Genomic DNA, 56,844 nt, shown 5'->3' with positions numbered 1-56,844 from the left:
CCGAAAGCCAGGCCTGTCGCCGTCAGTGAGAGCCCGAGCAGACCCACTGCGACTTTGCGCACGTGGTACCTCCGGTGTGAGGGAACCGGCCCAACGGGGGTACGGGCCGGTGGGAGATCGATCCCACTAGTGGGACCAATGGTGAACATAGACACTGCTGGGACGGGTGGGAAGACGCACGCGTCGATTTGTTGCAAGATTTTGTTGGGAATGCTTTTCACCGTCACACACCCGCGCTTCATCAGCCACGTTGACCAGCGAGGACCCGACGCGGGCGTATACAACGACACTTTTCGATCGACGTGATCGCACATACGACAGTGGGGCCGGTGGCGTCTCCGCCACCGGCCCCACCGACACCGCTGTTGTCAGATACCGCTCAGCAGAACTGTCACTTCTTCGCCGGGGTGACGAAGATCGTGGCGGACGAGTTGTCCCGCGCGGCCTTCTTGATGGTGAGCGAGACGCCGTAGTTCACGCCCTGGTCGCCGGGGTTGCCGGTGCCCAGCACGATCGCGCCGCCGCCCAGGGTCACGCCGTAGAACTCCGGAGCCGGGCTGCCGTCCGGGTGGGTGACCCGGGTGGTGTACGGCGCGTTGTTGCGCGACGGCAGGACCACCGACGCGTCGTTGTCCCGGGCGTACGCAGCACCGTCGCGCATCTCGATGCCCGGGTACCAGCCCTTGGCGTCAGTGAACGCCTTCACCGGCGGCTGCCCCTTGAACCTGGTGCAGTACGCGCTGTACGGCTCGTCCGCCGCCTCCAGGCACTCGGTGAAGGGGTACGTGCGCTGCAACGTGAAGGCCGCGTTCGACGACTGCGGACGGCTGGGCAGGTTGTCCGTCACCGACGGGTCCTTCTCGGCCGCCGTGCCCGTGCGGCGGTACGGGTCGAAGTGCGAGTCGACGATGAGCAACCCGCCCTTCGCACCGTAGCTGGGCAGCGCGGTCATCTGCCCGGTGACGTGGTTGACGTCCCCGAGAGCGCTGTCCCGGTACCAGACCAGCATGCCCGGTGCGTTGTAGGAGATCCGGTCGACCTTCCACGCGTCGTGCGAGTAGATGGTGTCGTAGGCGTACTTCAGGCCCTCGTCGAAGCCGTCGAAGTTGCGCCACTCCGCCAGGTAGAACTGGGCGTGGACCTCGGTGCCGCTGGAGACCTTCCAGCCCCCGCCGGTGGTGTCCACGAAGGTGCCGCCGGTAGCCGTCCAGCCGTTGGCGCCGCCCTCGACGTCGTCACTCCACGTGGTGGCGCCGCCGCCGGTGACCGAGAAGTCGTCGGCGAACCAGTTGCGCTCCTCGAACGCCTCGTCGGTGGCCTGGCGCAACCGCAGCTGCACGGTCGTGCCGGCGTACGCCGACAGGTCGACGTAGTCGTGCCGCCAGCCGTTGGTGCTGCCGGTCAGGCCGTACTTCTTGCCGCCGAAGTCGTTCATCCGGCCGTTCGGGTCCGGGTAACCGTCCGGCGTGGTGACCACGGTGCCGGCCTCGTTGTACACCTTCTGCTCGGTCCAGGACGTGCCGCCGTCGGTCGAGAGCTCGACGAAGCCGTAGTCCCAGTCCTGCTCGATGATGTAGTTGTTCCACATCCAGAACTTCGAGTCCGCGGCCGCCGGCACGTCGACCGAGCGGCTCAGCTTGACGTCTGCCCACTCCTGGTCGTTGTTGCTGTGCCACATCTTCGTGCCGCTGTGCGGCGTGGCCAGCGTGGTCACCTTGTCCGGCAGGTCGACCTTGATGCCGTCCTCGGAGTCGATCGGGGTCCGCGACGTCTGGCCGAGCTTCACCTCGCGGGGGTTCGACCCGGGGCGAATGGTCAGCGGGTCGGCCCAGCCGAGCACCCACTTGTCCCAGATGCCCATGTGCGTCGGCAGCGCCTGGAAGATCTCACCCGAGTGCGAGCCCGAGGCCATCAGGTCCCAGAAGTCCACGTCGGAGTCGGCGTTGCCGGACGTGTCGTAGAGGTCCGGCAGGCCCAGGTCGTGGCCGAACTCGTGGGCGAAGACGCCGACACCGGCGTCCTCCGGCTGCACGATGTAGTTCGAGGCCTTGATGTTGGTGCCCGGGATGGTGTAGCCACCGGTGACCGTGGAGGAGTGCGCCCAGACGGCGTACACACCCTCGGCGCCACCGCCGCGCGACTTGCCCTGACCGGCGTGCACCAGCACGAGGTGGTCGATCACACCGTCCGGCTCGAAGACGTTGCCGTCACCGTCCCGGTCGGCCTGGTCCTCGATGTCGTAGTCGGCCCAGGGGAAGGTTGGGTCCTTCGCGACGAGCGCGTCGATGGCGTCGGTCGCCAGTCGGCCCGCGCCGGCCGGGTTGTCCGGGTGGCCGTTCATCGACTGCTCACGGCCGGGGACCCAGGCGCCGGTCTCGTCCTGGAAGCAGCGGTTGGCGGCGTACCAGCCCTCCGAGTGCGGCACGGTGATCCACGGGCTGGCCTGCCCGTCCACCGTGTACGCGTTCTTGGACATCTCCAGGTACATGTTGTGCATGGTGCGACCGGTGAGATCGACACCCTTCTTGCCGTCGGGGCCCCGCAGGTCGGTGCGGACCCGCTCGGTGATGCCCTTCTTGCTGTAGAGCATCTTGTTGTAGTGCGTCGGCGAGAAGTTCGGCACCCACATCGAGTTGTTGTCCTCGTGGGGCAGGGTCGCCGGGTTCGGGATGTTGTTGTGCTTCGGGCCGTTCTGGACGGTGCCGGGCACGCAGGTCCGGTCCTCGAAGACCGTCTTGGGGACCATCACGCCGGTGAAGTCGTCGTTGGCCTTGTCGTTGAACTCGACCAGCAGCGTCAACAGCTTCGCCGTCTGCGTGGTCGGCGCCTTCTTGAACTTACGGGGGTTCTGGCCCGTCTTGATCGACTTGGCCTCGTCCTTGGCCAGCTGCCGCGCGGTCACCGGGTTGCCCCGGGCGTGCTTCTGGTCGAACGCGCGCGCGGACTCCGCGGCAGGGGTGTAGACGCCACCCTTGCCCTTGACCTCACGGCCGGTGGTGTCCGGCTGCACCTCGGGCTCGGCGTAGTTGATGTAGTGCTCGTCCGCCCCGATCACCGCCCGGGGGGTGCTGGACGACGACTGGGCGGCCGCGCTGCCACTCACGGTCAGTGACGTGGCGGCGAGGGCGATGACGGGCAGCGCGACGAGTAGTCGTCGGCGCGACCTCGTTGGGGAGTTTTTGTTCATGCCACTCCGTTTCTCGGGCAGAGGACGTCGGCCGGATCAGGGGTGCGCTGAAGCGCATCGAGACCGCCCGACCAGCGTGAAACTAAATGACAAACATCCCGTACGGCGGGATCGTGATCGATGCGTTATGCGTTCGGCCGTTGTGATTCACCGATGTCCCCCGGTCCGGATGGGCGCTGTCGGCGTACCTCCACACAAGACAACGGTGGGTGACGGCCCGTCCGGACCGCCACCCACCGCTGGTGTACGCCTACCGTCAGTCCTCGTCGGACTTCGTGCCGCTCATCCCGGAGGAGATCAGATCCATCACCGACGAGTCCTGCAACGTGGTCACGTCGCCCAACGACCGGTTCTCCGCCACGTCCCGCAGCAGCCGGCGCATGATCTTGCCGGAGCGGGTCTTCGGCAGCTCCGACACCAGCATGATCTGCCGCGGCTTGGCGATCGGGCCGAGCGTCTTCGACACGTGGTTGCGCAGGTCGGCGATGAGCTGCTCACCGGCCTCGCCGACGATGTCCGTGCTGCCACGCGGAATGGCGAACGCGACGATCGCCTGACCGGTGGTGGGGTCGGTAGCGCCGACGACCGCCGCCTCGGCCACCGACGGGTGCGACACCAGCGCCGACTCCACCTCGGTCGTCGAGATGTTGTGCCCGGACACCAGCATCACGTCGTCCACCCGGCCGAGCAGCCAGATGTGCCCGTCGTCGTCCTTCTTCGCCCCGTCCCCGGCGAAGTACATGCCCTCGAACCGCGACCAGTACGTCTCCAGGAACCGGTTGTCGTCACCCCAGATGGTGCGCAGCATCGACGGCCACGGTTCGCGCAGCACCAGGTAACCGCCACCGCCATTGGGCACCGACTGACCCTGGTCGTCCACCACGTCGGCCACGATGCCCGGCAGCGGCGCCATCGCCGAACCCGGCTTGGCTGCGGTCACCCCCGGCAACGGGGAGATCATGATGGCACCCGTCTCCGTCTGCCACCAGGTGTCCACGACGGGCAGCTCGCCCCGGCCGATGTGCTCCCTGTACCAGATCCACGCCTCGGGGTTGATCGGCTCACCGACGCTGCCCAGCAGGCGCAGCGAGGACAGATCGAAGCCGGCCGGGATGTCGTCGCCCCACTTCATCATCGTCCGGATCAGGGTGGGGGCGGTGTAGAGGATGCTCACCCCGTACCGGTCGATGATCTCCCAGAACCGGCCCTTGTGCGGAGTGTCCGGGGTGCCCTCGTACATCACCTGCGTGGCGCCGTTGGAGAGCGGGCCGTACACGATGTAGGAGTGCCCGGTGACCCAGCCGATGTCGGCGGTGCACCAGTAGACGTCCGTCTCCGGCTTCAGGTCGAAGACCGCGTGCGTCGTGTACGACGTCTGGGTGAGGTAGCCGCCCGTGGTGTGCAGGATGCCCTTCGGTCGGGCCGTGGTGCCGCTCGTGTAGAGGATGAACAGCGGGTGCTCGGCGTCGAACGGCTGCGCGGTGTGCTCCGCCGACGCCGTCTCCACCGTCTCGTGCCACCAGTGGTCCTTCTCCGACCAGGCCACCTCTTCGCCGGTGCGGCGGACCACCAGCACGTGCTCCACCGACGGGCAGCTCGCCACCGCCTCGTCCACGGTGGGCTTCAGCGCCGACGGCTTGCCGCGCCGGTAACCACCATCCGCGGTGATCACCACCTTGGCGCTTGCGTCCTGGATCCGGTTGCTCAGCGAGTCGGCGGAGAAGCCGCCGAAGACCACACTGTGCGTGGCGCCGACCCGGGCGCACGCCAACATGGCGACCGCCGCCTCCGGAATCATCGGCATGTAGATGGCCACCCGGTCACCGGCGGTCACCCCCAGATCGGTGAGCGCGTTCGCCGCCCGGCAGGTCAGCTCGTGCAGGTCGGCGTACGTGATGGTGCGGGTGTCGCCCGGCTCGCCCTCCCAGTGGATGGCGACCTTGTCACCTCGGCCCGCCTCGACGTGCCGGTCCAGGCAGTTGTACGCCACGTTGAGCTGCCCGCCCACGAACCACTTCGCGAACGGCGGGTTCGACCAGTCGAGCACCTGGTCCCACTTCTTCGACCAGGCCAGACGCTCGGCCTGCTTCGCCCAGAAGGCGAGCCGGTCGGCCTCGGCCTCGGCGTACGCGTCGATGGTGACGTTTGCGTGCGCGGCGAGTTCGGCCGGCGGGGGGAACTGGCGCGTCTCGTTCAGCAGATTGGCCAATGCCTCGCTCATGCCGTGACTCCTTGTCCTCGGGGTGACCTGCGCCTCGTGGGCACGAGGGTAGTCGTGGGGCTCTCGACCGGCGACGGCTGCCCACTCCGTCGCGCCAAGCGGCCCCCGCCGCGCGCCCGACGGCCGTCGCGGCCCGTATCCGCCCGCACGCCCGACCCTGATCGTCCCTCCCGCCCCGACCCTGATCGTTTCTCCCGCCCCGACCCTGATCGTTTCTCCCGCCCCGGCGCGGCGTGCCTCCCGCCCCGGCGCGGCGTGCCTCCCGCCCCGGCGCGGCTCGATCAACACGAGGTCGGCGACATCGCGGTATCGGGCGAGGCGGATACCGCGACATCGGCGATCTCGTGTTGACCTTGCCCCGATTGGGCGCGGCGGGCGTGCGTGGCGTGCTCGTCCGGGTGCCGCGGGGCGTGCGTGGCGTGCTCGTCCGGGCGGCGCGGGTCGTGCGGTGCGTGGGGAGTCCGGCCTGGTCGTCGTGGACGCCACGGCCGGTCGTGCAGGGCAGGGGCGGGTGGCTTCGGTCGCGTTGCGAGCGGGTGCGGCCCGGACGGCCGGGCCGGGTCGCTAGCGTGGCGGGGTGACCACCGACCCGCTCGCGCCCCTGCTCGCGCTCGCCGACATCGCCACCGCCGTCGAGCGGGCCCGCGAGCGGTTCGACCAGGCGCTCGGGCACCGTGCGCTGCGCCGCAACGGTGGCCAGGTCGTGGCAGAGGTCAGTCTCCGCTCCGCGGTAGCCAGCGCCGCCCTCGAGGGGGCGGCGCACGAACGCGAGGCGGTCCGCGCTGGCACCGTCACCGACCCCGTGCTCCAGGGGGCACTACGGGTCGCCGGGGCGCTGCCCGGCCTGAGCGAGCTCTGGCCGAAGGCCCCCCGGCAGGCTCTCGCGAAGCTGCACGTACTCGCTGCCCGGGACATGGTGCCGGAAGCCGAGCTGGGCCGCCCGGTGGCAGACCCGGTCGTCGCCACCCGGCTGGACGGGTTGGCCGGGCTGGTCGCCGGCGGCACGAAGGTCTCGCCGCTGGTGCTCGCCGCCGTCGTACACGGGGAGTTGCTGAACCTGCGCCCGTTCGCCGGGCCGTCCGGCGTGGTGGCCCGAGGCGCCGCCCGGCTGGTGCTGCTCGCCAGCGGCCTCGACCCGCGTGGCCTGCTCGCCGTCGACGTCGGGCACCGCGAGCGCGAGCCCGAGTACGTCGGCTCGGCCGGTGCCTTCGCCACCGGCACCCCGGACGGGCTGCGCTCCTGGCTGCGGCACTACATGGCGGCCGTGGAGGTGGGCACCGACCAGCTCACCGCCATCGGTGACGAGATCCTCGCCGCCGCCTGAGCGCGGCCGGTCGCGCCGAACACCCCGACCCTGCCCGCCATCGGGGCGTCGATCATGGTGTTGTGGTGCCTCACAAAAGGCGCGAGATGGGCGAAGGCGCCCACCACGAGTCCATGATCGACCTGGGAGTGGTGGGACGTGTATGCGTGGGGTTTAGGCGGTGGCGGCGGCGCGCGTGCGACGGTAACGGCCGTACCAGGCGATGCCGATGGCCACGCCCACGCCGACCCCCAGGGCCGCCGCGGCGACCGGGACGGCGGGCCGCTCCCGCAGCCGGCGGCCCAGCGGGATCGGATGCCGGAACTCCAACACCGGCCACGCGTTCTCCGAGGCCAGCTTGCGCAGCTGCCGGTCCGGGTTGACCACGCTCGGGTGCCCGACGCACTCCAGGAGCGGACGATCGCTGTACGAGTCGGAATAGGCGTACGAGTCGGCCAGGTCGTAACCCCGGGCGGCAGCCAGCTCGGTGACCGCCTCGACCTTGCTCGGGCCGGCCGCGTAGAACTCGACCTCGCCGCTGTACCGGCCGTCCTGCACCGTCATCCGGGTGGCGATCACGTCGGTCACGCCCAGCAGCTCGCCAATCGGCCGGACCATCTCCTCGCCGGATGCCGAGACCAGCACCACGTCCCGCCCAGCCGCCTGGTGCTCCTCGATCAGGGCGGCAGCTTCGGCGTACACGTAGGGGTTGATCAGCTCGTGCAGTGTCTCCGCGACGATCTGGCGGACCTGCTCCACCTGCCAGCCCTTGCAGAGCGCAGCCAGGTAGTCCCGTGTTCGGGCCATGGTCTGCTCGTCGGTGCCGCCCAGCCGGAACATCAGCTGCGCGTACGCCGACTTGACCACGTCACGCCGGGTGATCAGCCCGTCCCGGTAGAACGGCCGACCGAACGCCAGGGCGCTCGACTTGGCGATGACGGTCTTGTCCAGATCGAAGAAAGCGGCACTTCGGCCCACGGCGCGAAAGTCTAGCCGGATGGTCTATCGTCGGCGGGTGCCCGGGGTCAGACCACCCCTCAGACCTGCGGGCTGGCGCCACCATCTCCGCTCCGCGTGATCACGCTCACACTCCGCGAGGATATTTTCGCGGTGAGTAGAGCCGGCACCACTCGACGTGACGGGCCGGCTCAGGCAGACTTGCCCGTACGACGAGTTTTCACATCTTCGAAAACAGACAAGACCCTCAGCGGTTGCACCCCCCGTGACCGCTGAGTGGTTCGGCTCGACCCCCCCGGAGCCGAACCTTCGACGACCCCCGTCTCCCCCCGACGGGGGTCGTCCCTTTCCCTGGGAGCGCGCCCCGTCCCGCTGGTGAGAGCCCACGGTCGACTGGTCGTGCCTGACACCCGCCCGGTCGCGCGGTAATCGTCGGGCCCGTCGCGACACAAGCCAGGGTGAGAGTCGCCGAGGCAATGGGGGTTCGGGTGGGTCCACCTGAGAAACGTGGCGAAGGTTGGTTCACCAGCCTCTACGCCGCCGAGTACGCGCACATTGTGAAGTACGGCCTGCGTCGACTCGCCGACGAGGACGCGTCGGCAGAGCTCGCCCAGGAGGTCTTCGTCGTCGCCTGGCGTCGTCGCGGCGAGGTGCCGGACCGCAGTCTGCCCTGGCTGTACGGGGTGGCCCGTCGCCTGATGGCGAACCAGTGGAGGTCCCGGCGCTCCGCTCCGGCCATGCAGTCGATCACCGACGCCGACCTGGATCGGGTGGCGCTGGCGGCCGGGACGCTGGCGGTCGCGGCCGGTGCCGTAGCGGTCCTCCAGCCGTTCGAGGGAGCCACCCCGGACACCTCGGACGTGCCCGGTGCCGCACCGGGATCGGTGCTCGTACCGGTCGCGTACCAGTTCGACTCGGACGCGCCAGCGGCCGGCCCGCAGCTGCGGGCCCTGGCCGGCACGCTCGTCGACGCGGAGTACGACAACCGCGGCGGGCGCTACATGTACCACCACACGAAGCTGTGGGGCGACCCGGTGATGACCTCCGCCGACGGTCGTCACCATGTCGCCTTCGCCGACGAGACGAAGGTCTGGCAGGCCGCCGACGGAACCGGTAACCAGGTCACGACGCAACTGGAACCGCAGTACCCCGACCAGGAATCCCAGGACTACTGGAAGCGGAATCTCGGGAAGCTCCCCACGATCGCCGGCACCTCCGCACCCGCCACCGTCCCGCTGCCACCCATGGCCCTCACGCCTCCGTCGGCTGACCGGTCGCAGCTACGCGAAGTGCTGAAGGCCGCCTTCGGCGCGGGCGCGGTGAGCAAGGAGGTCAGCACGGTGTACGGGCGGTACGTCGTGCCGCGTCAGACCCGCGCGGAGATCCTGCGGGTCCTCGCCGACGTCCCCAGCTTCCGGTGGCGGGGGCAGGTGACTGACCGTGCCGGCCGCAAGGGCGTCGCGGTCACCTTCGACGACCGCCCGCACGACGCGCAGTCTCTGCTGATCTTCGACCCGAAGACGGGTGGACTGCTCGCCCACGAGCGGCTGACGCTCGCGCCCGTCCGGATCAGCTCGTACAAGATGATTCTCGCTACCGCCTGGACCGACCGACTCGGCTGAGCGACGACAGCGGGGCCGCTCCCTCGGGAGCGGCCCCGCTGCGCGTTTCCTCTCGATGCGGAGCTGCGGCCGTACAGGCCGCGCGCGTAGCAGATCAACAGTTTCGGCGGGCGTTGTCCACAGGCCGCCGCGTTGTCCACAGGCGACCCGTCGAGGTCGTTGTGCGGGGCGGTTTGGGAGCAGGGTCGGCGGCACACCTGAGCCCGACCGCTGGAGGCCGCGATGGCACCCCGTACCTCCGTTCCGCCGATCCGCCGGCTTCCGCTGGTCGTCACCGGCGACGACGATCTGCTCGACGATGTGCTCCGTCTCGCCGCCGCTGGCGGGACCGAGGTGGAGCTCGCCAGAGACCCAGCGGCCGCCCGGACCCGTTGGCTCGCCGCGCCGTTGGTGCTGCTCGGTGCCGATCAGGCGCAGTCATGTCTGCGTGCCCGTTTGCCGCAGCGGCCCAGGCTGGTGCTGGTTGGCCGGGCCGGCCAGCTCGACCCCGGCTGGCAGATCGCCGAGCTGATCGGGGCCGAGCACGTCGCGATGCTGCCCGCCGCAGAGCCCTGGCTGGTGGATCGGTTCGCCGAGCAGGGCCCGGACCGTCCGGACGGCGTCGGCGCAAGGGTCGTCGCGGTGCTCGGTGGGCGGGGCGGTGCAGGGGCGAGTGTGCTCGCCGGTGGTCTCGCCGTCACCGCCGCCCGCGCCAGGCTGCGCACACTGCTGGTCGACGCCGACCCGCTCGGTGGTGGCCTCGACCTCGTGCTGGGCTGGGAGCAGTTGGAAGGTTTGCGCTGGCCGTCGCTCACCGGTGCGGACGGGCGTGTGGACGCCCCGGCGCTGGTGCAGGCCCTGCCCAGCCGAGGTGATCTGGTGGTGCTCTCCTGGGACCGCGGCGAGGTGCTGGCGCTGCCGGCGGCGGCGATGGCGGCGACCATCGACGCCGCCCGGCGGGGGCGGGACTTCGTGGTGGTCGACCTGCCCCGACAGTTGGATGACGCGGCCGTGGTGGCGTTGCAGGCGACCGACCAGGCGTACATCGTCGTCCCGGCCGAGTTGCGGGCCACCGCTGCTGCCGCGCGGGTGGTGGCCGCCGCCGCTCCGCACTGCGCCTCGCTCTCGGTGGTGGTGCGCGGGCCCGCCCCGGGGCGGCTGCGCGCGACCGAGGTGGCACGGGCTGTCGGGCTTCCCCTGGCCGGCACGCTGCGCCCCGAGCCGGGGCTCTGCCGCGGGCTGGAACGAGGCGAGGCGCCGGCCGCTGCGGGCAAGGGTCCACTGGCCGCTCTCTGCCAACGAATCGTCACCGACCTCACCGGTGTGCCAGCGACGGGTGCGGCATGACCGGCCGGCCGGAGGACGACACCCTCGCCGCCCGGGTGCGGCAGCGGATCGCCGCCGCCACCACGCCGGTCACACCGGCGGCGATCGTTGCCGCGGTACGGGCCGAACCCACCGCCGCGGTGCTCGGTGACACCGCTGTGCTGCGGATCGCCGACCGGGTGCACGACGACCTCGTCGGGGCCGGGCCGCTGGCGCCGCTGCTCGCCGACCCGGATGTCACTGACGTCCTCGTCAACGGGACCCGTGTGTGGGTGGATCGTGGGTCGGGGCTGCACCAGGTCGCTGTCCCGGTGGGCTCGGTGGAGGACGTCCGCCGGTTGGCGCAGCGACTCATTGCCAGCGCTGGGCGGCGGCTTGACGACGGCTCCCCGTACGCGGACGCCCGGCTCCCCGACGGCACCCGGCTGCACGCCGTGCTGCCGCCGGTGGCGACCGAGGGCCCTTATCTGTCCCTGCGGACCTTCCGACACCGGCCGTTCACCCTTGATGAGTTGGTGCGTCAGGGGACGGTGCCGCGACCGGTGGCACCACTGCTCGCCGCCGTCGTCGCGGCCCGGCTGGCGTACCTGGTGACTGGGGGCACTGGGTCGGGCAAGACGACCCTGCTCAACACGCTGCTGGGGATGGTGCCGGCCACCGAGCGGATCGTGCTGGTGGAGGACGCCGCCGAGCTGCATCCGGGGCACCCGCACGTGGTGGGGCTCCAGGCGCGTACCGCCAATGTGGAGGGGACAGGCGTGGTCAACCTCGCCGACCTGGTCCGGCAGGCGTTGCGGATGCGCCCGGACCGGCTGGTGGTCGGGGAGTGCCGGGGCGGTGAGGTGGTCGACCTGCTGGCCGCGCTCAATACCGGCCACGACGGGGGCGCTGGCACGCTGCACGCCAATTCGCCGTCCGACGTGCCGGCCCGGCTGGAGGCGCTGGGCATGTTGGGTGGGCTACCCCGAGCCGCGCTGCACGCCCAGGTGGCGGCCGCGTTGCAGGTGCTGTTCCAGGTGCGACGTGGCGACCGGGGACGCGTGCTGGAGTCGGTCTGTCTGCTGCTACCCGAGGGGCCCGAACGGTTGGTGACCGTGGTGCCCGCCTGGGTACGCGGCAGCGGGCTCGGGCTGGCCGCCCGGGCACTCGGGGCGCTGTTGCGGGAGCGTGGCGTGGCGGTGCCACCGATTCTCAGCGAGCCGTGGCCCGGATCGGCGGGCCCAGCATGACCGGCGGGACGGTGCTGGTGGCGGCGCTGCTCCTGGTCGCCGCCGCCCTGGTGGCGTGGCCCGTGCACAGTATCCGGGCCCGCCGACGTCGCGTGTTGACCACGGGACGTGGGAGCGGCGGTGCTGATCCGGACGAGGCTCTGATGGAGTGGATCCGGGAACTCGGTCGCACGCCCGACGGGCCGGTCGACGGGGCCGGCGGCTCGCCAGCCTCGGCGCATCCGGCCGGCTTCCCGTACCAGCCGCAACCCACTGCGGGATCCAGCGGAAGACGGACGGCACTCGGCTGGCCCGCCCGGGACATCAGCGGGAGCCCGAGCTGGCCTGGGGCGACGGGAGGGCCCGCGGGGCCAACGGGTCCGGTAGGCCCAACCCGTCCGCCGACCCGTCGGGATCCTCGGCGTCCGGCCGGCACAGCCCGACCGGAGGCCATGACCCCGGACCCCGGACACGGTGGCGGTACGTCCGCGGTCGCGATCGACGGCGGAAGCGTGGAGGCCGACCGTTGGAGCGACGCGTCAGGCGCAGTGACGGCCGTTGGGCATGGAGACGTGGAAGCGGACCGTCGGGGCGACACGGTCGGCTCGCCAACCGCCGAGGGGCGCGGGGAGGTCGATCACCACGATCACGGGCTTGTCGACCTCGCCGACATGACGGCTGATGGGCCGAGTGTCGTTGCGTCGGTGCGTGCCTCGCGGTCGCCGACGCGCGTGCTGCCGCTGGTCGGCCTGCTGGGAGGCGGTGTCGGTGCAGTGGTCGGCGGCCCGGTGGCTGCGGTCGTGGTGGCCGGCTACTGCACGTTGGCCGTGCGCGCCGTGCTGCGCTGGCGGGCGAACCGGAGCGCCGAACGAACCCGACGACGTGGGTTGGACCAGCTCTGCGGTCTCGCGGCGGACCTTCGGGCGGGCCTGTCTGTCCCGCATGCGCTAGAGGTCGCCACCGCCGGTGAGCGGGAGGGGCCGGACCGTCTCCGCCACCTGACCTCCGCGGCGGTGCGACTGGCCGACCGGACCGGCGCACCACTGGCGGAACTCGTCGAGCGGATCGAGGCGGACGCTCGGGCGACCGACCGGGGTCTGGCCGCCGCAGCGGCACAGGCTGCCGGCGCCCGGGCCACAGCCTGGTTGCTGGCGGCGTTGCCGATCGGCGGGATCGGGCTCGGGTACGGGATAGGCGTCGACCCCGTGGCGGTGCTCCTGCACAGCACGGTCGGCGGCGTCTGTGCGGTTCTCGCGGTCGCCCTGCAGGTCGTGGGCCTCCTCTGGGCTGAACGGCTGGGCGCGACACCAGGGCGGGCCGGCTGATGTCCCGCACGGTTCTCGTGGCCGTCGGTCTGGTGGTCGTGGCCCTGCTCGTCGCGCCCCTGCGGCCACGCCGGCGCAGGCCAGCGAACCGGCGCGGGCCAGCAAGTCAACGCGGCCCGGCCAGTCAACGCGGCCCGGCCGGTGGGCGGCGGCCGGACGCGATCCGGCTCGCCGCGGCGCTGGGTGGGCTCGCCGTGGCCGTGGTCGTCGAGGGCTGGCTCGGGCTGCTCGGCGCGGTCCCGACCGCGTTCCTACTGGATTTCCTGCTGCGGCGGATCGAGTCGCCAGGTGTGCGCAAGCGGCGGCTTCGAGAGGCGGTCGACCTTCCGCTCGCCGCCGACCTGCTGGCTGCGGCAATGCGAGCGGGAGCGCCGGTGGACCGCTCGGTGTTGGCAGTCGCCGAGGCGCTGGACGGGCCACTTGCCGGCCGGCTGGCCCGGGCCGGCCGCATCCTGTTGCTCGGCGGTGGTCCAGCAGAGGCATGGTCCGCGCTGGACGGGGTGCCAGGCGCGGAGCGGTTGACCGCAGCGGCGATGCGCTCGGCCAACAGTGGTGCCGCCCTGGCCGGTGCACTGACCCGGCTCGCCGACGACCTGCGCGCCGACCGGGCCACCGCGGCAGAGGCGTCGGCCCGCCGGGCGGGCGTACTCATCGTCCTGCCGCTGGGGCTCTGCTTCCTGCCGGCGTTCATTCTCGCCGGCCTGGTGCCGGTGATCGTCGCCGTTCTCGGCGACGTGCTCTGACCCATCGAGAAGGGAAACAGCCATGCGCAAACTCATCGCCCGCCTGCGGGGCGACGACGGAATGAACACGGCCGAGTACGCCGTCGGCACGCTCGCCGCGGTCGCCTTCGCCGGGATCCTGTTGAAGGTGTTGACCTCCGGCAACGTCCAGTCGGCGCTGACCGCCGTCATCGACCGGGCGCTGAAGTGATCGAGCGCCGGCAGGCCGGCCGCGATCGGAGCCCGGGCACCGCCGGGCGGCCGGCGGGCGGCATGCGGCGATTCCGCGCTGTCGAACGGGCCGCTGGCGGGGATCGAGGGTCGTTCACCGCCGAACTGGCGGCCGGCCTGCCGGCGCTTCTTCTGCTCCTGGTGGCCGGCCTGACCGCGGTCAACGCCGTCAGCGCCCAGGCGGGCTGCCTGCACGCGGCCCGGGAGGCGGCGCTTGCCGCCGCCCGCGGCACGGACGGCAGCGCGGAAGGCGGGCGGGCGGCACCGCCGGGGGCGGAGGTTTCGGTGTCCGTCGACGGCGGCCGGGTGCAGGCGACGGTACGCGCGCCCGTCCGCACGCTTGGTGGCCGGCTACCACGGATCACGGTGGTCGCCACCGCCGTCGCAGCCGTGGAACCGGGCGCAGGCGAGGGGAGCCGGTAGTGCGTCGAACTGGTGGTTGGTTACTCGGCCACGGCCACGGCCACGGCCACGGCCACGGCCACGGCCACGGCCACGGCCACGGCCACGGCCACGGCCACGGCCACGGCCACGGACCGAAGGCCGAGCCAATCGATGATGGTCGGCCCGACACGGAGCGAGGTGGTGCAACTGTCCTGCTGCTGGCGATAGGGCTCGTCTTCGTGCTGTTCGGGACGTTCGGAGCCGCCATCGCCGCGGCCGGGATGGCAGGTCAGCGGGCGGCGGTGGCAGCGGATCTCGGCGCGTTGGCCGGGGCCGCCCGGGCGCTCGACGGCGGCGCGATGGCCTGCGCGTCCGCTGCCGACATCGCCGGCCGCAACGGTGGGCGGCTGGCCGGCTGTCGCCTCGACGGACTGGACGTGCTGGTGACCGTCGAAGTGGTGTTCACACCACTTCCCGGACTGACCCGGGTTGCCTCGTCGACCGCACGCGCCGGCCCGGTGCGGGGCTGAACGAGATGTCGCGCGCCGGTGCGGGTCGACGAGCGCTTCGGCAGTGAGTCGGTTGCGACGTTTGGGCGCGATGCGTTTACGACATCAGCTCCAGAGGGGCACCCGACCATCCGGGGCGCCCAGCCAGAAGCCGAGCCACCGAGGGCCTGCCGGCCGGGACCAGGCCGAGCCACCGACGGCCTGCCGGCCGGGACCAGGCCGAGGGCCGTGTCCCGGCCAGCGGCCGAGGAGTGGGTGGCCGGGTGGGCCGGGTTTTGTCAGCGGGACTGGAGCGCGTCGAGGGCGACGGCCATCGCGATGACCAGGCGGCGGTCGATCTGCGGGTTCTGCACCTCGACGACGTACTTGTCGCGCAGGCCCCACTTCTTCACCACCGTGAAGATCGGCTGACCGCCGGCGGTGAAGTCGAAGTGGTACGGCAGCCAGGACAGCGAGTCGACGAACCGGCGCAGCAGTGCCACCGGCATGCTGCGCTCCTGGCCCGTCACCTGCGGCAGGCCGCCCTGCTCGACGTGCCAGGTCGACCGGAGCAGGGACTGGGCGAAGTCCTTGCGGAACAGGCCGATCGGGTTACCGGCCGCGTCGGTGACGTCGTACGTGGCACCGAGGTCGATGCGCTGGCGGGCCTTGAAACCGAGCAGGGGCTGCTGCTTGGAGTCATCCGTGTAGATCGTCACCTGCTCCTTGAAGGCGAGCCGCTTCTGCTGTGCGAACGCCAGCAGCTCACCCTCGGTGCCGTCCGGCGCGACCGCCCGGACCTCGTACTGGTTGACCATCATGCGCAGTCGCTGACGGATGTGGAACTGGTGCTGGCTCTGCAGATTGTCTAGCTGCATGTGAACTCCTCAGGGGGTTGGTCCGCCGGAGTCTCGCACAGCCGGACATGTGTTGCGGGCTCGCTCCCACTCGCCACGATCACTTGATGCTGAGTAGCCCTCGGACTGTCTGACGGCTGCTCAGCATCAGGTGATCACCGGCGCCCCCCAGAGGTCAGCGGCCTTCGACTGTGGCGCGGAGTGCCCAGCCGTTGAGGACCTGGTGGATGTCGCGTAGCCGTTCGTTGATCTGCTCCAGCCGTTCCGCCTGGGCCAGGGCGGCCAGCGCGGACCCAAGCGCGATCTGCTGGTCGAGGGTGAGGTGTTCCTGGTCGATCGTGTAGAGCAGGTCGACGGTTTCGGCGATGGTGTCGGCCACGGCTCCTCCTCAGGCGCGGGGGGCGAACAGCAACATAGGCATCGATGGAAGCGCTCCCACCATTGTGCCCAGCAGCACATGGATTCATGCAAGACGACTCAGGCGGGCAGGTTCGCCAACACCACGTCGAGCACCCGGATCGCGTCCGGCTTGGAGAGCGGGCTGTTGCCGTTGCCGCACTTCGGTGACTGCACGCAGGACGGGCAGCCGGTCTCGCAGCCGCACTCCGCGATCGCGTCCCGGGTGGCCCGCAGCCACGACGACGCCGTCCCGTACGCCCGCTCGGCGAACCCGGCGCCACCCGGGTGCCCGTCGTAGACGAAGACGGTCGGCGCCTCGGTGTCCGGGTGTACCGCGGTCGAGAGCCCGCCGATGTCCCACCGGTCGCAGGTGGCCATCAGCGGCAGCAGGCCGATCGCGGCGTGTTCGGCGGCGTGCAACGCGCCCGGCACATCGGCCGACTGGACCCCGGCGCGAGCCAACGACTGCGGCGACAGGGTGAACCAGACCGCCACCGTGCGCAGCTCCCGGGTAGGCAGGTCGAGTGGCCGGGTGTCGATCACCTCGCCGGTGGCGATCCTCCGCCGCTGGTACGACACCACCTGACTGGTCACGTCCACCTCGCCGAGGAACATGCCGACCGGCCCGGCGTCCACGTAGGAGCGCACCGACACCACGGACAGGTCGGTGACGTCGCGGGCGTGGGTGGACCAGTCCGGCTCCTCGGTGTGCACCAGCGCGCAACCGTCAACGAGGTCGAGGTCGTCGACCACGTACGAGACGCCCTGGTGCAGATAGACCGCGCCGGGGTGGAGCAGGAAGTGCGAGGAGCCGCCGTCAACCGTGCCAAGAAGCCGGCCGGTCGACGACTCCACCACACAGATCGGTGCGCCGCCCTCGCCGCGCAGGTCCACCTCGGGTCGCTCCCGGTGCCGCCAGTACCAGCCGGTGGGCCGCTGCCGCAGCGCTCCGGACGCCACCAGCTCGTCGACCGCCTCCTTCGCCCCGTCACCGAAGAGTGCCAGGTCAGCCGGGGTGAGCGGCGCCTCGACCGCGGCGCAGGCGAGTTGCGGTGCCAGCACGTACGGGTTGGCCGGGTCGAGCACCGTCGCCTCCACCGGCGCACCGAAGATCGCCTCCGGGTGGTGCACCAGGTAGGTGTCCAGTGGGTCGTCCCGAGCCACCAGCACGGCGAGTGCCTCCTGCCCGGAGCGCCCGGCGCGGCCCGCCTGCTGCCACAGCGACGCCCGGGTGCCCGGGTAGCCGCAGATCAGTACCGCGTCCAGCCCGACCAGGTCCACGCCCAGCTCCAGCGCATTGGTGGAGGCCAGGCCGAGCAGGTCACCATGCAGCAGCGCCCGTTCCAGCTCGCGCCGCTCCTCGCGTAGGTAGCCGCCCCGGTAGGCGGCCACCCGGTCGCCGAGCCCCGGCACCGCGTCGTCCAGCGAGCGGCGCGCACTGGCCGCCACGACCTCGGCGCCCTTGCGGGAGCGGACGAACGCGAGCGTGCGTACTCCCTCGGCGACCGTGTCGGCGAGCAGGTCCGCGGTCTCGCGTAGCGCGGACCGGCGGACCTGGATGAGGTCCGTCGCGCCGTCGTGCCCGCCCGTCGTCTGCGCGGGTACCGACGAGGAGGCCGAGGACTCGGGTGGCAGCAGCGGCGGCTCCCAGAGTGCGAAGGTCACCCCGCCGCGCGGTGAGGCGTCCTCGGTGACCGCCGTCACCGGCAGGCCGGTCAGCCGTCCGGCGGCGGTCGCCGGGTCACCGGAGGTCGCCGAGGCGAGCACGAACACCGGGGTGGCCCCGAACCGGGCGCACTGCCGGCGCAGCCGACGCAGTACGTGCGCCACGTGCGAGCCGAACACCCCCCGGTAGGTGTGGCACTCGTCGATCACCACGTACGCGAGTCGGCGCAGGAAACCGGACCACTGGGCGTGCCCGGGCAGGATGCCGTGGTGCAGCATGTCCGGGTTGGTCAGCACGAACCGGGAGTGCCGGCGGATCCACTCCCGCTCGGCGCGCGGAGTGTCCCCGTCGTAGCAGGCGGGGCGTACCCCTTCCAGTTCCAGCGCGGCGACGGCCCGCAACTGGTCGGCGGCGAGCGCCTTGGTCGGTGCCAGGTAGAGCACGGTGGCCCGGGGGTCGGAGAGCAGGGTGGCCAGCGCCGGGAGCTGGTACGCCAGTGACTTGCCGGACGCGGTGCCGGTGGCGACCACCACGTGCTCGCCCTCGTACGCCAGGTTGGCCGCCTCGGCCTGGTGCTGCCAGGGCGCGACCACGCCGCGTTGGGTGAACGCCGCGCGCAGCTCCGCCGACGCCCACGACGGCCACGGCGCGGGCACCCCGACGCGTGCGGGCACCCGTTCGACGTGGGTGACCGGGTCGACGGCGCCCCGGGCGCGCAGCCGGCGCAGCAGGTCGGCCGGCGATGGCCCGGGGCCGGGACCAGCGGATACGGTGGCGGCGGACGACGACTCCAGGTCGTGGCGCGGCGCAAGACGCGCCGAGCTGAAGTCGTTGGAGGTCACGCCCTGCACTCTCGCACTGGTGTTCGGAGATGAAAAGTCGGGCCGGGGGGTAAGGGGAAGCCGCCGCTGGCGTTCGCAGGCCGCACCGGCGGTAATGGTTAGATGCCCACGAGAGTTTACGGCTCTGGCGAGGAGGACCGATGGAGCTGTCGCTGGCGACCCGCACCGTGGGCGAGCACACCGTGCTCGAAGTTGGCGGTGAGGTGGACGTCTACACCGCGCCCCGGCTCCGCGAACGACTCCTCGAGCTGATCGACGGTGGCGCCCGTCACGTGGTGGTCGACCTCGGTCGGGTGGACTTCCTCGACTCCACCGGGCTGGGCGTGCTGGTCGGCGCGCTCAAGCGCCTCCGCTCGGTCGGCGGTTCGTTCGCCCTGGTCTGCGACAAGGAGCCACTGCTCAAGATCTTCCGGATCACGGCACTGGACCAGGTGTTCCCGTTGCACCCGACGGTCGACGCGGCGATCAGCGCCGACCCGGCGGGCGCCGGCGCGTGATGGCGACCGTCAAGCTCTCGTTCTCGCCCGCCCCGGTGCACGTGCGCACCGCCCGGCTGGTCGGCGTCGCCGTCGCCCGGCGCGCCGGCGTCCGGGAGGACCTGCTGGACGAGGTGCGCCTGGCCATCGGCGAAGCGTGCACCCGTGCGGTGGCCCTGCACCGCCAGTACGGCCTGGCCGACCCGGTGTTGGTGGAGATGTCCGACGGCGGCTCGTACTCGGTGCGGGTGGTGGACCGGGCGCCGATCGAGGCTGGCATCGGTCTGACCGCGCTGCCGCCGGACGAGCTGGCCAACGAGTCGCTCACCGACGAGGCGCTGACCACCGGCGTCGGCTTCGCGCTGCTCGCCGGCTTCGTCGAGGATCTGCAGGTGCGCCCGGTCGACGAGGGCATCGGCACTGAGGTGCGAATGGTGTGGCCGGTCGGCCACTGACCCAATCCGGTTCGTAGGCCGCATCCCCATCGGGGATGCGGCCTTGTTTCATGGATGGGTCCCTATATCAGATTTCGTTTCATAACACAGCGACGAAGATCATCGCGACACGGTGACACCTGGGTGTGACCTCCGACACTGCGGAGGGCTACAGTACCCGGGTTGTCAGCAAGTGATCCATCCCGCAGCCAGCGGGTATGGGTGTTCATCGCTGATCCGCTGGGGTGGGTTGGCGCGCGCTTGCGAGTCCGCATCCAGGCGTCGGTCGGTGCGTCTCCACTCACCGGCGCGAGTGTTCGGTAACAGGAGGACACAGATGTCCGAGACCTTGGCCGCCGACGGCGGCGGGCTTTCCCTTACCGGAAGCAATCTCACCTACGTCGTCATCGCCGCGGTAATCGCGCTGGTGGCGCTCGTTTTCGCCGCCGCCCTCACAAAGACGGTGCTGGCCGCCGGCAAGGGCACCGACAAGATGCAGGAGATCTCGGCGGCGGTCCAGGAGGGCGCCTCGGCCTACCTGCTCCGCCAGTTCCGCACCCTGGCGATCTTCGTCGTCATCGCCGTGGTGCTGCTCTTCCTGCTGCCGGTGCACGACACCGATGGCAGCGAGATCGCCGTGAAGATCGGCCGCTCGCTCTTCTTCGTGGTGGGCGCGCTGTTCAGCGCGTTCATCGGCGGCGCCGGCATGTGGCTGGCCACCCGCGCCAACCTGCGCGTGGCCGCCGCCGCCCGGGAGCGACAGGGTGGCCGCGAGGCGGCCATGAAGATTGCGTTCCGGACCGGCGGCGTCGTCGGCTTCTTCACCGTCGGCCTCGGCCTCTTCGGTGCCGCGATGGTCGTCCTGCTCTACCGGGGTGACGCGCCGACCGTGCTGGAGGGCTTCGGCTTCGGCGCCGCGCTGCTCGCGATGTTCATGCGGGTCGGCGGTGGCATCTTCACCAAGGCCGCCGACGTCGGCGCCGACCTGGTCGGCAAGGTCGAGCAGGGCATCCCCGAGGACGACCCGCGCAACGCCGCCACCATCGCCGACAACGTGGGCGACAACGTCGGTGACTGCGCCGGCATGGCCGCCGACCTCTTCGAGTCGTACGCGGTGACGCTGGTCGCCGCGCTGATCCTCGGTCGGGCCGCGTTCGGCGAGGACGGCCTGGTCTTCCCCCTGATCATCTCCACCATCGGCGTGCTGGTCGCGATCGTCGGCGTCTTCATCACCCGGCTGCGCGCGTCCGACCGCAACGCCCTGACCGCGATCAACCGGGCGTTCTACCTCTCCGCGGTGCTCTCCGCGGTGCTGGTGGCGATCGCCGCGTACGCGTACCTCCCGGCGACCTTCGGCGAGTTCGACGGCGGGCTCACCGACGCGGCCGGCAACCCGCGGCTGGTGGCCATCGGCGCCGTGGTGATCGGCATTGTGCTGGCCGCCGCGATCCAGGCGCTGACCGGCTACTTCACCGAGACCAACCGACGCCCGGTGCAGGACATCGGCAAGAGCTCACAGACCGGTGCGGCCACCGTGATCCTGGCCGGCATCAGCATCGGCCTGGAGTCGGCGGTCTACTCGGCGCTGCTGATCGGCGCCGGCGTCTTCGGCGCGTTCCTTCTCGGCGGCAGCTCCATCACGCTGTCGCTGTTCGCGGTGGCACTGGCCGGCACCGGCCTGCTCACCACAGTCGGCGTGATCGTCGCGATGGACACCTTCGGGCCGATTTCCGACAACGCCCAGGGCATCGCCGAGATGTCCGGTGACATCGACGAGCACGGCGCTCGCACGCTCACCGAGCTGGACGCGGTGGGCAACACCACCAAGGCGATCACCAAGGGCATCGCGATCGCCACGGCGGTGCTCGCCGCGACCGCGCTGTTCGGCTCGTACACCGACTCGCTCCGCAGCGCGTACGCGACGGCTGGCGTGGGCGACGTCGGGACGGAGATCCTCAACTCGCTGAACGTGGCGAACCCGCGCAACCTGGTCGGCCTGATCATCGGTGCGGCGGTGGTCTTCCTCTTCTCCGGGCTGGCCATCAACGCGGTGTCCCGCTCGGCCGGTGCCGTGGTCATGGAGGTCCGCCGGCAGTTCCGTGAGCTGCCCGGCATCATGGACGGCACCCAGCGCCCGGAGTACGGCAAGGTCGTCGACATCTGCACCCGGGACGCGCAGCGCGAGCTGATGACCCCCGGCCTGCTCGCCATCCTGGCGCCGATCGCGGTCGGCTTCGGTCTCGGGCCCGGCGCACTCGCCGCGTACCTGGCCGGGGCGATCGGGGCCGGCACCCTGATGGCGGTCTTCCTGTCCAACTCCGGTGGCGCCTGGGACAACGCCAAGAAGCTGGTCGAGGACGGCGCGTACGGCGGCAAGGGCTCCGAGTCGCACGCCGCCACGGTCATCGGCGACACCGTCGGTGACCCGTTCAAGGACACCGCCGGCCCGGCGATCAACCCGCTGATCAAGGTGATGAACCTGGTCTCGCTGCTGATCGCGCCCGCCGTGGTGGCCTGGAGCGTCGGCGACGAGCGCAACGTCGGCCTGCGGGTCAGCATCGCGGTGGTCGCGACGCTGATCATCGTGGCGTCCATCGTGTTCAGCAAGCGCAAGGGCATCGCGATGGCGGACTCCGACGCCGATGGCAACACCGGTGCGGGCAGCACCGACCACCGGCCGGAGACGGTCAACGCCTGACCCGCTTGCGGCACCGGGTCCCCGGTCGACGTACCGCGTCGACCGGGGACCCGGCCGTCCGGACCGGTGCCACACCTGGCCAAAGGTCGTACGCTGCAACGCATGCGTACGTGCCGGGCGTCTGCCGCCGGAAAGCTCACGGTGGTCCTGGCCACGATCGTCGTCGTACTCGCCGGTTGCGGCGGGGGCCCCAGCCCACGGGCCTGGGCGGCCTCGGTCTGCGGCGCGCTCACCCCGTGGCGCTCCGAGATCAGCAAGTTGACCAGCAGCACGGACGAGCAGATGACCGCGCAGACCACGCCGGCGCAGGCCAAGGAGAACCTGGTGCGGCTCTTCGGTGGGGCGGAGCAGGCCAGCGAGACCGCGCGCCGCAAGGTCGAGCAGGCCGGCGTCCCGGAGACCGACAACGGCGAAACCATCTCCGCCGGTTTCCGCAGCTCACTGGGGAAGATGCGCGACGCCTACGGCCGCGCCCGGGACACCATCGACGGTTTGGGCACCGGTGAGCCGACCGTCTTCTACGACGGGGTGCGGGCCGCCGTGGAGACCCTCAACAAGGAGTACGACGCCAGCGCGCTGGACACCAGCAAGCTCAACTCCGAGGAGCTGAAACAGGCCTTCGACGAGGTGCCGGAGTGTCGCTGAGCGGGCGTGGCGACACCGGAGCGGCGCAACCACCGGCGCTGTTCCCAGCCCCCGAGCCCAGCGAGCCTAAACCCGGCACAACGACATCCGGTACCGCGACATCCGGCACCGCGACATCCGGCACCGCGACATCCGGCACCGCGACATCCGGCACCGCGACATCCGGCACCGCGACATCCGGCACCGCGACGTCCGACACCGCGACGTCCGGCGCAGCGGCACCCGGCGCAGCGACGCCCGGCACGCGGCGACGCGGCGGCCCGGCTCAGCCCGGCCCACCCCAGACCGACGACGCGGGCCGGCAACTTGTCTTCTTCGGGGCGGAAGCGGCAGAACCGACGGTCGCCGACCTGGCCGGGCTGCTCGCCGGGCCGGGTGAGGTGGTGCGGATGGGCGGCACCGCGCGTCTCTCGGTGCAGGTGGACGCCGCGTGGCGGGTGCACGTGCTCGTCGCCGAACTGGCGTCGCGGGGGCTGGCGGCGAGCTGGGAGCCGACCGAGGATGAGCGACACGCCGTCCGTACGTCGTACACCCGGGTTTTGAAGCCGCTCGCGGCGGCCTGGCTGCACGGCCCGGCGAAACGCCCGCCGGCCACCTTTCACCTGACCGGTCGGCGGCTGCGGTTGTGGCTCGCCGCCGCCGGGGCGCCGGAGCTACCCGGCGGCTTCCTGCTGGGGCTCGGCGCGGACGACCAGGAGTGTTGGGAGCCGATCGGAGTGGCGCTCGCCGCGGCGGGGCTCGCTGGCACGCTGCTCGGCCCAGGCGAGGGCGGCCCGGCGTACCGGATCACCGGCCGCCGCCGACTCTCCCGGCTCGCCGAGTTGGTCGGCGCACCGCCGCGCGCAACGCCAACCAACGCCTGGCCAACCTGACCCCCACCCCTCACCGCGTCGATCATGGAGTTGTGGTGGGGGACGTATTGCTCATCCGGGGTGAAAACGCCCACCATAAGTCCATGATCGACGCGGTTGGACGGCGGCCCGGGATGGGGCGGACGGGTGTCCGGTGCCGGACAGCTGGCGTGCCCGTCCAGGCGGAAACTGGGCGGGTCGGGCCTCGGTCGTGGGTCCGCCATCGTCACAGTGACCCGCTTTGAGCCCTACCCACGGTGTACGGTGGCGCCGTCCGGCAGTGCCGAGCGCGGCGGGGCGGACGTTGACCGCCGCGCCGTAGCGGTTTGCGGCCCGCGAAACCCGAAACGTGGGCGGCGCGTTACGTTGGACATCCGGACCGCCGTGCGACGGCGGGGTCGAAAAGCGGTCGCTGTCCGGGCGCCGGCAGGCCACGAGCAGAGTGAGGTCGGGGAGAGACGTGCCGAGCAACGCTGGAACCACCCGTCTGGTCATCGTCGAGTCACCGGCGAAGGCCAAGACGATCTCGGGCTACCTCGGCCCGGGGTACGTCGTGGAGGCCAGCTTCGGTCACGTCCGCGACCTGCCGCGCAACGCCGCCGACGTGCCGGCCAAGTACAAGAAGGAGCCCTGGGCGCGCCTCGGGGTGGACGTGGACAACGGCTTCCACGCGCTCTACGTCGTCTCCGCCGATCGCAGGCAGCAGATCAGCAAGCTGGTGAAGCTGGCCAAGGAGGTCGACGAGATCTTCCTGGCGACGGATGAGGACCGCGAGGGCGAGGCGATCGCCTGGCACCTGGTCGAGACGCTCAAGCCCAAGGTCCCGGTCAAGCGGATGGTCTTCCACGAGATCACCAAGCCGGCGATCCAGGCGGCCGTGGCCAACCCCCGGGAAATCGACCGCGACCTGGTCGACGCCCAGGAGGCCCGGCGGATCCTCGACCGGCTCTACGGCTACGAGGTCTCCCCGGTGCTGTGGAAGAAGGTCATGCCGAGGCTCTCGGCTGGCCGGGTGCAGTCCGTGGCGACCCGCATCGTGGTCGAGCGGGAGCGGCAGCGGATGGCCTTCCGCACCGCCGAGTACTGGGACATCCTCGCCACCCTCGCCGTGACCAACGCCGGCGAGGGCCCGCGCGCGTTCAACGCCACCCTCATCGCGCTGAACGGCGACCGGATCGCCACCGGTAAGGACTTCGAGCCGACCACGGGTCGCGTTCGGGCCGGCGCTGGGGTCGTCCACCTCGACGAGAGCGGAGCCAGAGGGCTCGCGGCCCGGCTCGACGGGCGGCCGTTCACGGTCACCCGGGTCGAGGAGAAGCCCTACCGTCGCCGCCCGTACGCGCCGTTCATCACCTCCACGCTCCAGCAGGAGGCGGCCCGCAAGCTGCGCCTGTCGTCGCAGCAGACGATGCGCACCGCGCAGCGCCTGTACGAGAACGGCTACATCACCTATATGCGTACCGACTCGGTGAACCTGTCGGAGACCGCCATCTCGGCGGCCCGCCGGCAGATCGTCGAGCTGTACGGCGAGCGCAGCGTGCCGCCGGAGCCGCGCCGCTACACCGGCAAGGTGAAGAACGCGCAGGAGGCACACGAGGCGATCCGCCCGGCGGGGGACAATTTCCGCACCCCGGGCGAGGTGGCCAAGGAGCTGTCCGGCGAGGAGTTCAAGCTCTACGAGCTGATCTGGCGCCGGACCATCGCCTCGCAGATGACCGACGCGGTCGGCTCCAGCGTCTCGGTGCGCATCCGCGCCGTCTCCGCCGCCCAGGAGGAAGCCGACTTCGGCGCGACCGGCAAGACCATCACGGACCCGGGCTTCCTGCGCGCGTACGTCGAGTCCAGCGACGACGAGAACGCCGAGGCCGAGGACGCCGAGCGCCGGCTGCCCACCCTGGTCAAGGACCAGCCGCTGACCGCCGACCAACTGGCTGCGCAGGGCCACCACACCCAGCCGCCGTCGCGCTACACCGAAGCGTCGCTGGTCAAGGCCCTGGAAGAGTTGGGCATCGGCCGCCCGTCCACCTACGCGTCGATCATGCAGACGATTCAGGACCGGGGGTACGTCACCAAGCGCGGCCAAGCGATGATCCCGACCTTCCTGGCGTTCGCCGTGATCGGGCTGATGGAGCAGCACTACCCCCGCCTCATCGACTACGACTTCACCGCCACCATGGAGAACGAGCTGGACGAGATCGCCGGCGGTGACCACGCCGCGGTCGACTTCCTCACCGCGTTCTACTTCGGCAGCTCCAACGGTGCCGGCGACCAGGGCATCGCCCGTTCCGGCGGGCTCAAGAAGCTGGTCACCGAGAACCTCAGCGACATCGACGCCCGCAGCGTCAACTCCATCCCGCTCTTCACCGACGACGACGGCCGCGAGGTCGTCGTACGGGTCGGCCGGTACGGGCCGTACCTGCAGCGGGAGCTGCCCGGCGGCGAGCAGCCGACCCCGGCCACCGGGGGCGAGGGCGAGGAGACCGGTACCCAGGGCGACCGGGCGCCGATCCCGGAGGGCCTGGCCCCGGACGAGCTGACCCCGGAGAAGGTGCACGAGCTGTTCCTCGGCGGCAGCGGCGAGCGCAAGCTCGGCGACGACCCCGCCACCGGTGAGCCGATCGTGCTCAAGGCCGGCCGGTTCGGCCCGTACGTGTCCAGCGGCGAGCGGAAGTCCTCGCTGCTGCGGACGCAGACACCGGACTCGCTGACCCTGGAGGAGGCACTCAAGCTGCTCAGCCTCCCCCGGCTGATCGGTGTCGCACCCGACGGCGTCGAGGTCTTCGCCAACAACGGCCGCTACGGTCCGTACGTCAAGCAGGGCGAGGAGTTCCGTTCGCTGGAGTCCGAAGACCAGATGTTCACGGTCAGCCTGGACGAGGCGCTGGCCCTGCTGGCCGCCCCGAAGGCCCGTGGACGGCGGGCCGCGGCACCGCCGCTGCGCGAGATGGGCGTCGACCCGGCGACCGAGAAGCCGCTGGTCATCAAGGACGGTCGATTCGGTCCGTACGTCACCGACGGGGAGTTCAACGCGTCGCTGCGGCGCGGGCAGACCCCGGAGGAGCTGAGCATCGCGGAAGCATCCGAGATGCTGGCCGAGAAGCGGGCGAAGGGTCCGGCGCCGCGTAAGAAGGCGGCGGCGAAGAAGGCTCCCGCGAAGAAGGCCACGGCCACCAAGAAGACGGCCGCCGCCAGCAAGTCCACCGCGGCGAAGAAGACCACGACGGCCAAGGCCACCACCGCGGCCAAGAAGGCACCGGCCAAGAAGGCCGCTCCTCGCAAGGCCGCCACCAGCACGGAGTAACCCTGAGGCGGTTTTGATCCACTCCGTTTCGCCGATTTGGGGGCATCCGTTCCCAGGGACACCGCCACATCGGCGAGATGGAGTCGATCAAGCCCCCGCAGGCGCGCCCATCCCTCGCCGGGCGGGTCAAGCCCCCCACCTCGCGCTCTAGCCGTCAGGCGCCGAGGACGTGGGTCACATGAGGGTTGGTGAAGACGCGGTTGGGGTCCAGCCGGTCGCGGATGGCCTGGAAGTCCGCGAAGCGGGGGTACACGCCGGCCAGCGACGCGGCGTCGCGGTAGTGCAGCTTGCCCCAGTGCGGCCGGCCGCCCAGCCCGGCGGCCACCTTCTCGAAGGCCCGGAAGTACGGCTCGTACGGCATGCCGACGTACTGGTGCACGGCGATGTACGCGTTGTCCCGGCCGTAGCCGTGCGACAGCCAGATGTCGTCGGCGGCCGTGAATCGCACCTCCACCGGGAAGAGCACCTTGAACGGCAGCCCGTCGACGATCCGCTGGAGCGCGGCGAGCGCCTCGGGCAGCGCCTCGCGGGGCAGGCCGTACTCCATCTCCACGAAGCGGACCCGGCGCGGGGTGCAGAACACCCGGTCGGAGCGGCCGGTGTACTGGCGTTCGCTGAGGGCGCGGGCGGAGACCGAGCTGATCCCCGGGGCGAGCGCGGGTACGGCCCGGCCGAGTCGACAGGCGCCGGCGAAGACGGTGTTGGACAGGAAGTCGTCGTCCAACCAGCCGCGCCAGCGGGGCAACGGCCGGTCGTTGGCGGGTACCCGGTTGTTGGTCTTGACCTGGACCCGCGCGGTGTAGGGGAACCAGTAGAACTCGACGTGGTCTTGCCCACCGATCAGCGTGGGTAGGTCGCTGAGCACGTCGGCCAGCTCGGCCGGGCGTTCGTGGGCGTGCAGCACGAAGGCGTCGACGCAGCGCAGGGTCACCTCGACGAGTACGCCGAGAGCGCCGAGTGACACCCGGGCGGCGGCGAAGACGTCGGGATGCTCGTCGGCGGAGCAGCGCAGCACCTCGCCGGTTCCGGTGACCAGGGTGATCGCCTCGACGAACGTGGACAGGCACCCCCACCCCGCGCCGGTGCCGTGGGTGCCCGTGGAGATCGCCCCGGCGACGGTCTGCGCGTCGATATCACCAAGGTTGGGCAGTGCGAGGCCGTTCCGGGCGAGCAGGCCGTTGAGCGCGTGCAGGGTCATTCCGGCCGGTACGGTGACCAGTCGTTGTGCGACGTCGACGCTGACCGTGCTCTCCAGCTCGGACAGTTCCATCCGGCGGTCGTCGGCGAGCGCGACGGCGGTGAACGAGTGGCCGCTGCCGGTCACGCGGATCCGACCGCCGGCTGCTGCGGCCTCTCGGACGGCTTCTGCGACGTCGGTCGGCGAGCCGGGGCGCAGGATCGCCGTGGCGCTGCCACGCTGGTTGCCAGCCCAGTTGGACCACGGGGCGGTGAGCGGTGCGGTGCCGACCATGCGCGCTCCTCAATCATGAATATGAACTGACTTCATATCAGGAACGTTCTAGCTGGTAAATACCGCAATTGCGATCCGCTCGTTGTACCGGTAGTCACGGACTCGTGACGTGGAGATATGTTCATCCGTCGAAGGGGGGTGGCACCGAGTGTCCACACCAGCCGCCACGACCGGGCCGCTGCGCCGCGTACCGGTGCAGGGTCGAAGTGTCGCGCGGGTACAGCGCATGTTGGATGCCTGCGCCGAACTCGTCGACGAGGTGGGGTACGAGGGGTTGACCACGACCCTGCTCGCCGAGCGTGCCGAAGTAGCGATCGGTTCGGTCTACCAGTTCTTCCCGGACAAGCGGGCGATCGTGCAGGCGTTGACCCTGCGCACGATGGAGTCCTACCTCCAGCGCCTCGACGAGCGGTTCGCCTCCGACGAGATGACCCACTGGTGGGACGGCGTCGACGCGGGGATCGACGAGTACATCACGATGCACCGCACCGTCCCGGGCTTCCGCACCCTGCACTTCGGCGACGTGGTCGACCTGCACCTGCTGGATGAGCAGCGGGACAACAACGGCGTCATCGCCGACCAGTTGGCCCGGGTGCTCACCGAGCGGTTCGGCCTCACCGACGTCCCGAAGCTCCGTTTTGTCCTGGAGATCGCGGTCGAGGCGGCGGACGCGCTGATCAAGCTCGCGTTCCGGCGGAAGTCCGACGGCGACGAGCGGGTGCTGCTCGAGGCGAAGGCACTGATCCGGGAGTACCTGCACCGTCAGGTCGACGGCCCGGACAGCGGCCGGTCCGCCGTCGGGCAGCAGGCCGAGGCGGCCCAGCCCGTCTGAGCCGGCGCGGGGCGACAGCCTCAGAGGAAGGCCTGCCCCTCACCCCGGTAGGTGGGGACGGTCGCCACGACCGCGTCCCCCTCGATCAGGTGCAGCTCGTTGACCCGTTCACACAGCTCACCCGCCTTGGCGTGCCGGAACCACACCCGGTCGCCGACGCGCAGGGTCGCCGCCGCCGCGCCGGACAGCGGGGTCTGCACCTCGCCGGCACCCTCGGTGCCAACCAGTTTCAACCCAGCCGGCAGCCACGGCCGGGGCAGTCGGCTGTCGGCGGCCGGGCCGGAGGCGATCCAGCCGCCGCCGAGCACGGTCGCCAGCTCCGGCGTCGGCCGGCGGACCACCGCGCAGGCGAAGAAAGCCGCAGGGGTGGGGCGCCAGGCACGGTACGCGTCGAACAGCGTGGGCCCGTACAGGCCCGATCCCGCGGTGACCTCGGTGACCGCGGGATCGGCGCTGGTGGCGGCCACGCTGCCGGTGCCGCCGCCGTTGACGAACTCCAGGTCGGCGTGCTCGCGTACCGCGGCCACCGCCGCGCCCCGACGGGCCAGCAACTCGCGGTACGACCCGCGCTGGGCCAGCCTGATCGCGCCCGCCAGCAGCGTCTGCCCCGGAGGCGCGTCGCCCAGGCCGGCGATCTGCGCCTCGTACGACATGAGCCCGACCAGCCGGAAGCCAGCCCGACCGGCGACGGTGGCGGCGAGCGCCCCGGCAGCCCGTGCGCTGTGCACCGGTGAGCGGCGCACGCCGACGTGCACCCGCCCGCGCAACGGCCGCCAGGAGGCGTCCAGATCCAGGCAGAGCCGCAGCTCGGCGCGCTGTCCGGGGGCCCGTACGTCGTCGATCACGTCGAGCTGCCCGGTGCCGTCGATCATCAGGGTGATCGCGGCGGCCAGCGCCGGGTCGGCGGCCAGCTCGGCGAGCGCCGCACGATCCACGCTCGGGTACGCGACCAGCACGTCTTCGGTCACGCCGGCCCGGACCAGCCAGATAGCCTCGGGCAGGGTGAACGCCATCACACCCTGCCAGCCAGGTCGGGCGAGGGCTCGACTGATCAGCTCCCGGGCGCGGACCGACTTACTGGCCAACCGGACCGGTTTGCCGGCGGCGCGGTCGGCCAGGGCTGCCGAGTTGGCGTCGAAGGCGGTGAGGTCGACCACCGCGTACGGCGGGTCGAGGTGGGCGGTCGCCCGTTCCAGACGCTCGCGAAGTTTGTCGCTTTCGATGGCCACGTGTGCACGCTAACTGTCCGACGGTAAATGCGAAATACCCTCGCGTACGTCCGGGCTGCGGCCGGTGCCTCCAGCGGCCTAGGCTCAGCGAGCAGGAGAATGTCGCCGGTGGGGCGGCCCCCCACCGGGTCTAGAGTGTTCCACCGGAGGTGCCCAGCGATGGGCCGGCACGTGGAGGTACGGCCATCGAAAGCCAGAACAGCGGCGAGTCGCACGGCGTGTCGCGATCAAGCGACCAGTCGGGCAAAGCCGCCAACCCGTCCAGCGGTGGCCAGGTGGATCCGTCCGGCTACGCCGCCATCCGCTCGGTGCTGCGCATCCGGCCGTTCCGGCGGCTCTGGCTCGTGCTCGGCGCGGCCTCCTTCGGTGACTGGCTCGGCCTGCTGGCCACCTCGGTCTTCGCCGCCTCCCAGGTCCAGGGCAGCACCGCCCAGGGCGCGGTCTTCGGTGGCGTCATCGCCATCCGGCTGCTTCCGGCGCTGGTGCTCGGGCCGGTCGCCGGCGTGCTCGCCGACCGGTTCGACCGCCGCTGGACGATGGTCATCTGCGACCTGCTGCGGTTCGTGCTCTTCGCCTCGATCCCGATGGTGGCGCTGGCCGGTGCCAGTGGCGCGATCGTGGTCCTGTGGGCGACCATCGCCACCTTCCTGATCGAGTCGATCACCCTGATCTGGATCCCGGCCAAGGAGGCCGCGGTCCCCAACCTGATCCCGCGCGCCCGGCTGGAGGCGGCCAACCAGCTCACGCTGATCACCACGTACGGCCTGACCCCGGTGCTCGCCGCGGCCGTCAGCGCCGGCCTGGACCGCAGCGTTCGGGGCGTGACCGGTGGCAACTTCCCGGACTGGGCCGAGCCAGCCCAGCTGGCGCTCTGGTTCAACTCCCTGTCCCGGCTGGCCACCGCCCTGGTGGTCGCATTCGGAATCAAGGAGATCAGCCAGGGGCAGACCGCCGATGGCGACCGCCACGAGCAGAGCATGCTGAGCCAGTTCAAGGAGGGCTGGCAGTTCATCGGGCAGACCCCGCTGGTGCGCGGGCTGGTCCTCGGCATCCTGGGCGCGTTCGCCGGCGGCGGCATCGTGATCGGCACCGCGAAGTTCTTCGCCAGCTCCCTTGGTGCCGGTGACGCGGCCTTCTCGCTGCTCTTCGGTGCCATCTTCGTCGGCCTGGCGCTCGGCATCGGGCTCGGCCCGATGATCGTCAAGGAGATGTCCCGGCGCCGCTGGTTCGGCATGAGCATCGTGCTGGCCAGCGCGGCCGTGATGACCCTCGCCTTCGCCATCCACCTGTCCATGGCGATCGTCGGCGCGGTGCTGGTGGGCGCCGGCGCCGGCATGGCCTTCCTGGCCGGCACCACCCTGCTCGGCGGCGAGATCAAGGACGAGGTGCGCGGCCGGGTCTTCGCCGTGGTGCAGATCGGCACCCGGCTGGTGCTGATCCTGGCCATCGCGCTGAGCAGCCTGCTCGCCGGTGTCGGTGGCTCACGCAAGCTGGAGATCGCCGACCTGGGCATCTCCATCTCGTCGACCCGGCTGCTGCTGCTCGCCGCAGGTGCCGCCGGCATCTTCGCCGGGATCAGCGCCTTCGGCCAGATGGACGACAAGAAGGGCGTCCCGGTCCTGGCCGACCTCTGGGGCTCGATCCGGGGCCGCCCGCTGATGCCCTCCGAGCCGTTCGTCTCCGCCGGGCTGTTCGTGGTGTTCGAAGGCGGCGAGGGTGCCGGCAAGTCCACCCAGCTCGCCGCGCTCGCCGAGCGGCTGCGCGGCCAGGGGCGCGACGTCGTGGTCACCCGCGAGCCGGGGGCGACCGCGGTTGGTCAGCGGATCCGGTCGCTGGTGCTGGACACCTCCGGCGACGAGGCGCCTTCCCCCCGGGCCGAGGCGCTGCTCTACGCCGCCGATCGGGCGCACCACGTGGCCGCCGTCGTCCGGCCCGCGCTGGTCCGAGGCGGCGTGGTGATCAGCGACCGGTACGTCGACTCGTCCCTGGCGTACCAGGGCGCCGGCCGGACGCTGCCCGTCGACGAGGTCTCCTGGCTCTCCTCCTGGGCCACCGGCGGGCTCAAGCCCGACCTGGTGGTGTTGCTGGACGTCGAGCCGCACACCGGCCTGTCCCGGGTGGCCTCCCGTACCGCCGGCCCCGACCGGCTGGAGGCCGAGTCGATCGCCTTCCACGAGCGCGTCCGGTACGCCTTCCTCGACCTCGCCGCCTCCGACCCGAAGCGTTACCTGGTCCTCGACGCCTCCCGCCCGACCGAGGAGATCACCGGGCGGGTCGTCCGGCGTGTCGCGGAGATGCTCGGCAGCCCGGGCGGCATCGTGCACCCCCGGCCGGCCCAGGGCCCGGACACGTCGGTGCAGCCCGAGTTATCCGACGCGGAGCTGGTGACGATGGAGCACAAGACCTGATGCCGGACGTCTTCGCCGACCTGGTCGGTCAGGACGAGGCGGTGGCCGAACTGCGCCGGGCCGCCGCCGCTGCGGCTGCCGTGCTGCGCGCGGGCGCGACCGACCGGGCACCCGCGCTGATCGCCGCCGGCCCGGCCAGCGACGCGGCGGACCTGTCCGCGCTTGCGGCCGGCGATGCTGCGCCCGGCGGGATGGATCCATCCGTCGGGATGACGCACGCCTGGATCTTCACCGGGCCGCCCGGCTCCGGCCGCTCGGTCGCCGCGCGGGCGTTCGCCGCCGCCCTGCAGTGCGTGCACGGCACCGGCTGTGGTGAGTGCCCCGGCTGCCGCACCACGATGGGCGGCACCCACGCCGACGTCCGACTGGTGGTGCCGGAAGGGCTCTCCGTCGGCGTCGGCGAGATGCGTTCGCTGGTGCTGCGCGCGGCCAGCACCCCGTCCGGCGGGCGCTGGCAGGTGGTGGTCATCGAGGACGCCGACCGGCTCACCGAGGCCGCCGGCAACGCGCTGCTCAAGGCGATCGAGGAACCTCCGCCGCGTACCGTCTTCCTGCTCTGCGCCCCGTCCACCCACCCGGACGACATCTCGGTGACCATCCGGTCGCGCTGTCGGGTCGTACCCCTGCGGCAGCCGCCGGCCGCCGCGGTGGCCGAGGTGCTGGCTCGGCGGGACGGCATCGCGCCCGACGTGGCGCAGTGGGCCGCGGCGGCCGCGCAGGGGCACGTGGGTCGGGCCCGCCGACTTGCCCGCGACCCGGAGGCCCGCAAGCGGCGCGAGGCGGTGCTCGCGGTGCCACGCCGACTGACCGGTGTCGGCGCGGCCTTCGACGCGGCATCCGCGTTGATCGAGGCCGCCGAGGCGGAGGCCGAGGCGGCGGTCACCGACGCCGACACGTCCGAGCGGGCGGCACTGGAGACCGCGCTCGGCGCGGGCGGCACCGGCCGTTGCGCGTCCGGCGCGATACGAGGTGCTGCCGGGCAACTCAAGGAGCTGGAGAAGCGGCAGAAGTCCCGGGCCACCCGGGCCCAGCGGGACGCGCTGGACCGAGCGCTGGTCGACCTGGCGGGCTTCTACCGGGACGCGCTGACCATGGCACTGCGCGCGCCCGTCGCCCCGGTGCACACCGACACCGCCGCACTGGCCGGCGCTGGAGCGCAGAAGTGGGACGCCGAGGGGTCGCTGCGCCGGCTGGAGTCCGTGCTCGCCTGCCGCGCGGCGATCGAGGCGAACGTCAAGCCGCGAATCGCGGTCGAGGCGATGATGCTCGCCCTCTGGAAGGGCTGACCCGCACTCCTCGGCCGTGGTCCCGCTCGCCGGACCGGTCATCCACAGGCATCGACACGCGCAATTGCTGTGCGGTACGGTCCGGTGTGCCGTGGTGACGGTGGCAGCACGCTGAGTGAGGGATCACCCGGGAGGAGTCGGCCGATGCCGCGGGGGGAGATCGACGAAGCCTGGATCGAGGAGGCGGTGCGGCGCTACCGCCGGATCGAGTCGCTCCAGGCCGAGTTCGACCAGGCGGTGTCGACCGTCGAGGTGACCGTCCGGTCGCCGGACGGTCTGGTCGAGGTGGTGGTCACCGCCGGTGGGCGGATCACCGACGTCCGGTTCCTCGGGCCGCTGCACACCCGCAGCCCACGGGACGTGGCCGGCTCCGTGCAGGCAGCGGTCACCGCGGCGGCCGACGCCGCCGAGTGGGCTCGGGAGAAGCTGCACAACGAGACGTTCACCGCCTACCGACCGCTCGCGGGGACCTGAGATGGACACACTGCGCGCGCTCTCCGCCCGGCTGGACGAGGCGAGCGCCACCCTCACCGCCGTGTCGCACACCGTCACCGCCAGCGATCCGGCCCAGGCCGCGTTCGGCGCCGACGCCCCCGGTCGCCCCGGCGAGATCGGTCGCGCGCTGCACCGGCAATGGACCACCGCCACCGACGATCGGGCCCGGGAGGCCCGCGCCGCCGCCGGTCGGCTGGCCGCCGCCGCCGCGGCTGTCCGGGAAGCCGCCGACCGCTATGCCGACGTCGACCGGGCGGCTCGCCGCCGGCTCGCCGGGGAGCCGTGATGGACGCACTGGACCGGCTCGCCGAGCCTGGCCTCGACCTGCTGCGCAGGGTGGACACTCTGATCGCCGCTGGCGTCCCGGAGGGGCACCGCGTCTGGCCACTGCTACGCCGAATGCAGGTGCTGCCGGGCAACGCGGTGCGCGGCTTCCTCGACCTCCATCCCGCGCCGCTCGCCGGCGCCGGGCACGCGGTGCGCCGGCTGGTCCGGGGGTACGACGACGTCTCCGCCGCGCTCACCGACGGCGTGCTCTGGTCCGGCCCGGCCGCCACGGCGTACGGGCAACAGCGGGCGGCACTGCTGCGCCACCTCGACGAGGGGCCGGACAGCCTGGTCGGCCGGCTGGAATCCACCGCTGGGTACGCTGACGCGCTCGCCGACTGGGTGGAGGGCAGCCGGCTCGCCCTGGCCCGGACGTTGGCCGACGTGCTCCGCTCGGCCGAGGCGGTAGCCGTGGTCTCCGCCACCGCCACAGGGGTGTTGACGCGCCCCGGACCGGTGGGTCCCGGTGTGGCCGACGCGGCTGAGATCGCCGCGCGGGTGCTGGCGGTGCTCTGCGTCGCGTACGACGGTGCGGAGACGCTGCTGCGTCAGTGGGCGCCGAGCCTCGCTGAGGCTGCATGGCGGCCGTCGGTGGACGGGCGACCCCGCTACGACCAGCCCACCCGGGTCGGCTGGTAGCCGGTCCGGGCGTCCGTAGCGGTCTCCTACCCAGGCCCGGATTCAACCGTCCGGGCGAGGAGCAACGGCACGACGGGCCGCCCGGCAACAGGTCGGGTCGACGGTCATGGATGGCAGCGGGGTGTAGTCGTCCGACGACGGTCGACGCGCCCCACCGCAGCGGACCGTCGTAGGGTGGGGGGATGGGCATGCTCTGCGCGGTCAGCTTCAACCGGTACGGGCGCCTCTACTATCTCGACCCCGGTGAGTCGCGTCCGCAGGTGGGCGACAAGGTGCTGGTGCCCACCGACGACGGGCCCGAGGTGGCGGAGTGCGTGTGGGCGGCGCAATGGGTGACCGAGGAGACCGACGGCTTCCCCCGGTTGGTGGGCCTGGCCGGCGACGACGACCTACGCCGCGACGAGGCGCTGCGTCGGCGTAAGGCCGAGGCCAAGGTGGCCGCGAAACGGCTGATCCGCTCGCACGGCCTGCCAATGAAGGTGGTGGCCGTCGACCATGTGCTCGGCTCCGTCGAGGGCGGCGGCGAGCGCAGCACCGTGTACTTCACCGCCCCGCACCGGGTGGACTTCCGCTCCCTGGTCCGCGACCTGGGCGCGACCCTGCACTGCCGGGTCGAGCTGCGCCAGCTCTCCGCACGCGACTCGGCGCGGGTGCAGGGCGGCATCGGCTCCTGCGGTCGGGACCTGTGCTGCGCGACGTTCCTCACCGACTTCGAACCGGTGACCATCCGGATGGCGAAGGACCAGGACCTCCCGCTGAACCCGCTGCGCATCTCCGGCGCGTGCGGCCGGTTGATGTGCTGCCTGAAGTACGAGCACCCTCTGTACCAGCGCTTTCAGGAGACTGCCCCCTCGGTCGGCAGTCGGGTCTCCACGCCGGAGGGCGACGGCCGGGTCGTCGGCCACAGCGTCCCCCGCGACGCGGTGACGGTACGGCTCGACGCGGACGGCTCCCGGTGCTCCTGCTCCCGCGCCTCCGTCTGCGCCCCCCGCCAAGCCCACGACCAGCACTACACCCCCTAAACCCCACCCCCACCCCTTGTGCCTCGCTCCGTTGATCATGAAGTTATTGCCATCTTGCTCGGCGTGTCGGGGCAATAACTTCATGATCAACGCGGGTGGGCGCGGGGGTGGGTGGGGTGGGTGGGCGCGGGTGGGTGGGTGGGTGGGTGGGGGTTAGTGCAGGACTGTGGGGGGTTCGGCTAGGCGGGGGGTTAGAGGGGTTTTCGGGGTTAGCCAGCTTGCTGTGGGGGACTGGTCGGGGTTTACCTGCCAGTTGCGGGAGACCCGGTCTACCGCGATCGGGTAGACGGTCAGCGTCCCGTCCGGGTCGATGCGCAGCCGCAGGAACACTTTGGAGTCCTCGATGCCCTGGCCGGCGAAGAGTTCGTTGACGTTCACCCCGAACGAGCTCGCCACCAGCAGATATGCCGCCACCAGCTGGCTGGCGACCAGGCCGATCACCGGGCCGTAGAGCACCACTGCGGCGACCGCCGGCAGCGGCCACGGCCAGTGGTAGAACGGCAGCGCCAACCACGCCCAGGTGCCGGCCGCGGCAAGGGCCACATGTGCCACGCCGTGGCCGACGCCGAGGATCCAGTGCCGTGCGTGCCGTTTGCCGCTCGCGCTGGGCGGCTTGGCGAACAGGGCCGCCGCCAGCACTGTCACGAGCACCATCAGCACCAGCGGGACGCTGAACAGCCGCTGGCTGGTGCTGTCGGCCCAGTTGGCCGTCGCACCCGCCATGGCCAGCATCAACAGGGTGTGCAGAATGCCGAGCAGCGTGGCGAAGCCCGGATTGCGGAACGGCAGCCGGGAGAACGCGCCCCAGCCGTAGCGACGGGAGCGGGCTGCGTCCGGATAGCGGGCCACCAGGTCGTACGGCCGGGCGGAGCTGGCCCGCCGTGCCAGCGTGTCCCGCGGCGGCACCTCGATGCGCTCCGGCAGCTTGTGGGTGGGGTAGAGGTACGCGCCGCCGCCGCCGCATGTGATCAGTTGCCGGTCCGGCCCGGAATAGCGGGCGTAGTGGTGCAGGTCGCCGGAGAGCAGCAGCCGCACCTGCCCCCCGGTCGGGTCGATGATCGTCCGGATGAAGTAGTCGATCGAGTCGTACGCCGTCGGGTTGTCGGCAGCCTTGACCCAGGTCGGAGCCGGCGCCGCAATGATCACCTTCGACTCCGGGCCGAGCCGCCGGGCCACCTCGTCGAAGTAGGCCAGTTGCGGGTCGTCCAGGTACGAGCCGGACTGGTCATCCACGCCGAGCAGCCACCAGCCGGCCGGCAGCTCCACGGCGAAGTACGACCGTGACTGCCCGGTGCCCCACCCGGCGAAGTGGCGGTCCCGGGAGCGGACGAACAACCGCAGGAATGCCGTCAGGCCGTCGTACCAGTCGTGGTTGCCCGGCACCGCGAAGAGCGTGGGCTTCTCGGGCGGCGCCGTTGGCAGCGCGGCCTGGTAGGGGCCCTTGCACCGGTTCTCGTACTCCTCGTAGGCCGCCGACGGGTAGACCTGGTCGCCGCCCATCACCAGGGTCTGCGCCCGGGGCAGCCGGTGCCCGTCCACCGACAGCTCCGGCTGCGTCAGCAGGTACGCCACGGAGTACGTGGCGTTGAAGCCGTCACCCAGGTCGGCCACGTAGTCGAGCCACAGCCCGCCGTCCGGTCCGACCTGGCGGAAGACGTCGTCGCCGAACGCGTTCTGCAACTCGCGCTTGTCCAGGTACGCACCGAACAGCACCGCGAGCAGCGTCCGGATGCCGGTGCTGATCAGCAGGAACGGGGCCAGCCATGGCACCGGCTTGCGTGGCGTGAAGCCCAACTCCAGCGGGTCGGTGCTGCGCGGGCGGTGGGCGGCGCGTTCGCCGCCCGGCGGGCGGGCAGGACGCTCCGGGTGGGGGGAATCGTCGCGTTCGTCGCTCACCCGCCGCAGCGTAGTCCCGCCCCCCGATCACCCGCTGTCCGGTAAACGGCTGGATGGCGGCCGATGTCCGGTTGGCGACGGCCCGACTGGTCGGGGTATCCCGTTCGAGCGGTGGGCGGGTGGTGCCGTACACTTGCTGATCGTTGCCGCCTTAGCTCAGTCGGCTAGAGCGACGCACTCGTAATGCGTAGGTCGACGGTTCGATTCCGTCAGGCGGCTCGGCACGGAAGCCCAGGTCATCGACCTGGGCTTCGCCGTTTCCCAGGGCCAATCAGGTTGCTCGACCAAGTCGGGGATGCTCCCGTTGGTCATCACTCACGACCGAGGGGCGTTGGTCGGCAGCCGCTACCGCGCCGCCGTGGACGTCGCCGTCAACGGAGCGCCAGGCCCGTGGTGCCCGGCCAGGAGATTCGCCGGCGCCGACTGAGCTTTCCGCAGCACACCGGTGGAGCCATTGGGCGCGCCCGGCCCGACGGAGCGTCGAGCCGGGCGCGATCAGGTGCCTATGCCACGAAGTGGGAACGGCGTCGGCGTGCGATCAGGTAGCCCCCGCCGCCGAGGAGCAGAAGTGCACCACCAATGCCGGCCAGGGTCGTGGTGTCGGCACCGGTCACGGGCAACCCGCCGCCCTCGCCGCCCGGAGCGCCGGGGGTGGTGGAGGAAGTGGAGGTCGGTGCGACGGTCGTCGTGGCGCTGGGCGTGGCGCTCGGTGTCGTCGTGGGCTGAGACGTCGGCGTCGGCGTGGGCTGAGACGCGCAATCAAGTGCCCGGGCGGCGTACAGGCCGTCGTTCAGGTAATCCAGGTAGCCATCGACGGCCCCCTCGTCGAGCACCTTCTGCGTGGCCGCCTTCACGTTGGGGCCAGCGCCCGTCAACGTCCGGACCACCGAGATCCGCAGAGCCGTCGACCAGGCCTGCTGAACCTCCGTCTTGAGGAATGCGCGGAGCTCATCCGAACTGCCGTCCAGCCGCTTCTGGATGATGTCAGGCAGAACGGGCAACGAGTCGGCGTTTGCCGCAGTCAGGATCTGGCCGGTCAACACCCGCAGTTCCACAGTGGTGGCGGTATCCAGGTCGATGGTGATCAGCTTGCGGATGTCCGTGTACGACTTGCGTTCGACGGTTTGGCAGGCATCGATTGGCCCGGGCGATTCGACTTGAGCCATCGCCGGTGCCGCCGGAATCAAAAAGGCCAGTGCCATTAGGGCACCGGCTGGGACCTTCCATCGCATGTAGATCTTCCTCCCCGTTGCAGATCAGAACATGGAGATGCTATCGACAGCGGGTGGAAAAGCAAGAAGGGATGGACGATCTTCAGCGCGCAATCGGCAACTCGCAGCACAGGGAAGCTACTCAAATCCCTCTACAGGGGATGAAAGCCCACACCTAGATCATTTCGCTGGGAACGAGTAACCGGCACGGGTTCCCGGCGTCGATCCCGCAGCACCCGCTGACGCACTCGACCTGCAGAAGATGATGCATTTGCTCAGGGGCAACGGTATTTCGACCGACACTTCCGCCATTGCCGATCCTTCGGTCGCGCCCGCCGAAACCGTTCCCTGACGGGCAGCTTACGAGTGGCTGGTGGCAAGTGCGGCAGCCACACGTGACGCCTCGCGTCGACCCTGGTCTCACCGGTGCGCTGGAGAGCGGCGTGGCGCAGCTCGCGGCGACGGCGTCCACGAGGGGGACCCCGGTGACTGTACGAGGTGCGGGTTTCTGCCAACCAGTCGTCAACGTCCGCCCGGAGACGCTAGGTCAGAGGGGAAAGTCGCGACGCTTGAGCTTTGCCATCCGGCCGTCCGGGTGATGCCAGACGACACCCTCCCAATCCGGGTGAGCCAGCAGCCACTCGCGCAGCCCGTCGTGGTCCAGCGGTGCCTTCTTCAACTCATCGACGTCGTCGCTGGCGCAGAAGCCGTGGCGGATGAGCTGGTGGCCCGTGACCCGCTCCGGGTTGCCGTTGACCTTCGGCCCGACCAGCTCGTAGGTCGCACCGAGCTGAGGGCCGGCGATGCGATCGGCGTCGATGATCGCTTCGAGAGCCTCGGCATGGAACGTGGCGAAGGCCGACTGCTCGATCGGCTCCCAGCCGACGGTCTTGCCGGTCGCGTCATCGGTCATGACTGGCTGGTACCCCGGCGGTGTGGCCCTGCCCGGCTTCACCTCACGGCGGGCCGACCAGCGCTCCCCGTCGTACATCACGCAGGTGCCGTCGTACTTGCGGGTGGCGGTCCCCTCGCCGTCGAGCACCCACTGGCAGTCCGGGTGGACATCCGATGTCACCCGACGCATGTCGTCGGGGTCGCGTCGGAACAGGGTCGGGATCTTCCGCACGCTCGGCGTCCTTTCCTGTCCGGCAGTCGTTGGTCGGCCGGCTTCGCACAGCATGAAGGAGCGGTGCTGCCGGCCGCCATGTCTTATCGTGACTCCGCGAGCCGGGCCCGGAGCGGTCACTGCGCGACGGTGCCCGTCCGACGATCTGGAGGCTTCCGCCCATGACCTTCGTACCGATGACCATCAGCCTGCCCATCGCCGACCGTGCCACCTCGTACCGCTTCTACCGCGACGGTCTCGGCCTCGACGCCGTCGGCGAGCTGGCCGACGACGGCCTCCCGGAGCCGTTGCAGTTCGTCGTCAACGACGGTCTGCGGCTGATGCTGATCCCGACCGGGGGCTTCGGTTGGGTGATCGGCCAGCACGAGGTCGCCACACGGGGGCAGAGCGAGTGCGTGCTCAGCCTCGGCGTCGCCTCGCCCACCGACGCGGATGCGATCGTCGAGCGGGCGCGTGCCGCCGGCGGCGAGGTGATCACCGAGCCGAAAGCCCAACCCTGGGGGTACGCGGCTGTCTTCGCCGATCCCGACGGTCACCTGTGGATGGTGTCGACCGCCCCGTAGTGAGCCCGCCCCAGGCGACGGAAGTGTCGGTGGTGGTCGATACGGTCCGGCGGTGACCATGACCACCGATGCCGCACCGACGATGCCCACCCCTGCCGACGAGGCCCGACTGTGGTCGCTCATCGAGTCGGCGTGGGCCGAGTTGGGCCCCGAGCCCCTGGCGCTGCGGCAGGCCCTCGTCGAGCGCGACCCCGCCGACGAGGACGACGGCCCGTCCTTCGCGATCGGCGACTGGCTGGACCCGTTCCTGGACCGTCTCGGTCACCTGAGTGCCGAGCTGACCGGGCCCGAGCTGACCGACCTCGACCGGGTGGTGGAGCGCAAGCTGCACGACATTGATCGGGAGGACATCCACGAGGTGACCGACGGGTCCGACGACGGTTTCCTCTATTGCCGGGGGTTCATCGTCGCTCTCGGCCGGGCATACTACGAGGCCGTCTGCGCCAACCCCGCCATGGCTCTGCTGGATGCCGACTGCGAGGAGATGTGCTATTTCTTCTCCCACCTGCACAACGAGCGGTTCGGTTCCTGGCCGGAGACCGGCTCCGGCATCTCCCGCGAGTCGTTTGGCAATCCCGCTGGCTGGTCGGCCTGACGGCGGCACCGTCGACAGTGGTCCGGGGGAGTCAGACGTAGGTCTTCGTCGCGTACTCCGGGCCGTAGTGCCGTTCCAGGTCTTCGAGGCTCTCCATCGGCGCCTCGACCTCCTTGATCAGGCGTGCTCGCGACGGCAGCGCGTCGGGCTGCCAGGTTTCCGGCCGCCACAACGCGGACCGTAGGAACGCCTTCGCGCAGTGGTAGAAGATCTGTTCGATCTCCACCACCACGGCGAGCACCGGCCGGTGCCCCTTGACCACCATGTCGTCGAACCACGGTGCGTCGCGGACCAGGCGGGCGCGCCCGTTGATCCGCAGGGTGTCGGTCCGCCCCGGGATCAGGAAGAGCAGCCCGATGTGCGGGTTGTCGAGGATGTTGCGATAGCCGTCGGCCCGCCTGTTGCCGGGCCGCTCGGGCAGCGCGATGGTCGTGTCGTCCAGCACCAGGGCGAACCCGGCCGGGTCGCCCTTGGGGGAGACGTCGCAACTGCCGTCCGCGCCGGCCGTGGCCACCAGACAGAACGGTGCGGCGGCGAGCCAGTCCCGGTCCCGCTCGTGCAGGCGGGTGCGTTCCTTGTCGGCCGCCCGCGCGGTCGGCACCCCGAGCAGGTCGCGCAACTCCTCGTGCGAGGTGATCTCCACCGTCACGTTGATCCTCCCTCAGGCGTTGAGCCGGTGGCGGGCACCACCATTCGTCAGCCTAGGTCGGGGTGACCAGCGCGAGGTTTGTGCCGGGTTGCCGGGGGTACGGCCCCATCCGACGCGCCCGCCGCAAACGAGACCGTTCCGCAGGACGCCGATCAGTGGAGGCCGGGAGATGGAGAGCCGACTCAAGGTGCTGGGTCACCCAGTCCATCCGATGCTGGTCATGTTCCCGGTCGCGTTGCTGGTCACCGCGGTGCTGTTCGACGTGGTGGACACCGTGGGCGGTCCCGACTTCCTCGGGGAGGTCGCGTACTGGAACATCACGGTCGGCCTGATCGGCGGCCTGCTCGCCGCGGCGGCCGGCTCGTTCGACCTGCTGGCCATCCCGACCGGCACCCGCGCCAAGCGGGTGGGCCTGCTGCACGCGGGCGCCAACGTCGCGGTGATCCTTCTCTTCGCCGCCGTGTGGGCGGTACGGCTCAACGCGGACTCCCGGGCTGCTGGTGGCGCGCTGATCGCCATCGAGGTGGTCGCGGTGGCGATCCTCGGCATCAGCGCCTGGCTCGGCGGCGAGTTGGTCGACCGGCTCGGTGTGGGCGTCGACCGAGATGCCGGCCTGGACGCGCCCAGCTCACTACGACCGTCGACGGCCAAGCAGCGGATCGGAGAGATGTGATGAGTGAGCAGCAGGCCAGCGGCTTCGGGCGGGGATGGCGGGGCAGCCGGCAGCAGGGCTGGGACCCGATGGGCGAGCTGCAGTCGCTGCGCGCCGAGCTGAGCCGCCTGGTCGGTGGTCGGGCCGGGGCGTCCGACGTCGAGCTGACCGAGACCTCGGACGGCTGGGAGGTCGTCGTCCGGCTGCCCGGTGTCGCGCCGGAGGAGGTGGCGGTCGAGCTGGACGACCGGGAGCTGTGCGTGCGGGCCCGCTCCGAGGCGGAGGTCAACGCCGACCAGGGCATCCCCGGCGGCTTCGAGACCCGCGGCTTCGAATACCGCGTCAACCTGCCGTCCCGGGTCGACCCGGACGCCATCGACGCCGTGATGGACCATGGCCTGCTCCGGGTCCGTTTGCCCCGGGCGACACGGCCCACGCCGCGCACCATCACCGTCGGTCGCACCGGTCCGCGTTCCGGCGACTACTCCACTGGTACGCCGATGCCGGCCGATCCCGCTGCGGACCGGGAGCTGCACCGGCCGGACACCGTCGACGAGATCGACCGGCCGTAGCGGGGCTGCGTGGTAACCCCGTCTCTGCTCGGCCCGACCGCCGAGCGTGTCCCCGACGTGCGGCGGATCGCCGTGCTGCGCGCCAACGCGCTTGGCGACTTCGTGTTCGCCCTGCCGGCGCTGGACGCCCTGCGTGCCGCGTACCCCTCGGCGGAGATCGTGCTGCTCGGCGCGCCGTGGCACGCGAAGCTCTGGCGCGACCGGCCCGGCCCGGTGGACCGGGTGCTGGTGGTGCCGCCGGCACCCGGTATCCGCACTCCGGAGGCGGGTGAGCCGGAGTCGTCGATGGACGACTTCCTGGCGGCTGCCACCGGTGAGGGCTTCGACCTGGCCGTGCAGATCCACGGTGGCGGTGCCAACTCCAACCCGCTGATCAGTCGTCTCGGCGCCCGGGTGACCGTCGGTCTGCGCGCCGAGGACGCGCCGCCGCTTGATCGATGGCTCCGCTACGTCTACTACCAGCACGAGGTGATCCGCTACCTGGAGGTGGTGGCGCTGGTGGGCGCGACGGCGACCGCCATCATGCCGACGCTGGCGGTGACCGACGCCGACCGGACCGAGGCGTTGCGGGTGCTCGGCCCGGCGGGTCGACCGCGGGTGGCGTTGCATCCGGGTGCCACCGACACCCGCCGTCGCTGGCCCGCCGAGCGCTTCGCCGAGGTGGCGCGTGAGCTGCACGGCGCCGGGTACGAGGTGCTGGTCACCGGCACGCCCTCCGAGCAGGAGGTGGTGGACCGGGTGGTCGCTGCGGCGGGGGTGCCGGTCCGACCGCAGGTGGGCACGCTCAGCCTCGGCGGGCTGGTGGGTTGCTACGCCGACTGCGCGCTGGTCGTCTCCAACGACACCGGCCCGCTGCACCTGGCCGCCGCGGTGGGCACCTCGACGGTGGGCATCTTCTGGGTCGGCAACCTGATCAATACGGCCAACCCTTTGCGCGGCCGGCACCGGCCGATCTGCTCCTGGACGGTGCACTGCCCGGTCTGCGGGGTGGACTGCACGCCGGGCATCTATCCGCACCGGCCCGGCGACGGCGAGTGCCCGCACCGGGATTCCTTCGTCACCGACATTCCGGTGATCGAGGTGCTGGAAGCCGCCCGGGAGCTGCTCGCACCGTAGTAACGGCGCTCAGGCCGGCTGTGGGGTGTCCTCGTCGGCGAGGACGACCTCCCACGCCTCGACGTCCCGGTCGGTGACCGTGGTGGGGGACTCCAGGTGGTACGCGCCGCTGGGCAGGATGCCCGCTCCGCCGTACCGGGCCAGCACCGCGAGTTGGGCGGCCACGTCCTCGCCCTGGTGCTTCTCCTGCACCCGCCGCCAGAAGTCGAAGCCACCGGCGTCGACGAGCTTGGCCCGGTCGTAGAGCACACACCCGCCGATCCAGGAGACCTTGTAGGCCCGCCACGCGCCCGGCGGCAACGCCAGGTGTTCGGTGATGTGCAGCAGGTTGGCCGCCGAGTGGATCCGGGCGCGGTTCCACTCCGGGGTGTCGGGTCGGACCCGCTCGGGTGTGGGTGGGCCGATCCACTCCTCGTAATGCCCGTGCGATTCTGGCCGCAGGTCGTCGGCGTACGAGAGCCCGTGCACACCGTTGCCGACGAAACCGCAGCCCAGCTCACCGATCGCGGTGACCAGCCGGTGCAGCGCCCCCGGTTCCAGCCAAATGTCGTCGTCGAGGCTGAGGACGTACCGGGCGGCCGAGGCGGCGAGCAGGTACGCCCGGTGTTCGGCCAACCCCCGGCGGGGCAGCCGGCGGGTCAGCAGCACCGGGTGACCCCGGTGACGCAGCGCCCGGACCATGGTGGCCGCGGCGGGATGCGCGTACGCCGGATCCCCGTCGGACTGGTCGCTGACGACCACCCCGAAGCCGGGCACCCCGTCCTGGGCGGCGAGCCCGCCCAGGGTGACCGCCAGCTCGGCGGGCCGGTTCCGGGTCGGAATCAGCACGTCGACCAGCCGGTCGCTGCGGAACTCCTCCGGGCCGCCGAGGTCGAGAGGGCGGTTCACGACGTCTGGGTGCGGGTGCTCAGCGAGGGGCCGGGCTCCCGGTCCTTGGCGTACGCCGACGGGTCGGGCTCCCGGTCCTTGCTGTGTGACCGGATCCGCTCGATGATCGCCGAGGTGGACCGGTCCGGCACGTACCCCAGGGTGCGCACCTGGCCGCCCAGCCGACGTACCAGTGGCGCCTCCGGCACCAGCTCCGGCGGGTAGTCCCCGCCCTTGACGTAGATGTCCGGCCGGACCGCCTCGATCAGCGCGGCGGGGGAGTCCTCTTCGAAGACCACCACGTGGTCCACGCAGGCGAGCGCGGCGAGCAGGGCACCCCGGTCCTCGACCGGGTTGACCGGCCGGTCCGGGCCCTTCAGCCGGCGTACGCTGCCGTCCGAGTTGACTGCCACGATGAGCAGGTCGCCCAACGCGCGGGCCTGCTCCAGGTAGCGCACGTGCCCCCGGTGCAGCACGTCGAAGCAGCCGTTGGTGAACACCACCGATCGTCCCGCCTCGCGGTACTCGGCGACGATCGCGTCCAGCTCGTCACTGCCGACCAGCGCGGGGTGGCTCGTGGTCTCGCTCGGCTGGTTGAGCGCCGTGAGCAGGTCCTCCCGCCGGCACACGCAGGTGCCGGTGTCGGACACGGTGATGGTGGCCGCCAACTGGGCGAGCTGGGCGGCGGTGGGCAGCGGCGCTTCGGCGGCCAGGGCCAACGTCATCGCTGCCAGGTACGCGTCGCCGGCGCCCACGGCGTGGCTCGCCGGGACCGGGGTGCTGTGGCTGCGTCGCGGCTCCCCGTCGGCGCCGCCGACCACCGCGCCATCGGTGTCCAGGGTGACCGCGACCACGTCGGCGCCGGTGTGCGCCCGCAGCTCGGCCAGGCGTGACTCGGCCAGGACGGCCCGGTCGACTCCCTCCCCGGCCTGGGTGTTCACGGTGACGCCGGTGCCGGTGACGCTGAGCCCGTCGCCGGTGAGTGCCACCCGGCCCTCACCCGGGGTGGGTTCACCGACCGGCCCGGGGCGGTCGGCCCGCGGCGACTCCAGGGTCGGCTCGGCAGGGACATCGTCGGTGCGGGCCTCGCCCGGTGCGGCACCCACGGTCATTTCGGATGGCCCGTCGGATGGGTCGCCGTCGGGGTGTTCCAGGTGCAGTTCCGTCCCGGCCGCCGGTCGGGTCGTGCCGCCGGCCCGCGCCAGCAGCCGGGTCGCCTCGGCGAAGCTGGGTGTGACCACGGTCGGCGCGAGGCCCCGCCAGTCGGCCAGGTCGTGGGCGTCCAGCGCGACCGTGGCGTACCGCTCGCGTTGCTCGACCAGCCACGCGCGGACCGGCGCGGGCAGCGCACCCAGGCCGTAGTCGCAGACCACGAGGGTCGGCGCCTCCCCACCGGCGGCGGCGCGCAGCTCCTCGGTGGCGCAGTCCAGGGCGGTGAGCAGCCGGGTCACGCCCTCCGGGTCGAGTGCGTCGTCCGGGTCGCCGGAGTCCTCGCGCAGCAGGATCTGGTTGCCGGCCAGCATCCGCCTCTTCACCGGGGTGGGCCGACCGGGCTGGTTGACCGTGCGGTCCCAGACGCCGGCGCGGTCCAGGCAGTCGTGCAGTTCGTCGCCGGCCACGTCGGCGCCGACCGGTGCCACCAGCACCGCCCGGCCGCCCAGGGTGGCGACGTTGACCGCGGTGTTCGCGGCCCCACCGGCGGCGGAGATCCGTCGACGCAGGGTGAGGACGGGGGCGGGCGCCTCCCGGCAGAGCCGGTCGGAGTCGGCGAACCGCCATTCGTCCAGCATGGCGTCGCCGACGATCAGGACTGGGCGTCCGAGCCAGCTCTCCACGACGGTGGCGAGCCGGCGCTGTTCCGCTGCTGCTCCTGCCATGCCTCCCCGGGTCCCCAGCGCCCCCACGGCCAAACCCCGCGCGGCGACCGGTCGGACCTGCGGTTTCGTCAACCAGGTGTTCCTCCTGGCACGGCTGGGCTGTTTCGGGCGTTCGGGGTCGGGAAGGGAGTTGAGGTATCCCCGGAGAGGAGATGTACCGACATGGCAGCGACATTGCAGGGCAAGCGGATCGCCTTCCTGGCCGCCGACGGCGTCGAGGAGGTCGAGTACGTCCAGCCGCGCGAGGCGGTCGAGAACGCCGGCGCGACGGTCGAGCTGGTCTCGCTCAAGCCCGGTTCCATCCAGTCCTTCAACCACCTGGACCAGTCCAAGACGTACGACGTGGACGTGACCGCGGACCAGGCGGACGCCGGCGGCTACGACGCGTTGGTGCTGCCCGGAGGGGTGGCGAACCCGGACTTTCTGCGGAGCGACCCGGACGCGGTGCGGTTCGTGAAGGCGTTCTTCGACGCGGGCAAGCCGGTCGGGGTGATCTGTCACGGCCCGTGGACGCTGATCGAAGCGGACGTGGTGCGTGGTCGGCGGCTCACCTCCTGGCCCAGCCTGCGTACCGACCTGACCAACGCCGGCGCAACCTGGGTCGACGAGGAGTGCGTCACCGACGGCAACCTGACCAGCAGCCGCAAGCCCGACGACCTCCCGGCCTTCTGCCAAAAGATCACCGAAACCTTCGCCCGCCCCTAATCCCTGTTGATCAAGAGGTTTGCGTCACGACGCGCGCGTGAACTGACGCAAACCTCTTGATCAACAAGAGGGGTTTCCCGTTCGGGCGCATGTTCTGCGGCTTGCGGGATAGAAGGGCACATGACCACCGAAGCCTCCGCCGCGCCGGTGCTGAATCGTCAGCAGATCCGGCTGCTCATGATCGGTCTGATGACCGGCATGCTGCTGGCCGCCCTCGACCAGACCATCGTCGGTACGGCCCTGCCGACCATCGTCGGCGAGTTGGGCGGGATCAACCACTACTCGTGGGTGGTGACCGCGTACCTGCTCGCCTCGACCGCGTCGACGCCGCTGTACGGCAAGATGGCCGACCTGTACGGGCGTCGCCCGGTCTTCCTCTTCTCGATCGGCACGTTCCTGGTCGGGTCGTTGCTGGCCGGCCTGTCGCAGAACATGACCCAGCTGATCATCACCCGGGGTATCCAGGGCATCGGCGCGGGTGGTCTGCTGACACTGGCGTTCACCATCATCTCGGACGTGGTGTCACCCCGGGAGCGGGGCCGCTACCAGGGCCTCTTCGGCGCGGTCTTCGGGATCTCGTCGGTGGCCGGGCCGCTGGTCGGTGGTTACTTCGCGGAGACCGACTGGCGGTGGATCTTCTACATCAACGTGCCGCTGGCGATCCTCGCCATCATCGTCTGCTACCACGTGATGCGGCTGATCCCGTTCGAGCGCCGGGACCACGCGATCGACTGGCTCGGCGCCGGCCTGCTGGTCGCCGGGGTGAGCTGCCTGCTGCTCGCGCTGAGCTGGGGTGGCAACGAGTACCCCTGGGGCTCCGGCGTGATCATCGGCCTCTTCGTCGCGGGCGCGGTGCTCGCCGTGCTCTTCGTGCTCCAGGAGGCCCGGGTCGCCGAGCCCATCCTGCCGCTGCGGCTGTTCCGCAGCGCGACCTTCGCGCTCGCCAACTCGGCCGGCTTCGTGCTCGGCCTGGTGATGTTCGGGTCGATCATCTTCATCCCGCTGTACCTGCAGATCGTCAAGGGCGCCTCGCCGACCCGAAGCGGTCTACTGATGCTGCCGATGATGGCCGGCATCATCGTCACCTCGATCCTCACCGGGCGGGCGATGAGCCGGATCGGCCGGTACAAGTGGTTCCCGGTGGCCGGGTCGGTGACCCTGGTGGTGGGCATGCTGCTCTTCACCCAACTGCACGTGAACACGTCGCTCTGGCTGGCGTTCGGCTTCATGGTGGTGATCGGGGTCGGCCTGGGTCTGTGCATGCAGTCGCTGATTCTCGGCGTGCAGAACGCGGTTTCCGTCCGTGACCTGGGCGCCGGCACCTCCTCGGCGACGTTCTTCCGGTCGCTGGGTGGATCGTTCGGGGTGGCGATCCTCGGTACGGTGCTCTCCTCGCGACTCAATTCGCAGCTCGCCGACCGGCTGCCCGGCGCGATCGCCCAACTGCCACCGGACCAGCGGGCCGCCGTGACGGCCAGCGGCGGCACGAACATCTCGATCAACGACCCGGCGACCATCCTGGCCCTGCCCGGTGCGGTCCGGGGCGCCATCCAGACGTCCTTCGTGGAGTCGCTGCACCTGGTCTTCCTGACCACCGGTCTGATCGCCATCGTGGCGGTGCTGGTCACCCTGGCGATGCCCAACGCTCAGCTGCGGGGCGCCGGCCCGGAGGGCGCCACCGGCGGTGCCGACCCGCTCGGCGGTGAGGCGCCGGCGCCGGGCGGAAAGCCGCTGACGCGCGAATCCAAGGAGGAGGCGGCCGCCGACATGGAGGCCAAGTCCCAGACGATGATCTGATCGCGTCCACGTCGGCCGCCCCGGACTGGTCGGGGCGGCCGATGAGGGCGATCAGGGCTCAGGCGGGACGGCGGTAGGCGCCGTACCACCAGGTCGCGGCCAGTTCCCGGGCGGCCGCCGCGTCGGATTCGGGGTCGGCCGGGGTCGCGCTGACGTGGTGGGCGAGGAACCGGTCGCCGCCGAGCACGATCAGCTGGCTCGCGGCCGCCGTGTCCAGGCTCACCGGAGTACGCCCGTCCTGCTGCTCGGCGCGGAGCACCTCCGCGGTACGTGCCACGAACTGCCTCAGCCCGGCTGCCCAGTACTCCCGGACCACCTCGTCGTACGCGGCGACCTCGCTGATTGCCGCGAGCACCGGGGCGTACGTCCGGTAGATCCGGATCACATCGGCAAAGACTTCGATGAGCGATTCGAGCTGGTCGCCGGGGCCGGACGGTTCCCACTCGCGGATGCGGTCGAAGGAGGTCTCCCGCATGGTGCCGGCGAGGCGCATGAGCAGCTCGCTCTTGTCCCGAAAGTGGGTGTAGAAGGTTGACCTGGCCACCCCCGCCTCGGCGGCGATGCGCTGGACGCCGAGGTCGGTGAAGCGGACCCCCTGCTGAAGCAGCCGCTCGGTGGCGGCCAACACCCGCGCTTCGACGGCGGCCCGACCGTCGGGGTTGCGCGGGCGGCGTCGGGTGATCGAGGGCATGGTCGGAATCCTAGGTGGCCGGGTGCTGGAGGGGCGACGTACGCTGATTGCCGGACACACTGTCCGACATAGTGACCACGGAGTCCTGACCTCGGCCTCCGACCCATCACAAGGAGCAACACACGTGAAGTACCGACTGCTGGGCAACACCGGGGTGTACGTCTCGGAGATCTCGCTCGGCGCGATGACCTTCGGTGGCAGCGGGCACCCGCTGTGGGGCACCCTCGGCGGACTGGCGCTGCCCGAGGCGCAGCGGATGGTGGACACCGCGCTCGACGCGGGCGTCAACTTCGTCGACACCGCCGACGGCTACAGCGACGGCGAGAGCGAGGAACTGCTCGGCCGGGCGCTCGGCAAGCGGCGTCGCGACGTCGTGCTGGCGACGAAGGTGCACTCCCGGACGGGGCCCGGCCCGAACGACGTCGGCACCTCCCGGCTGCACATCATGCAGAACCTGGAGGACAGCCTGCGCCGGTTGGGCACTGATCACATCGACCTGTATCAGATCCACAACTTCGACCAGGTCACCCCGATGGAGGAGATGCTGCGCGCGCTCGACGACGCGGTCCGGCAGGGCAAGGTCCGCTACATCGGCGCCGCCAACTTCGCCGCCTGGCAGATGTCCAAGGCGCTGGGCATCTCCGCCCGGGAGAAGTTGGCCAGCTTCGTCTCGGTGCAGGAGTACTACTCCCTGCTGGGTCGGGACGTGGAGCGCGATGTGGTGCCGATGGCGCTCGACGAGGGCATCGGGCTGACCGTGTGGAGCCCGCTCGCCGGTGGTTTCCTCTCCGGCAAGATCAGCCGGGACGGCGCCGTCGCCGACAGCGGTGCGCGCAGCGCCCAGCCCGGTTACACCAGCTTCACGCCGTTCGACCCGGAGCACGCCTTCGGGGTGGTCGACGTGCTCAAGGGCGTCGCCGAGCGGCACGAAGTCAGCCCGGCCCGGGTGGCGGTCGCCTGGCTGCTGTCCCGCCCGGCCGTGACCAGCGTGATCGTCGGTGCCCGCAAGCAGGAGCAGTTGGTGGACAACATCGCCGCCTCGGACCTCACACTGACCGAGCAGGATCTCACCGAGCTGGACGAGGCCACCAAGCTGCCGGTCGCGTACCCGAACTGGATCCAGGAGGGGTTCTTCGCCGGGCTGCGCCACCCGCAGTGAGGCACGGCCCCCGGGGTCGGTGACTCCGGGGGTCGACCTACTTCAGGATCAGCCGGTTGGTCTGCTCGAAGACGTCCAGGTCGGCCAGGGTCTCGTTGACCGAGGCGGAGAGCGGGGCGGGGAACCGGTCGCGGGGGAAGAAGCCGGAGTCGGTGGTCTCGTCGGTGACCCGGGCCAGCTGCCCGTCCCACTCCTCCACCTTGAACGCCGTGGTGAAGACCTGGTACGTGTGTCCGTACATGTTGGTGCTCGTCCGGTCCGGGCCGGTGTAGAGGGCGAACGCGCAGACCCGCAGCGCGCGTAGCCCGGTCTCCTCGCGGACCTCGCGGACCGCGCAGTCGGCGATCGACTCGCCCAACTCCATCGCCCCGGCCGGCATGGCCCACTGGCCGTTGTCCGAGCGTTGGATCAGCAGGATGCGTCCGGCGTTGTCGCTGACCACGGCGCGGGCGCCGACGAACATCAGCGTCCGATCCCCGGCGAGTGCGCGTAACTGCCCCACGTACGAGTCGGCCCAGGAGATGCTCACCTGCGACAACTTACGGGGGTTCCCAACGTGTGACCGCCGACACTAGCTTGTTACCCATGCGTAGCACGATGATGGACGCCCCCCTGCAGATCTCCCGGATCCTCGACCACGGGGCACGAGTGCACGGCACCGCCGAGGTGGTCACCTGGACCGGCGCGGAACCCCGCCGGATGACGTACGCCGAGGTGGGCCGGGCCGCCGCCCGGCTGGCACACGCGCTGCGCGACGAGTGCGGTGTGACCGGCGACGAGCGGGTCGCCACCTTCATGTGGAACAACAACGAGCACCTGGTGGCCTACTTCGCGGTGCCGAGCATGGGTGCGGTGCTGCACACGCTCAACATTCGGCTCTTTCCCGACCAGGTCGTCTACATCGCCAACCACGCCGAGGATCGGGTGGTGCTGGTCGACAGCACGCTCATCCCGCTGCTGGCCCGGGTGATCGGCGAGCTGACCACGGTGCGGCACGTGGTGGTGGTCGGTGGCGGCGACCCGGCGCCGCTGGTGGCGGCGGCCGGGGACCGGATCACCGTGCACCACTGGGACGCGCTGCTCGCCGACCGGCCCGAGGTGTACGACTGGCCCGAGGTGGACGAGCGCGACGCCGCGGCGCTCTGCTACACCTCGGGCACCACCGGCAACCCGAAGGGCGTGGCCTACTCGCACCGGTCGATCTACCTGCACTCGTTGCAGGTCTGCATGCCGGAGGGTTTCGGTCTCGGGCCGACCGACCGGGAGTTGGCCATCGTGCCGATGTTCCACGCCATGTCGTGGGGTCTGCCGTACGCGGCCTTCCTCTCCGGCGCGTCGCTGATCATGCCGGACCGGTTCCTCCAGGCCGCGCCGATCGCCGAGATGATCGTCGCCGAGCGGCCCACCCTGGCCGGTGCGGTGCCGACCATCTGGACCGATCTGCTGGCCTACCTGGACACCCACGACGTGGACACCTCCTCGCTCACCGAGGTGATCGTCGGCGGCTCGGCCTGCCCGCCGGCGTTGATGCACGCGTTCGACGAGCGGCACGGGATCGACGTCATCCACGCCTGGGGGATGACCGAGATGTCCCCGCTGGGGTCGGTCTCGCGTCCGCCCGCCGGCACGACGGGCGAGCAGGCGTGGCGCTACCGCTACACCCAGGGTCGGGTGCCGGCGGGCGTGGAGGCGCGGATCGTCGGCCCGTCGGGCGAGCCGTTGGCCGCCGACGGCACGGCGGTGGGCGAGCTGGAGGTCCGTGGGCCGTGGGTGACCGCCCGGTACGTCGGTGACGACGCCCCGGACGAGGAGAAGTTCCGCGACGGCTGGCTGCGCACCGGCGACGTGGGCACCCTCTCGCCGGACGGGTACATCACGCTGACCGACCGCGCCAAGGACGTGATCAAGTCCGGGGGTGAGTGGATCTCGTCGGTGGAGCTGGAGAACGCGCTGATGGCGCACCCGGCGGTGCTGGAGGCGTGTGTGGTGGGTGTGCCGGACGAGCGATGGGACGAGCGGCCCCTGGCCACGGTGGTGGTCCGGGAGGGCGTCTCGGTGACCGCGGAGGAGCTGCGGGACTTCCTGGCCGGCTCGGTGGCTCGCTGGCAGTTGCCCGAGCGCTGGGCGTTCATCGATACGGTGCCGAAGACCAGCGTGGGCAAGTTCGACAAGAAGGTCGTCCGTTCGCGGTACGCCGAGGGCGAGCTGACTGTCCGGGAGCTGACAGCGCCGTAACGTTTTCCCCGGCACTGTCGCCTGTTGGGGCAGGGGCGCTTGTGAACATTCCTCCCCAGGAGCGGCCCCGGCGTTCGCACCGCGCCGGGGCCGCCCGTTCCATGCGGAGTGACCCGCACCGTCATTGTTGCGAAACTTGTTCGCCTCTGTCCTGATGACGGGGAAATCGAGTGGTCAGCGATCCGATCAGGCGTCGCTGGTGGTGACGAGCACCTTGCCCACCGTCGAGTCCTCCACCGCCTGATGTGCGGCGGCCGTCTCGGCCAGGGGGTAGTGGTGCAGCGGCAGGCCAGCAGCCGCGCCGACCCGGATCCCACCCTGGTTGGCCGCCGCCGCCACGTCCTTCACGCCCTGCGCCTTGGCCGCCTTCGGCTCCGTGTAGACCAGCACGAACTGCCAGCGCGCGTTCGGCGCCATCATCGGCCGGATCGGGATGGCCACCTCACCCCCGCCGTCGTCGGCGTACATGCAGACCGCGCCGCCGTGCCGCAGCACCTGTACGTCGATCGCGGCATTGCGGGCGGGGGAGACCTCGACGATCGTGTGGACCCCGTCGGAAACGATCTTGTGGACCTCCTCGACCACGTCCTCTTCCCGATAGTTGATGACGTAGGAGGCGCCGGCCGCCGCCGCGAGCTGTGCCTTCTCAGCGCTGCTCACCGTGGCGATCACCGTGGCGTCCGCCCAGCGGGCAAGCTGGATCGCGGCGTTGCCGACCGCGCCCGCCCCGCCCTGCACCAGCACCGTGTGGTCAGCCAGCGCGCCTGGTCGCAGCGCGTCCGGCATGAACTCGCCGGCGGTCAGACAGCGGTGCGCGGTGAGGAACGGGATGCCCAGGGCGGCCCCCACCTCGAACGACGCGTCGCCCAGGCGGACCACCTGCCGGACCGGGACCAGCGTGTACTCCGCCGAAGTGCCCCACGGCCGCTGCCAGGCCGCCTCCCAGATCCAGACGCGCTCACCGATCAGCTCAGCGTCGACACCCTCGCCGACCGCCTCCACCACACCCGCGCCGTCCTGCCCGGGGATCTGCCACCCCTTCGGCGGGGAGCCCCGGCGCGACTTCCAATCCGTCGGGTTGACCCCCGACACCGCCACCCGGACCAGGACCTCGCCCGCGCCCGGCTCCGGCACCGGCCGGTCGACCAGCTCCAGCATCGAAGGGTCGCCGGTGCGCTCGTACACGATGGCTTTCATCCGTCGTCTCCTCAGCCGTCCGGCGCGCGGCACCCGGGTCGAGCACCGCAGGCTGCGGTACCCCGCTCAGTCCCCGTCATGCCGATCCCGCCGGCCCCCGAAAACCGTATAACCGTGCCCAGGTCGGCAGGGACCGGACGGCCGTGACGAGGCGCACGCCAGGCCGGGTCAGTCGGCGAGTTCGTCGATCGTCGCCGGGCTCAACTCATCGATCCGGCCCAGCGTCACCACGGCCAGCCCGGCGGCATCCGGATCCAGCGGGTACGAACCATGCGGCACCGCCACCACCCGCATCCCCGCCGCGGCGGCCGAGCGCACCCCGTTGGACGAGTCCTCCACCGCTACGCAGCGGGCCGGGTCGACGCCGAGGCGCTGCGCGACGCTCAGGTACACGTCCGGTGCCGGCTTGCCCCGCTCGGTCCGCTCGGTGGAGAGGGTCGCGCCGAACGCGTCGGTCAGGCCGGTGGCGGTCAGCGCCGCCTCGATCAGCCGGGTCGGCGACGAGCTGGCCAACCCCAGCGGCCACCGCGCGGCCAGCCGGCGCACGACCTGGTCGGCGCCGTCGATCAGCGGTACGTGGTCCCGGTAGCGTCGGGTCATCTCCTCGACGACCTCGTCGGCGACCTGCTCGGCGCTGCGGTCGACGCCCAGCTCGCCGCTGAGGTAGTGGGCCCACTCGCCGGTGCTCATGCCCATCAGCCGACGTTGCGTGTCCGGCTGCCACGTCCCGCCGTGCGTCGCCACGTACGCCCGGCGGACCTCCTCCCACACCGGCTCGGAATCCACGATCACGCCGTCCAGGTCGAAGACCACCGCATCCGCCACGGGCCCATCCTGCCCGACCGGTGGGTGCCCGGTCAGCCGGGCAGCGCGGGGAGCCCGATCGGGCTCCCCTCCGGGATAACCGTGTGGCAGGACCGGGCCATCGGCTCCAGCAACTCCCGCAGCCGATCCGTGTCGTCCTGGCCGAGCGCTTCCCACGGGTGCTCGGCGGCGCGGTCGGTGGCGTCCTCGACCGCCTGGAACGCGGCCCGGCTGTGGTCGGTGGCCGCGCCGTCGGGGGTCAGCCAGCCCCGTTGCACCAGCCTCTCGCGGGCGGCCCGCC

Annotated in this window: 50 protein-coding genes, 1 tRNA gene and 2 pseudogenes (2 of these 53 cut by a window edge); 32 read left to right on the top strand and 21 right to left on the bottom strand. The window is 71.3% G+C overall.

Annotated features, from left to right (window positions below; translation table 11 throughout):
• From ABZT18_RS14325 to acs, 3 genes are all read right to left on the bottom strand, one after another.
• Positions 1–47, bottom strand: partial view of an immune inhibitor A domain-containing protein gene (locus ABZT18_RS14325; RefSeq protein WP_354993108.1) — the 5' end (the start) only. It extends 2,356 nt beyond the left edge of the window; only the first 47 of its 2,403 coding nucleotides appear in the window; its start codon is at positions 45–47; its stop codon lies off the left edge, out of view.
• Positions 48–391: 344 nt separating this feature from the next.
• Positions 392–3,187 carry an immune inhibitor A domain-containing protein gene (locus ABZT18_RS14320; RefSeq protein ID WP_354992668.1) on the bottom strand — a complete coding sequence of 932 codons (2,796 nt, stop codon included), beginning with the start codon at positions 3,185–3,187 and terminating at the stop codon, positions 392–394.
• Positions 3,188–3,443: 256 nt separating this feature from the next.
• Positions 3,444–5,408: an acetate--CoA ligase gene (acs, locus tag ABZT18_RS14315; protein ID WP_354992667.1), complete on the bottom strand. Its 1,965-nt coding sequence runs from the start codon at positions 5,406–5,408 to the stop codon at positions 3,444–3,446.
• A 577-nt stretch (positions 5,409–5,985) separates the two neighbouring features.
• Between acs and ABZT18_RS14310 the strand changes: the two genes are divergently transcribed.
• Positions 5,986–6,732 carry an oxidoreductase gene (locus ABZT18_RS14310; RefSeq protein WP_354992666.1) on the top strand — a complete coding sequence of 249 codons (747 nt, stop codon included), beginning with the start codon at positions 5,986–5,988 and terminating at the stop codon, positions 6,730–6,732.
• Between the two features lie 153 nt (positions 6,733–6,885).
• Here ABZT18_RS14310 and ABZT18_RS14305 read toward each other — a convergent pair whose 3' ends face one another.
• Positions 6,886–7,689, bottom strand: a complete 804-nt coding sequence (locus ABZT18_RS14305; RefSeq protein ID WP_354992665.1) for an HAD-IB family hydrolase — start codon at positions 7,687–7,689, stop codon at positions 6,886–6,888.
• A gap of 467 nt (positions 7,690–8,156) precedes the next feature.
• On the opposite strand from ABZT18_RS14305, the gene ABZT18_RS14300 reads away from it, so the two are divergent.
• From ABZT18_RS14300 to ABZT18_RS14265, 8 genes and pseudogenes are all read left to right on the top strand, one after another.
• Positions 8,157–9,290: a CU044_5270 family protein gene (locus ABZT18_RS14300; protein ID WP_354992664.1), complete on the top strand. Its 1,134-nt coding sequence runs from the start codon at positions 8,157–8,159 to the stop codon at positions 9,288–9,290.
• Between the two features lie 222 nt (positions 9,291–9,512).
• Complete coding sequence (gene ssd, locus ABZT18_RS14295) at positions 9,513–10,616, top strand: septum site-determining protein Ssd (protein ID WP_354992663.1); 1,104 nt, start codon at positions 9,513–9,515, stop codon at positions 10,614–10,616.
• Positions 10,613–11,824, top strand: a complete 1,212-nt coding sequence (locus tag ABZT18_RS14290) for a TadA family conjugal transfer-associated ATPase (protein WP_354992662.1) — start codon at positions 10,613–10,615, stop codon at positions 11,822–11,824. Before ssd ends, ABZT18_RS14290 begins: the two co-directional genes overlap by 4 nt.
• Positions 11,825–12,525: 701 nt before the next feature.
• Positions 12,526–13,128: pseudogene (locus ABZT18_RS14285) on the top strand (hypothetical protein); the annotation flags it as partial.
• Positions 13,128–13,871, top strand: a complete 744-nt coding sequence (locus tag ABZT18_RS14280) for a type II secretion system F family protein (RefSeq protein ID WP_354992661.1) — start codon at positions 13,128–13,130, stop codon at positions 13,869–13,871. The pseudogene ABZT18_RS14285 and the gene ABZT18_RS14280, both read left to right, overlap by 1 nt.
• A gap of 22 nt (positions 13,872–13,893) precedes the next feature.
• Positions 13,894–14,061 (top strand): DUF4244 domain-containing protein, encoded by a 168-nt coding sequence (locus ABZT18_RS14275; protein ID WP_234584142.1) that lies wholly within the window; start codon positions 13,894–13,896, stop codon positions 14,059–14,061.
• Positions 14,062–14,123: 62 nt separating this feature from the next.
• Positions 14,124–14,504, top strand: a complete 381-nt coding sequence (locus tag ABZT18_RS14270; RefSeq protein ID WP_355251497.1) for a TadE family type IV pilus minor pilin — start codon at positions 14,124–14,126, stop codon at positions 14,502–14,504.
• Positions 14,505–14,632: 128 nt separating this feature from the next.
• Positions 14,633–14,995, top strand: coding sequence for an Rv3654c family TadE-like protein (locus tag ABZT18_RS14265; RefSeq protein ID WP_355251521.1), 363 nt, complete (start codon positions 14,633–14,635; stop codon positions 14,993–14,995).
• A 257-nt stretch (positions 14,996–15,252) separates the two neighbouring features.
• Here the strand turns inward: ABZT18_RS14265 and ABZT18_RS14260 are convergent, their stop codons facing one another.
• The 3 genes from ABZT18_RS14260 to ABZT18_RS14250 all read right to left on the bottom strand — a co-directional run bounded on the left by ABZT18_RS14260 (position 15,253) and on the right by ABZT18_RS14250 (position 18,717).
• Positions 15,253–15,831 (bottom strand): hypothetical protein, encoded by a 579-nt coding sequence (locus tag ABZT18_RS14260; RefSeq protein ID WP_354992659.1) that lies wholly within the window; start codon positions 15,829–15,831, stop codon positions 15,253–15,255.
• A 154-nt stretch (positions 15,832–15,985) separates the two neighbouring features.
• Complete coding sequence (locus ABZT18_RS14255) at positions 15,986–16,189, bottom strand: hypothetical protein (protein ID WP_354992658.1); 204 nt, start codon at positions 16,187–16,189, stop codon at positions 15,986–15,988.
• A gap of 98 nt (positions 16,190–16,287) precedes the next feature.
• On the bottom strand, positions 16,288–18,717 hold the full coding sequence (locus ABZT18_RS14250; RefSeq protein WP_355251494.1) for a DEAD/DEAH box helicase: 2,430 nt from the start codon (positions 18,715–18,717) through the stop codon (positions 16,288–16,290).
• Positions 18,718–18,857: 140 nt separating this feature from the next.
• On the opposite strand from ABZT18_RS14250, the gene ABZT18_RS14245 reads away from it, so the two are divergent.
• From ABZT18_RS14245 to ABZT18_RS14230, 4 genes are all read left to right on the top strand, one after another.
• Positions 18,858–19,214, top strand: a complete 357-nt coding sequence (locus tag ABZT18_RS14245; protein WP_354992656.1) for an anti-sigma factor antagonist — start codon at positions 18,858–18,860, stop codon at positions 19,212–19,214.
• Complete coding sequence (locus ABZT18_RS14240; protein WP_354993106.1) at positions 19,214–19,648, top strand: ATP-binding protein; 435 nt, start codon at positions 19,214–19,216, stop codon at positions 19,646–19,648. Before ABZT18_RS14245 ends, ABZT18_RS14240 begins: the two co-directional genes overlap by 1 nt.
• A 316-nt stretch (positions 19,649–19,964) precedes the next feature.
• Complete coding sequence (locus tag ABZT18_RS14235) at positions 19,965–22,325, top strand: sodium-translocating pyrophosphatase (protein WP_354992655.1); 2,361 nt, start codon at positions 19,965–19,967, stop codon at positions 22,323–22,325.
• 102 nt (positions 22,326–22,427) lie between these two features.
• Positions 22,428–22,970, top strand: coding sequence for a hypothetical protein (locus ABZT18_RS14230; RefSeq protein WP_354992654.1), 543 nt, complete (start codon positions 22,428–22,430; stop codon positions 22,968–22,970).
• Between the two features lie 66 nt (positions 22,971–23,036).
• On the opposite strand, the gene ABZT18_RS14225 is transcribed toward ABZT18_RS14230, so the two are convergent.
• Positions 23,037–23,117, bottom strand: coding sequence for a hypothetical protein (locus ABZT18_RS14225; protein WP_355251518.1), 81 nt, complete (start codon positions 23,115–23,117; stop codon positions 23,037–23,039).
• A 152-nt stretch (positions 23,118–23,269) separates the two neighbouring features.
• Between ABZT18_RS14225 and ABZT18_RS14220 the strand changes: the two are divergent.
• Both ABZT18_RS14220 and topA read left to right on the top strand, forming a co-directional pair.
• A pseudogene (locus ABZT18_RS14220) lies at positions 23,270–23,842 on the top strand (hypothetical protein); the annotation flags it as partial.
• Between the two features lie 439 nt (positions 23,843–24,281).
• Positions 24,282–27,122, top strand: coding sequence for a type I DNA topoisomerase (topA, locus tag ABZT18_RS14215; RefSeq protein WP_354992652.1), 2,841 nt, complete (start codon positions 24,282–24,284; stop codon positions 27,120–27,122).
• Between the two features lie 154 nt (positions 27,123–27,276).
• Here topA and ABZT18_RS14210 read toward each other — a convergent pair whose 3' ends face one another.
• Complete coding sequence (locus ABZT18_RS14210) at positions 27,277–28,593, bottom strand: D-arabinono-1,4-lactone oxidase (RefSeq protein WP_355251491.1); 1,317 nt, start codon at positions 28,591–28,593, stop codon at positions 27,277–27,279.
• Between the two features lie 226 nt (positions 28,594–28,819).
• Between ABZT18_RS14210 and ABZT18_RS14205 the strand changes: the two genes are divergently transcribed.
• Positions 28,820–29,425, top strand: a complete 606-nt coding sequence (locus ABZT18_RS14205) for a TetR family transcriptional regulator (protein ID WP_354993105.1) — start codon at positions 28,820–28,822, stop codon at positions 29,423–29,425.
• A gap of 20 nt (positions 29,426–29,445) precedes the next feature.
• Here the strand turns inward: ABZT18_RS14205 and ABZT18_RS14200 are convergent, their stop codons facing one another.
• On the bottom strand, positions 29,446–30,654 hold the full coding sequence (locus ABZT18_RS14200; RefSeq protein ID WP_354992650.1) for an amino acid deaminase/aldolase: 1,209 nt from the start codon (positions 30,652–30,654) through the stop codon (positions 29,446–29,448).
• Between the two features lie 308 nt (positions 30,655–30,962).
• Between ABZT18_RS14200 and tmk the strand changes: the two genes are divergently transcribed.
• From tmk to ricT, 6 genes are all read left to right on the top strand, one after another.
• Positions 30,963–33,062 (top strand): dTMP kinase, encoded by a 2,100-nt coding sequence (gene tmk / locus ABZT18_RS14195; protein WP_354993104.1) that lies wholly within the window; start codon positions 30,963–30,965, stop codon positions 33,060–33,062.
• Positions 33,062–34,348: a DNA polymerase III subunit delta' gene (locus ABZT18_RS14190; protein WP_355251488.1), complete on the top strand. Its 1,287-nt coding sequence runs from the start codon at positions 33,062–33,064 to the stop codon at positions 34,346–34,348. The genes tmk and ABZT18_RS14190 overlap by 1 nt, the downstream gene beginning before the upstream one ends.
• 144 nt (positions 34,349–34,492) lie before the next feature.
• A complete protein-coding gene (locus ABZT18_RS14185) occupies positions 34,493–34,822 on the top strand; it encodes a YbaB/EbfC family nucleoid-associated protein (RefSeq protein WP_355251485.1) in 330 nt (109 codons plus the stop codon).
• A gap of 1 nt (position 34,823) precedes the next feature.
• Positions 34,824–35,129, top strand: a complete 306-nt coding sequence (locus tag ABZT18_RS14180; RefSeq protein WP_354992647.1) for a hypothetical protein — start codon at positions 34,824–34,826, stop codon at positions 35,127–35,129.
• Entirely contained in the window at positions 35,129–35,809 is a 681-nt protein-coding gene (locus ABZT18_RS14175; protein ID WP_355251482.1) for a hypothetical protein, read from the top strand. The genes ABZT18_RS14180 and ABZT18_RS14175 overlap by 1 nt, the downstream gene beginning before the upstream one ends.
• 182 nt (positions 35,810–35,991) lie before the next feature.
• Positions 35,992–36,831: a regulatory iron-sulfur-containing complex subunit RicT gene (ricT, locus tag ABZT18_RS14170; RefSeq protein WP_354992645.1), complete on the top strand. Its 840-nt coding sequence runs from the start codon at positions 35,992–35,994 to the stop codon at positions 36,829–36,831.
• 153 nt (positions 36,832–36,984) lie between these two features.
• Here the strand turns inward: ricT and ABZT18_RS14165 are convergent, their stop codons facing one another.
• Complete coding sequence (locus ABZT18_RS14165) at positions 36,985–38,727, bottom strand: metallophosphoesterase (RefSeq protein WP_355251479.1); 1,743 nt, start codon at positions 38,725–38,727, stop codon at positions 36,985–36,987.
• A 145-nt stretch (positions 38,728–38,872) separates the two neighbouring features.
• On the opposite strand from ABZT18_RS14165, the gene ABZT18_RS14160 reads away from it, so the two are divergent.
• Positions 38,873–38,946: transfer RNA gene (locus ABZT18_RS14160), tRNA-Thr, on the top strand.
• Positions 38,947–39,230: 284 nt separating this feature from the next.
• Here the strand turns inward: ABZT18_RS14160 and ABZT18_RS14155 are convergent.
• A complete protein-coding gene (locus tag ABZT18_RS14155) occupies positions 39,231–39,959 on the bottom strand; it encodes an LPXTG cell wall anchor domain-containing protein (RefSeq protein WP_355251476.1) in 729 nt (242 codons plus the stop codon).
• Between the two features lie 526 nt (positions 39,960–40,485).
• Entirely contained in the window at positions 40,486–41,064 is a 579-nt protein-coding gene (locus ABZT18_RS14150) for a DUF5565 family protein (protein WP_355251473.1), read from the bottom strand.
• A gap of 161 nt (positions 41,065–41,225) precedes the next feature.
• Here ABZT18_RS14150 and ABZT18_RS14145 point away from each other — a divergent pair, with 161 nt between their 5' ends.
• The gene (locus ABZT18_RS14145) at positions 41,226–41,627 is read left to right on the top strand and encodes a VOC family protein (protein ID WP_354992635.1); all 402 of its coding nucleotides are present in this window, start codon (positions 41,226–41,228) and stop codon (positions 41,625–41,627) included.
• Positions 41,628–41,685: 58 nt separating this feature from the next.
• A complete protein-coding gene (locus ABZT18_RS14140) occupies positions 41,686–42,222 on the top strand; it encodes a DUF4240 domain-containing protein (protein ID WP_355171625.1) in 537 nt (178 codons plus the stop codon).
• Positions 42,223–42,253: 31 nt separating this feature from the next.
• Here the strand turns inward: ABZT18_RS14140 and ABZT18_RS14135 are convergent, their stop codons facing one another.
• Positions 42,254–42,871, bottom strand: a complete 618-nt coding sequence (locus ABZT18_RS14135) for a pyridoxamine 5'-phosphate oxidase family protein (protein ID WP_355251470.1) — start codon at positions 42,869–42,871, stop codon at positions 42,254–42,256.
• A 169-nt stretch (positions 42,872–43,040) separates the two neighbouring features.
• Between ABZT18_RS14135 and ABZT18_RS14130 the strand changes: the two genes are divergently transcribed.
• Genes ABZT18_RS14130 through ABZT18_RS14120 form a run of 3 tightly spaced genes read left to right on the top strand, consistent with a single transcriptional unit; the run spans position 43,041 to position 45,211 of the window.
• Entirely contained in the window at positions 43,041–43,544 is a 504-nt protein-coding gene (locus ABZT18_RS14130) for a DUF2231 domain-containing protein (RefSeq protein WP_354992633.1), read from the top strand.
• The gene (locus tag ABZT18_RS14125) at positions 43,544–44,095 is read left to right on the top strand and encodes an Hsp20/alpha crystallin family protein (protein WP_354992632.1); all 552 of its coding nucleotides are present in this window, start codon (positions 43,544–43,546) and stop codon (positions 44,093–44,095) included. The genes ABZT18_RS14130 and ABZT18_RS14125 overlap by 1 nt, the downstream gene beginning before the upstream one ends.
• A 9-nt stretch (positions 44,096–44,104) precedes the next feature.
• Complete coding sequence (locus tag ABZT18_RS14120; protein WP_355251467.1) at positions 44,105–45,211, top strand: glycosyltransferase family 9 protein; 1,107 nt, start codon at positions 44,105–44,107, stop codon at positions 45,209–45,211.
• Positions 45,212–45,220: 9 nt separating this feature from the next.
• Here ABZT18_RS14120 and ABZT18_RS14115 read toward each other — a convergent pair whose 3' ends face one another.
• On the bottom strand, positions 45,221–46,099 hold the full coding sequence (locus tag ABZT18_RS14115; RefSeq protein WP_355251464.1) for a glycosyltransferase: 879 nt from the start codon (positions 46,097–46,099) through the stop codon (positions 45,221–45,223).
• Positions 46,096–47,955, bottom strand: a complete 1,860-nt coding sequence (rfaE2, locus tag ABZT18_RS14110; RefSeq protein WP_355251461.1) for a D-glycero-beta-D-manno-heptose 1-phosphate adenylyltransferase — start codon at positions 47,953–47,955, stop codon at positions 46,096–46,098. The genes ABZT18_RS14115 and rfaE2 overlap by 4 nt, the downstream gene beginning before the upstream one ends.
• A gap of 162 nt (positions 47,956–48,117) precedes the next feature.
• Between rfaE2 and ABZT18_RS14105 the strand changes: the two genes are divergently transcribed.
• Together ABZT18_RS14105 and ABZT18_RS14100 are read left to right on the top strand one after the other, a co-directional pair.
• A complete protein-coding gene (locus ABZT18_RS14105) occupies positions 48,118–48,660 on the top strand; it encodes a type 1 glutamine amidotransferase domain-containing protein (protein ID WP_355251458.1) in 543 nt (180 codons plus the stop codon).
• Between the two features lie 120 nt (positions 48,661–48,780).
• Positions 48,781–50,457, top strand: coding sequence for an MDR family MFS transporter (locus ABZT18_RS14100; protein WP_354992627.1), 1,677 nt, complete (start codon positions 48,781–48,783; stop codon positions 50,455–50,457).
• Between the two features lie 58 nt (positions 50,458–50,515).
• Here the strand turns inward: ABZT18_RS14100 and ABZT18_RS14095 are convergent, their stop codons facing one another.
• On the bottom strand, positions 50,516–51,148 hold the full coding sequence (locus tag ABZT18_RS14095) for a TetR/AcrR family transcriptional regulator (protein ID WP_354992626.1): 633 nt from the start codon (positions 51,146–51,148) through the stop codon (positions 50,516–50,518).
• Between the two features lie 124 nt (positions 51,149–51,272).
• Between ABZT18_RS14095 and ABZT18_RS14090 the strand changes: the two genes are divergently transcribed.
• Complete coding sequence (locus ABZT18_RS14090; protein ID WP_354992625.1) at positions 51,273–52,307, top strand: aldo/keto reductase; 1,035 nt, start codon at positions 51,273–51,275, stop codon at positions 52,305–52,307.
• 37 nt (positions 52,308–52,344) lie between these two features.
• Here the strand turns inward: ABZT18_RS14090 and ABZT18_RS14085 are convergent, their stop codons facing one another.
• Positions 52,345–52,836: an NUDIX domain-containing protein gene (locus ABZT18_RS14085; protein ID WP_354992624.1), complete on the bottom strand. Its 492-nt coding sequence runs from the start codon at positions 52,834–52,836 to the stop codon at positions 52,345–52,347.
• A 71-nt stretch (positions 52,837–52,907) separates the two neighbouring features.
• Between ABZT18_RS14085 and ABZT18_RS14080 the strand changes: the two genes are divergently transcribed.
• Positions 52,908–54,542 carry a fatty acid--CoA ligase gene (locus tag ABZT18_RS14080; RefSeq protein ID WP_354993102.1) on the top strand — a complete coding sequence of 545 codons (1,635 nt, stop codon included), beginning with the start codon at positions 52,908–52,910 and terminating at the stop codon, positions 54,540–54,542.
• Positions 54,543–54,728: 186 nt separating this feature from the next.
• Here ABZT18_RS14080 and ABZT18_RS14075 read toward each other — a convergent pair whose 3' ends face one another.
• From ABZT18_RS14075 to ABZT18_RS14065, 3 genes are all read right to left on the bottom strand, one after another.
• Positions 54,729–55,739: an NADPH:quinone reductase gene (locus ABZT18_RS14075; RefSeq protein WP_354992623.1), complete on the bottom strand. Its 1,011-nt coding sequence runs from the start codon at positions 55,737–55,739 to the stop codon at positions 54,729–54,731.
• Positions 55,740–55,907: 168 nt separating this feature from the next.
• Complete coding sequence (locus ABZT18_RS14070) at positions 55,908–56,564, bottom strand: HAD family phosphatase (protein ID WP_355251455.1); 657 nt, start codon at positions 56,562–56,564, stop codon at positions 55,908–55,910.
• A 32-nt stretch (positions 56,565–56,596) separates the two neighbouring features.
• Positions 56,597–56,844, bottom strand: partial view of a hypothetical protein gene (locus ABZT18_RS14065; protein ID WP_354993101.1) — the 3' end only. It continues 577 nt past the right edge of the window; only the last 248 of its 825 coding nucleotides appear in the window; the start codon falls outside the window, past its right edge; its stop codon occupies positions 56,597–56,599.

Source organism: Micromonospora sp. NPDC005291 (genome assembly GCF_040607415.1).
Classification (GTDB): domain Bacteria; phylum Actinomycetota; class Actinomycetes; order Mycobacteriales; family Micromonosporaceae; genus Micromonospora.
This window is presented reverse-complemented; position numbering and strand designations above follow the sequence as displayed.

Excerpts from the sequence above, each read along its gene's own strand:
- ABZT18_RS14320 (WP_354992668.1), bottom strand. The coding sequence starts at position 3,187 with ATGAACAAAAACTCCCCAACGAGGTCGCGCCGACGACTACTCGTCGCG.
- acs (WP_354992667.1), bottom strand. The coding sequence starts at position 5,408 with ATGAGCGAGGCATTGGCCAATCTGCTGAACGAGACGCGCCAGTTCCCC.
- ssd (WP_354992663.1), top strand. The coding sequence starts at position 9,513 with ATGGCACCCCGTACCTCCGTTCCGCCGATCCGCCGGCTTCCGCTGGTC.
- ABZT18_RS14290 (WP_354992662.1), top strand. The coding sequence starts at position 10,613 with ATGACCGGCCGGCCGGAGGACGACACCCTCGCCGCCCGGGTGCGGCAG.
- ABZT18_RS14280 (WP_354992661.1), top strand. The coding sequence starts at position 13,128 with ATGTCCCGCACGGTTCTCGTGGCCGTCGGTCTGGTGGTCGTGGCCCTG.
- ABZT18_RS14275 (WP_234584142.1), top strand. The coding sequence starts at position 13,894 with ATGCGCAAACTCATCGCCCGCCTGCGGGGCGACGACGGAATGAACACG.
- ABZT18_RS14270 (WP_355251497.1), top strand. The coding sequence starts at position 14,124 with ATGCGGCGATTCCGCGCTGTCGAACGGGCCGCTGGCGGGGATCGAGGG.
- ABZT18_RS14260 (WP_354992659.1), bottom strand. The coding sequence starts at position 15,831 with ATGCAGCTAGACAATCTGCAGAGCCAGCACCAGTTCCACATCCGTCAG.
- ABZT18_RS14245 (WP_354992656.1), top strand. The coding sequence starts at position 18,858 with ATGGAGCTGTCGCTGGCGACCCGCACCGTGGGCGAGCACACCGTGCTC.
- ABZT18_RS14240 (WP_354993106.1), top strand. The coding sequence starts at position 19,214 with ATGGCGACCGTCAAGCTCTCGTTCTCGCCCGCCCCGGTGCACGTGCGC.
- ABZT18_RS14235 (WP_354992655.1), top strand. The coding sequence starts at position 19,965 with ATGTCCGAGACCTTGGCCGCCGACGGCGGCGGGCTTTCCCTTACCGGA.
- ABZT18_RS14230 (WP_354992654.1), top strand. The coding sequence starts at position 22,428 with ATGCGTACGTGCCGGGCGTCTGCCGCCGGAAAGCTCACGGTGGTCCTG.
- ABZT18_RS14225 (WP_355251518.1), bottom strand. The coding sequence starts at position 23,117 with ATGTCGCGGTGCCGGATGTCGCGGTGCCGGATGTCGCGGTGCCGGATG.
- ABZT18_RS14210 (WP_355251491.1), bottom strand. The coding sequence starts at position 28,593 with ATGGTCGGCACCGCACCGCTCACCGCCCCGTGGTCCAACTGGGCTGGC.
- ABZT18_RS14205 (WP_354993105.1), top strand. The coding sequence starts at position 28,820 with ATGTTGGATGCCTGCGCCGAACTCGTCGACGAGGTGGGGTACGAGGGG.
- ABZT18_RS14190 (WP_355251488.1), top strand. The coding sequence starts at position 33,062 with ATGCCGGACGTCTTCGCCGACCTGGTCGGTCAGGACGAGGCGGTGGCC.
- ABZT18_RS14185 (WP_355251485.1), top strand. The coding sequence starts at position 34,493 with ATGCCGCGGGGGGAGATCGACGAAGCCTGGATCGAGGAGGCGGTGCGG.
- ABZT18_RS14180 (WP_354992647.1), top strand. The coding sequence starts at position 34,824 with ATGGACACACTGCGCGCGCTCTCCGCCCGGCTGGACGAGGCGAGCGCC.
- ABZT18_RS14175 (WP_355251482.1), top strand. The coding sequence starts at position 35,129 with ATGGACGCACTGGACCGGCTCGCCGAGCCTGGCCTCGACCTGCTGCGC.
- ricT (WP_354992645.1), top strand. The coding sequence starts at position 35,992 with ATGGGCATGCTCTGCGCGGTCAGCTTCAACCGGTACGGGCGCCTCTAC.
- ABZT18_RS14155 (WP_355251476.1), bottom strand. The coding sequence starts at position 39,959 with ATGCGATGGAAGGTCCCAGCCGGTGCCCTAATGGCACTGGCCTTTTTG.
- ABZT18_RS14145 (WP_354992635.1), top strand. The coding sequence starts at position 41,226 with ATGACCTTCGTACCGATGACCATCAGCCTGCCCATCGCCGACCGTGCC.
- ABZT18_RS14140 (WP_355171625.1), top strand. The coding sequence starts at position 41,686 with ATGACCACCGATGCCGCACCGACGATGCCCACCCCTGCCGACGAGGCC.
- ABZT18_RS14130 (WP_354992633.1), top strand. The coding sequence starts at position 43,041 with ATGGAGAGCCGACTCAAGGTGCTGGGTCACCCAGTCCATCCGATGCTG.
- ABZT18_RS14125 (WP_354992632.1), top strand. The coding sequence starts at position 43,544 with ATGAGTGAGCAGCAGGCCAGCGGCTTCGGGCGGGGATGGCGGGGCAGC.
- rfaE2 (WP_355251461.1), bottom strand. The coding sequence starts at position 47,955 with ATGGCAGGAGCAGCAGCGGAACAGCGCCGGCTCGCCACCGTCGTGGAG.
- ABZT18_RS14105 (WP_355251458.1), top strand. The coding sequence starts at position 48,118 with ATGGCAGCGACATTGCAGGGCAAGCGGATCGCCTTCCTGGCCGCCGAC.
- ABZT18_RS14100 (WP_354992627.1), top strand. The coding sequence starts at position 48,781 with ATGACCACCGAAGCCTCCGCCGCGCCGGTGCTGAATCGTCAGCAGATC.
- ABZT18_RS14095 (WP_354992626.1), bottom strand. The coding sequence starts at position 51,148 with ATGCCCTCGATCACCCGACGCCGCCCGCGCAACCCCGACGGTCGGGCC.
- ABZT18_RS14080 (WP_354993102.1), top strand. The coding sequence starts at position 52,908 with ATGGACGCCCCCCTGCAGATCTCCCGGATCCTCGACCACGGGGCACGA.
- ABZT18_RS14075 (WP_354992623.1), bottom strand. The coding sequence starts at position 55,739 with ATGAAAGCCATCGTGTACGAGCGCACCGGCGACCCTTCGATGCTGGAG.